A 56,556-nucleotide genomic window follows, 5' to 3' on the forward strand; every position below is an offset into this window, starting at 1 on the left:
GGTCGCCTTCGGCGATCATCCGTACAGCCGGCAGAGCAACGGCTCGCTGGACAGCGTGCCGACCATCACGGTCGCCGACCTCAAGGACTATGTCGGCCGCGTGCTCGCCAGGGACGGGCTGAAGGTCGCTGTCGTCGGCGACGTCGATCCGGAGACGCTCGGCAAGCTGCTCGACCACACCTTCGGCAGCCTGCCCGCCAAGGCCAATCTCGTGCCGGTACCCGACGTCGACGCGATCAAGCCGCCGCAGCGCGCCTTCGTGCCGCTGGACGTGCCGCAAACCGTAATCACCTTCGGCGGCCCCGGCGTGAAGCGCAGCGACCCCAACTTCATGGCGGCCTATGTCGTCAACCACATCCTCGGCGGCGGCGGACTGTCCTCGCGGCTCTATCGCGAGGTTCGCGAGAAGCGAGGCCTGGCCTATTCCGTGTTCGAATCCCTGCTCTGGATGGAACATTCGGCGGTCTTCATCGGCAACACCGGCACCCGCGCCGACCGCGCCGGCGACACCATCGACGCCATCGAGAAGGAGGTGCGCCGCATCGCCGAGGAGGGCCCGACGCAGAAGGAGCTCGACGAGGCCAAGTCCTACCTCAAGGGCTCGCAGATGCTGGCGCTCGACACCTCATCCAAGCTGGCGCAGGCGCTGCTGCAGTACCAGCAGGACAAGCTGCCGATCGACTATATCGAAAGGCGCAATGCCATCGTCGACGCCGTGACCCTGGACGACGCCAAGGCCGCCGCCAAGCGGCTCTGGGGCCAGGGCCTGCTGACGGTCGTCGTCGGCCGCACCCCGCAGGCCGCCGCGCAGCCCGCGGCTACGGCGCCCAAGTCCAATTAGCAGTCGAACAGACCTCTTCTCTGTAGGCTTCCTGAAATGGCCGGGTTTGCCCCGGCCATTTGTGTTCGCTGGGAGCGCCATTGCTGAAGGCCGGTGTCCGCGGTATGTCCGGACATTACGAATGGTGCCATCATGCTGCGGATATCCCGCGATCTCGTCATCGACGAGGACGACATCGAGATCGGCTTCGTCCGCGCCTCCGGGCCGGGCGGGCAGAACGTCAACAAGGTCGCGACCTCCGCGCAACTCCGCTTCGACACGCGCAAGCTGACCTTGCCCGAGGATGCCGCGCTGCGCCTCGCCCGCATCGCCGGCCAGCGCATGACCAAGGACGGCGTCATCGTGATCCACGCCCAGCGCTTCCGCACCCAGGAGCGCAACCGCCAGGATGCCATCGACCGCCTCGTTGAAATCCTCGAAGAGGCCATGGTGCGACCAACGCCGCGGCGCGCCACGCGGCCGACCTTCGCCTCCAAGCAGCGCCGGCTCGAAGGCAAGAAGCGCCGCAGCGACGTCAAGGCGGGGCGCGGCGGCCGCTTCGACGATTAAAGCACGATCGGGAACGGTGCGAAGCGATTTTCCGAAAAATTCATGCGCAAACAACATCCTAAAGCGCGATGACCTTGCGGCCGGAGTTTTTTGCCGCCGATTAAAGCGCGATGAGATTGGACGGCGCTTTCGCGGAATTGTGCTCCGCATATAAGGCAGCGCGGAACATGCGCCGCGTTGCCAGGGACGACGCGAGCTGAAATGTCCCCATTTCGGATGTGGGAAGCCTCGACCTTCCCAATGCATTTGTTGCCGCGCGGCATTAAACTGGGATATTCGCCAAGTGAGCCTCATGCCCGTCCGCCAGCTTCCAGAACAGGTCGTCAACCGCATCGCCGCCGGCGAGGTGGTCGAGCGGCCCGCGAGCGTGGTCAAGGAGTTGGTCGAGAACGCCCTCGATGCCGGGGCGAGCCGGATCGACGTCTTCACCGACGGCGGCGGCCGGCGCCGGATCGGCATCACCGACGACGGCAGCGGCATGACCGCGAAGGACCTGTCGCTCGCGGTCGAGCGCCATGCGACCTCCAAGCTCGACGACGAGGATTTGCTCCAGATCCGCACCCTCGGGTTCCGCGGCGAGGCGCTGCCTTCCATCGGCTCGGTCGCGCGGCTGTCGATCACGACGCGCCATGCCAGCGAGCCGCATGCCTGGGCGCTCGGCGTCGAAGGCGGCGAGAAGTCCGAGATCATGCCGGCGGCGCTGGCGCATGGCACGCGGGTCGAGGTCAACGATCTCTTCTATGCGACGCCGGCGCGGCTGAAGTTTTTGAAGACCGACCGCACCGAGGCGGAAGCCATCCGCGAGGTGGTGCGGCGCCTCGCGATGGCGCGGCCCGACGTCGCTTTCACACTCGCGGGCGAGGAGCGCGCGCCGGTGACCTGGGCTGCCGCGCTGCCCGGCGCCGCCGGGCGGCTGACGCGGCTCGGCGATATCCTCGGCGCGGAATTCCGCAGCCACGCCATCGAGGTCCATGCCGAGCGCGAGGGCATCGTCGTCGCCGGCTATGCCGCGGCTCCCGCGCTGACCAAGGCCAATGCGCTCGGGCAATATCTCTTCGTCAACGGCCGCCCGGTGCGCGACAAGCTGATCCTGGGGGCCGTGCGCGCGGCCTATTCCGACTATCTGCCGCGCGACCGCCATCCCGTGCTGGCGCTGTTCGTCACGCTCGATCCGCGCGAGGTCGACGCCAATGTGCATCCGGCCAAGACCGAGGTGCGCTTCCGCAATGCCGGCCTTGTGCGCGCCCTGATCGTGCACGGATTGAAGGACGCGCTGGCGCGCGAGGGCCGCCGCACCGCCGCCAACAACGGCGAGAGCGCGCTGTCCTCGTTCCGCCCCGCGTTCACGCCGCCGCGTCCGGCGAGCTGGGACTGGCTGGCCTCACCATCCGCCCCGGTCGCGCCGATGCCGTCCTTCGAAGGCGCCGCGGCGCCTGCCTTCACCGAGCGCGCGCAGGCCGCGTTCGATGTCGGCGCGCCCAGTGCCGATGTGCGGATCGAGACGCAGCCAGTGGCTGACCTCGTCGATCGCCCGCTCGGCGCGGCGCGCACCCAGATCCACGAGACCTACATCGTCTCGCAGACCCGCGACGGCCTCATCATCGTCGACCAGCACGCCGCCCATGAGCGCATCGTCTACGAGCGTCTGAAGGCCTCGCTCGCCGCAAACGGTGTGCAGCGGCAGATCCTCTTGATCCCCGAGATCGTCGAGATGGACGAGGCCACGGTGGAGCGGCTGCTGGAGCGCGTCGAGGAGCTGGCCTCGTTTGGGCTGGCAATCGAATCCTTCGGCCCCGGTGCGGTTGCGGTGCGCGAGACGCCGTCGCTGCTCGGCAAGACCAATGCGGGCGGCCTCTTGCGCGATCTCTCGGAGCACATGGCCGAATGGGACGAGGCTCTCCCTCTCGAACGCCGCCTGATGCACGTCGCCGCCACCATGGCCTGCCACGGCTCGGTCCGCGCCGGGCGCAGGCTGCGACCGGAAGAGATGAACGCCCTGCTTCGCGAGATGGAGGACACCCCGAACTCCGGCCAGTGCAATCACGGCCGGCCGACCTATGTCGAGCTGAAACTGAGCGACGTGGAGAAGCTGTTCGGGCGGAGGTGACGGTGCTGAAGGGTGGATTAGCCTCCGCGGCGCGACACAGCGGATTACGCTTCGCTAGTCGTCCGTTAAGAAGGCGAATTGAGCGGGGCGGGACGGCCGAACGTGCGCCATAGCTGGAGCAGGATGAGGCACAAGAGTTCTCTGAGCCAGGCGAGGATGCGGCGGAAGTTGTGGCCCACGGCTGAGAGGATGACGTTAGCCGCATCGCCGGCGCGGCCTTTGAGGTAGCAGCGGCCGAGGTGACCATCGGCCTTCAGGTGTCCGATGATGGGTTCGATGGCGGAGCGGCGGCGCAGCTCGCGCTTGATGACACCGAAGACGCCGCGCTTCTGGCCGGAGATGAAGATCCGTCGGGGATTTTGTGCGTCGTGGCCGCGGTATCCCTTGTCGACATAGGCCCGCTCGATCGCGCAGCCGGTGAGTGTCTCGGTGCGGTCGATGACGTCCCGCAAGGTGTGACCGTCGTACGGGTTATCGGGTAGCGCCCTGGCGTGCAGCACGAACAGGCCCCCGGGAGAACGGCGGTTGTTGGTGACGATGGAGGCTTTGACGCCGATCTATGGACCACGCCCGCGTTGCAAGAGGAATCGACAAAGGGATGAAGCGGTTTGCGCCAATCTATCCGGCTTCAATTTGGGGCTGTTGCCCCGAGCCATCATGGATATCCGCTCACTTCTGTCCTCAATAACTCGCCGGCCTCAAGAAGGGCCATGGAGTCGAACCAGGCTTCAGAAGTGTCGGTGGAACCGTTTCTCCATTCGTCCTTTCCGTCTCGCAAACCTCGGCGGGTTATTGTGCCTTCTGATCCCGACCTTGGATTTTCCTTTCCGGCCCTGTTTCTTATGCGGTGCGGCCCAGGAGGTTGGCGTCGTAGTCACGGCCCTTTGCGAGCATGCTCCAGGCCATGCGCGCAAGTTTTGCGGCCAGGGCAACAACCAAGACATTGGAGTGGAGCCGCTTCGACGCTGCCTCTAACCAGGCTGCGAAGCCATGCCGAGGCCAACTCTGACGCTGCAGAAGTACGGCTCTGGCACCTTGAATAAACAGCGTTCGCAGGTACCGATTACCGCGCCTCGATATGCGCCCGAGAATGGTTCGATCGCCGGTCGAGATTTGCTTTGGTACCAGACCAAGCCATGCTGCAAAGTCTCGGCCTTTATGGAAGGCATCACCGGTTCCGATGGCGGCGACCATCGCGCTTGAGATGATCGGCCCGACGCCGGGCGCACTCATTAGGCGGCGACAGTGTGGATCTTGATCAGCGAGTTCGTCGATTTCTTTCGTCATTGACGCGACCCGTCGGTCGAGATAGCGCCAGTCCTCGGCCAAGTCCTGAATGAGCTGGATCACGCGAGGCGATAAGTTGTCGTTTGGCGCTGAGAGAATCTGAGGAAGTGCCAGTCGGAGTGCTGCCGCTCCCTGCCGCACTGGTAGCCCTCGCTCAAGCAAAAAGCCCCGGATTTGATTGATGACCGCCGTTCTCTGCGTCACCAATCGACTGCGAACTCTGTGTAGTGCCTGTAAATCAAGTTGTTCGGCTGACTTCACTGGAACGAACCGCATTGTCGGCCGCTGAGCGGCCTCGGCGATCGCTTCAGCATCCCGAAAGTCATTCTTGTGACCCTTGAGGTATGGTTTGACGTACTGCGCCGGCAAGAGCCGTACTTGATGGCCTAATTTCTCGAGCCTGCGCCCCAGATGATGTGCGCCTGCACACGCCTCCATTCCGATCAGACAACGCGGAATATTGCCCAGCGACTGGTCAAGCTGATTTCTCGACCGCTTCTTGCGTAGCGTAATTGCGCCTGTGGCATCGAGACCGACGACGTGGAATGTGTTCTTCCCGAGATCGATGCCGATTGTGACAAGGTTCGTATTCGACATGGCTTGCGCTCCTGCTGCTGCCCCCCGCCGGGCTGCACGTTGCCGCTGAGAGCGGGCGTGGTCCATGCCATTAACTCGTAAGGCGCGGCTGCTTTGCCCTTGCCGATGCACTCCACCTCCGGGGCGTGGAAGGAATAAAGCTTGAAGCCGCGCTGGCGTTGCTGCTGCGAGCGGATCTGCGAGGCCCGGCTGAGCGGGAGGGCGAACGTGTTCTCAAGCACAGCCTGACCTTCGATCTTGCGGCGGATATCGCGGATGATCCGGCCCAGTCGGCTGCGCAGGATGCGCAACTGCCGCTGATGCCGCTTGAATTGCTTGGCATGGCCGTAGCGTCCCGCCATCATTGTCGCGGTTTTGGCAATGCGCAGATAGGACTGCCGCAGCTTGACCCCGTGCTTCCTCGCCAGACGGTTGAGCCCCTTGATCGCCGCGTGCAAGAGCTTGGCATCGGTCGGGAAGGTGATCGCCTTCGGCTGCACGGTGGTATCGACTGTGACCCGCTTGATGTCCTGGCTGCGTAACGCGCCGGCCTCGTGTGCCACCCGCAAGCTCTCGGCCAGCAACAGCTCCAGCTTGTCGCCGAGCCGCTTGCGCCAGTGGCTCAGGTCCGAGCGCTCGTGCGGGAATGCGTGCTGGAAGAACTCTTCGCCGGTGAAGTACTGTCGAGTGGGCCGAGGGAGTTTCACCCTCAGCCCCTCACAGAACCGGACGTGATACTCTCGCATCATCCGGCTCTTGTCACCCAACCGTTGCGTGACCAAGGCGCGTCCAGTGGACGAAGAAAGAGGGATTGCGCTTCGCAATGCTGTTCAGTCGCCGCAAGCTCCGTCCCCGGTGCCTTTTGAGCGACTTGTACTTCCGCCGGAGCCAAGCCCCGAGACGTTCATCAAAGTACGTGAACAGCTTCCACATTTCCGTTGGATAGAAACGCCCATAATACTGCCACCATCCTTGAAGGATCGGATTGAGTATTCGGGCTATATCCGCCAACGGAAGCGGCGCGTGCTGTGGCAGGCGCCAGCTCCTTATCCGCTCCCGCATGCGTTTGAGCGCCTGCAGGCCAACTGCGGGAAGGAAGCGCGTGAAGAGCTTTCCCCAACGGTTCTTCGCCCTACGGGGTCGGAAGGTGAAGCCAAGGAAGGTGAAGTGGATCTGCGGATGCGTCCCGCGTCGATTACTGTCTCTGCAATAAACCACTTGGGTCTTCTGCGGGTGCAGCGTCAGATGACAATCGGCCAATCTCATTTCCAGCGCTGCCTTCAGATGCTCGGCCTCCTGCCGTGTCCGGCAATGGCAGATTGCATCATCGGCATAGCGTTCGAACGGAATGCGCGGAAACGTCCGACGCATCCACGCATCGAAGCTATAATGCAGAAAAAGATTCGCCAGCAGCGGGCTTACCACTCCACCTTGCGGTGTTCCGGCTTCCCGTTTCTGGATGGTCCCATCAGGCATCTCTACCGGAGCCTTCAGCCATCGTTCGACGTACAGCAAAACCCAGGGCTCCTGGCAGTGCTTCCGAAGCGCTCTAACCAAAAGGGCATGATCGATCGTGTCGAAAAAGCCTTTGATGTCGAGGTCCAAAGCCCACTCATAGTCCCAGCATCGCTTGCGCGTTTGCTCGATCGCCTGATGCGCTGATTTTCCCGGCCGATAGCCATAGGAGTCAGGATCAAACACCCGATCCAACCCCGGTTCCAGATACTGCTTGACCACCATCTGTGCGACGCGGTCCGCGACCGTCGGGATGCCCAGAGGACGGATGCCGCCATTGGCCTTGGGAATCTCCACGCGCCTGACCGCAGGCGGGAGATAGCTTCCCGACGCCATGCGATTCCAGAGCTTGTAGAGGTTATTCCCAAGGTTATGCGCGAATTCGTCCAGGCTCTGGCCATCGACGCCCGCCGCCTTTCCATTCCCTGCCACCAGCTGGTAGGCCTCCCAGACCATACGCTTGGTGATCGGCAACGGTTTGTCCGGCGTCATGACGCTCCTCCCGACAAAGCCGGTTGGCGTCCGATGTCGGACAGGATAACGCAGCCCCTTCGCTCCATAGCCATTACAGCTACTTCAGCGCTACTACAGGCTCCTCCGCCCCTGTCTCGGGTTTTGGTGTTCTCCCTCGTGGTGTGCACCACTTGCGGATTTCCCTTAACACCCCGAGCCAGGTTCCCTCGTTCCGGATTGAAGCCTGTGATGAGATCATGCCGCCTATACACCGGCTGCCGCGTGGACCGTAAGCAGGTATCGCCCACACTCTTCCGAGCATCACTATCCCCATGCTCGTTTTGACAGCGCCTGGACCCATTTCGATGCGTCATCGGCGGTTCGCTTGCGCTCATCTTCTCATCACTCACCTGACGGCGTAGCCTGCCGCCTTTTCCCCAGCGCTCACCACCACGTCTCTTAAACGCAGCAGCCTGGAGTGGTTTGAAGCCTGCCCCTGCAGGCCGGCTCCGGGAGACCAACTCCCATCTTCAACACAGTTGTGCCGGCAGATACGCACCGGCTACGAGGCACACGGAAATATGGGTCGTGGACCCAGCGCTCGCACACCCCCTCATCGGACAGCCCGTAAATGTGCTTGAGCAGCAACAGCCCGATCATGAAGCGGCTCGCGATCCCGGGCCGACCATTCTCGCTATAGAGCGGCGCGATCTCGCCGTCGATCCAGTCCCAATCGACCTTGCCGGCGAGCTGAACCAGCTCGTGCTTCATATTGATGATTTGGTCCAGCCTGGCCCGGAACAGATCGCCCGATCCCGTCGTCCTGTGCTTCTTCGGTCGCATCGCCACCTCCGATGTGATGACGGAATCATGGTTGGCGATTCGACGGAATCTTGAGGGTTCTGTGAGGTCGCGTGGCAGGCGCGAGCCGCGCGCTCTGTGGTGCGTGCGACCTCATAGAAGCCGGATTGAACGAAGCTGCGGAGTTGTGGGCGCTATGGGAATAGTGCAGCGGGTGCGGCTGCGGGGAACGCTCGCCTGTGGTCGCCGCGCGTCCGCGAGTCATTCATCGGATGTGAGGGGCCCGATTGATCGGGCCAAGGGCGCGATCCAGCGAGCGATTTGCAGCGCTGGGATGCGCTACCGAACGATTGGCGGGGTGTTCGGTGACGAGCGCGGCCACGGCGACTTCGGACGTTGCCACCAAGAAGGTGATTACGGAAGGGGTGGATGGTACAGACGCTGGTCATGACGTATCACAATGAAACGGCTGGTCGCGCGCGCAGGCTCGCGGGACGATATCGACGCGCCGCATGGTGCCGCCACAATGCGGGCAGACGGGGATCTCGCATTTGGTGAGGGGATCGGCGCCGGCTTCTTGATCAGTCGGAGCGTTGCGGACAGCAAGGAGTTGACGGCAGAAAGCGATTTTATCGTTGCGTCCGCCATTGGCGAGGAAACCATAGTGGCGGATGCGGTGGAAGCTGTCCGGCAGGGTGTGCAGGAGAAAGCGACGAATGAACTCATCGGCCTTAAGCGTCATCACTTTGGTTTTACGATTCTGCCGATAGTCCTTCCAGGCAAAGCTCACCTTGCCGTCGGCAAGCGAGATCAGCCTACTGTTGGCGATGGCGACGCGATGCGTATAGCGGCCGAGATAAGCCAGCACCTGTTCGGGCCCACCGAATGGCGGCTTGGCATAGACGACCCAGTCGGTCCATCGAAGTTGAGCGAGGCGCTCGGCGAATGCGGCGGGATCGGCGAGACGGGCGAGATCGCCAAAGAAGCCCAACTGGCCAGCCGCGAAGGCAGCTTGCAGCTCTTGCAGAAACAGGCGGCGGAACAGCCTGGAGAGGACGCGCACCGGCAGGAAGAAGCCGGGCCGGCAAGCGACCCAGTGTGTGCCGTCGAGTGAAGGTCCACCACCAGGCACGACGCAGTGGATATGCGGATGGTGTTGCAGGGTTTGACCCCAAGTATGGAGGACGGCGGTCAGACCGAGCTGAGCGCCGAGATGCTTGGGGTCGGCCGCGATGGTGGTGAGCGTCTCGGCCGCGCAGCGGAACAGAATGGCATAGACCACCGCCTTGTTCTGGAAAGCAATCTCTCTGGCCGGCGCCGGCAAGGTGAAGACGACGTGGAAGTATGGCACGGGAAGGAGTTCGGATTGTCGCTCGGCAAGCCATTGCGCGCGCGCCGAGCCTTGGCACTTCGGGCAATGCCGATTGCGACAGGAGTTGTAGGCGATCCGGGTGGCACCGCAGTCGTCGCATTGCTCGATGTGGCCGCCAAGCACAGCCGTCCGGCATGCCGTGATCGCGCCCATGACGCGCCGCTCGACGCGACCCAGATGTCCGGCACGAGCTTGCCGAAACGCTTCGCCGTGGCGGCGGAAGATATCCGCCACTTCCAGAACTGGAGTCATCAGGTCCGCTCAGCCGGGCGGCACGACCTCCAGGCGGAGCCGGTCAAGCGGACTTGGCGTATTGCTGATGGTCTTTGTGGCGACTTGGGTATAGCGCGCCGTGCTCTGCAGACTGGCATGGCCGAGCAGCACCTGGATGATGCGCACGTCGGCCCCGTTCTCCAGGAGATGGGTCGCGAATGTGTGCCGCAGCGTATGCACTGTCACCGACTTGCTCAAGCCGGCCGCCGTACAGGCTGAACGGCAGGCGGCGTGCAGCACGTTAGGGACGAGCGGACGCTCGTCGTCGCGGCCGGGAAATAGCCATCGTTTGGGCCGAGTGAGCCGCCAATACGTCCGCAGAATCCTCAAAAGCTGCGGCGAGAGCATAACGTAACGGTCCTTGCCGCCCTTGCCGTGCTCGACCCGGATCAACATCCGCTGGCTATCAATGTCGACAACCTTCAAGAGGACCACTTCCGATACGCGCAAGCCTGCGGCATAGACGGTGGTCAGCGCGGTACGGCTCTTGAGGCTTGGGATTGCTTCCAGGAAGCGCACGACCTCGTCGGCGCTCAGCACCACCGGCAGTTTGCGCGGTTTACGCGCATAGGCGATGCGCTCCGGAACGGTGTCATGACCCAGCGTCACACCGTAGAAAAACCGCAGTGCGCAGACGATCTGGTTCAGCGCCGGCCAGGACATCCCCGTCGCAACCAGATGAACCTGGAAAGCACGGATATCCTCCAGGTCGAGGCGGTCAGGAGAACGACCGAAATATCGGCTCAACTTCGCTACGGCGTTGAGGTAGGATTGCTGCGTCGCCGGTGACAGATTGCGGACCGTCATGTCCTCGATCATGCGGCGGCGAAGTGGGCTGATCTCAGCCATCGGAAAACCTCCTGTCTAAAGGGTTGGGCTTCGAAAACCCGCAATCCTCTCAGACAGGAGGCAATCCTTGCTATGCCTCCCTACATGCCGCGCCAGCGGCTTCGTTCAATCCTGAAAATGAAATTGCAAGGTTCCGACGCCCGAAGCATCAAACCCCTGCAAACGCAAAACAGTCCACAACGACAAATGCGATTCTAGCTCAATCGCTTAGCCACTCTTCACGGACGACTCGCTAATGCGCCCTACGCAAGAACACGAACTCCGTATCGTCATACGCCCGCCGCTCCAGCTCCTCAAAGCCCTCCGGCGTCGCGAACTGCGCGGCCTTCGCCTCTTCCACCACCAGCAGCGCGCCGGACGTCAGCCAGCCGCCATCGCGCAAGGAGGCCAGCGCCTTCTCCGCAAAACCCTTGCCATAGGGCGGATCGAGGAACACCAGCGAGAACGGCTCGACGGGATGCGCAGGGCCGAGATCGGTGGCATCGCGGCGATAGACCTTCGTCACCCCGCCGAGGCCGAGCGACTCGACATTGTTCCGCAGCAGCGCGCGTGCCTCCGCACCGTTATCCACGAACAGCGTGAACTTCGCGCCGCGTGACGAGGCTTCGATGCCGAGCGCGCCGGTGCCGGCGAAGAGATCGAGCACGCGCGCATCCGCGATCGGATCGTCATAGGCATGCACGAGAATGTTGAACACGGACTCGCGCAAGCGGTCCGCCGTGGGGCGGATGTCGCGCGAGGACGGTGAGGCGAGATTGCGCCCCTTCAACCTGCCGCCGACGACGCGCACTACATTGCCCCCGCTGCAGCCACACGAACGGTGAGCTCCCTTCCCCGTTGTGGGGAAGGGTTGGCGAAGGGGGTGCCACGCGCGCAGACCTCCCGTGGGATACCCCCCTCCCTACCCCTCCCCCACAAGGGGGGAGGGAACAAGAGAGAGCGGAGCGAATGACTGCACTCCACCTCAGTCCTCCCGCGGCGTCAGATCGCGCTTGCCGTGGTAGCCGCGCTTGGGACGGCGCGGCGGCCCATAGCCGTTCGCCTCCATCTCGTTGCGCTCGCGCGCTTCCTCGCTGCCGGTGCGCTGCACCAGCACGCGGCGGCCCTTGCGGTCGTTGATGACGGCGCGCTTCATCGGCTTCTTCGGCGCATCGTCACCGCGTCCGGCGGATTTCGACGGCACGTCGAACTCGGCGCCCGATTTCTCGATCACCTTGTCGCCGAGCTGCTCGCGCAGCACGCGCGACTTGATCTCGTCGACCTCGCCTTCGGGAATCTCGCCGAGCTGGAACGGGCCATAGGAGACGCGGATCAGCCGGTTCACCTCGAGCCCGAGATGGGCGCAAACGTTGCGCACCTCGCGGTTCTTGCCTTCGCGGATCGCGAACACCAGCCAGACATTGGCGCCCTGGTCACGCTCCAGCGTCGCCTCGATCGGACCGTATTTGACGCCCTCGATTTCGATGCCGTTCTTGAGCTCGTCGAGCTGCGCCTGGGTGACATCGCCATGGGCGCGGACGCGGTAGCGGCGCAGCCAGCCGGTGTCCGGCAGCTCGAGGGTGCGCGCGAGGCCGCCGTCATTGGTGAGCAGCAGCAGGCCTTCGGTGTTGAAGTCGAGCCGGCCGACACTGATCAGGCGCGGCAGGCCTTCGGGCAGATTGTCGAACACGGTCGGACGACCCTCGGGGTCGTCATGCGTCGTCATCAGCCCGCGCGGCTTGTGATAGAGGAACAGCCGCGTGCGCTCGCGCGGCGGCAACGGCTTGCCGTCGACCAGGACGACGTCGTTCGGCGTGATGTCGAGCGCCGGCGAATTGATGACGCGGCCGTTGACGGTGACGCGGCCCTGCGTGACCATTCCCTCGGCGTCGCGGCGCGAGGCGAGGCCCGCGCGCGCCAGCGCCTTGGCGATGCGCTCGCCGACCTTCTTCGGCTTCGGCGCCTCCTCGCGGCGCGGACGGCCCTCGAAATCACGATCACGCTCGCGATAGGCGCCGCGGCCGCCGAAGGCGGGACGCTTCTCGAAGATTCGGCTGTCGTCCTCATTGTCGCGGCGCGGACGATCGCGGAAGCGGCCTTCGCTGCGCGGATGCTCCTGCCAGTCCATGCGGCCTTCCGGCCGCTGGCGCGGACGATCGAATTTCGGACGGTCACCACGTTCGCTGTCACGGTCGCGGGGCCGATCGAATTGCGGCCGCTCGCGGAACGGACGATTACCGGATGCGCGATCATCGCGCGAACGCGAGAAGCGCGGACGGTCCTCGCCGCGGCCGCCCTCGCGCCGGTCGTCACGCTGACGCCAGGGTTTTTCGTCGCCGCGATCGCGCCCGGCGAAATCCTTGTCGAAGCTCTTGCGCGGGCGATCGCCACGCGGACGATCGCCAAAGCTGCGCTTGCGATCTCCGGGGTCGCGTTTGCGATCCCCCGAGTCGCTCTTGCGATCCCGGAAGTCGCGGTCGCGGCCAAAATCCTTGCGCGGCCGATCGGAGTCGCCGCGCGAAAACTTGCGGTCCTCGAAGCGGCGCTCGGAGCGCTCGCCGCGCGGGGCGCGATCGTCGCGTTCGAATTTCGGACGGTCGCCGCGCGGCTTGAACGGCCGGTCACCACGCGGCTTGAAGCTGCGCTCACCGCGCTCCTCACCGTCGCGCTTGAAGCGCGGACGGTCGGAAAAATCGCGGCGCGGAGCATCGCTGTCCTCGCGGCGACGGAAGGAGCGGCCCTCACGACCCTCGCGGGGCGGCCGGCTGTCGCGGTCGCCCTTGCCCTCGAAGCCCCCCTTGGCGAATTTCTTGTCGGGTCCACGCGGCTTGCCGCTACGGCCTTTGGCCGGGCCTCGCCGGCCGCGGGAATCGTTGTCTTTGTCGCTGTCGCGAGGCATGAATAATCTCACTCAGGGGTGGCGCGAGGGCATTGTGCGCGCTCGTTCCGAGCCGCACGCTCAGGCAAACCGGTATTCACTCTTGCTGAAGGCGGAGCTACTAGCAGGTTTCTAAGGATGATACGAGGCTTGAAAGCCCCCTCTTTCATGGATTTGGCGCTTCTGACGGCCGAAAATGCCGGAAAAGCAGGCGAAGTTCCGATCGGCTGCGTGGTGGTCAGAAATTCCGAGGTCATCGCTACCGCAGCGAACCGGACGCTAACCGACCATGACCCCACCGCCCATGCCGAGATCGTCGCGCTGCGCGAGGCGGCGAAAAAGGTCGGCAGCGAGCGCCTCGTCGACTGCGACCTCTACGTGACGCTGGAGCCCTGCACCATGTGTGCGGGCGCGATCTCCTTTGCAAGGGTCCGCCGGCTCTATTACGGCGCTGCCGACCCCAAGGGCGGCGCGGTGGAGTCTGGCGTGCGGTTCTTTGCCTCGCCCGCCTGCCACCACGCGCCTGATGTCTACTCCGGCGTCGGCGAGAGCGAGGCGGCGCGGCTGCTCAGGGAGTTCTTCCGGGAGCGAAGGTAGGCCCCTCCTGCGTCATTGCGAGCGCAGCGGTCGCGGTAGGGACGCTCATTGCTGGGCGCCCCCCGCACAGATCCGTACGTGCGGCTTTCCCGCATACGGCTCCCACCTCGGGTGAGTAGCGGTGAAGCGTGTTCGGGGCCAAGGATGGAGGATTTGTGGCTTGGGGAGCAAGTCGGAGGCAAGCCGCGCGACCCGCTGCCACGTGGTCCCGTCAATCTGGCTGCGGCGCCGAAGCATCCGCCTCCATTGTTCGGTGACGAAGTAGCGGAAGGCGCTGAGCGCTCGGCTGTTGGTCGGTACCGCGTGGTAGTTGAAGTACCCGGTAACGACCTGCCGCAGCCATTTGCCCTGTTCGAGCACCGACTGGTGCATACGCCGTCGCATTCCCTGCTTCACGGCTTGCAGTTTCGCCCGCATGCGGTCTTTGCGAGACTTGCGCCTGATCTGGAACTTGCCTTGCTTGGATCGGCTGCAGATGAAGGTGAAGCCGAGGAAGTTGAAGGTCTCCGGCTTGCCGAGCCCGCGCCGCCTGCGGTTGTCCTCCGCATGACGTCCGAACTCGATCAGCCGGGTTTTCTCAGGGTGCAGTGACAGCGCGAACTCCTGCAGCCGTTTGCGCAATTCTTCGAGGAAGTGCCGGGCCTCATTCTCATGCTCGAAGCCGACGATGAAGTCGTCAGCGTAGCGCACGATGATCATGTCACCCGCGGCCTCGCGCCGTCTGAAGCGTTCGGCCCACAGATCGAGGGCATAGTGCAGGTAGATGTTGGCAAGCAGCGGCGAGATCACCGCCCCTTGTGCCGTCCCCTGTTCGCTGACCCTGACCGTTCCTTCTTCGAGAACACCCGCCTTGAGCCATTTGCGGATCAGACGGATGATACGCTGGTCGCCGGTCCGATGTTCGACGAAGCGGATGAGCCATTCCTGGTCCACCATGTCGAAGAACGAGCGGATATCGGCGTCAACAATGAAGTTCACCCGCCGGCTCTCGATTCCGACCAGCAGCGCATCCATCGCATCGTGCGCGCTGCGCCCGGGCCGGAACCCATACGAGAACCCGAGGAAGTCCTCCTCGTAGATCGCGTTGAGCACCGTAGCGGTTGCCCGCTGAACGATCTTGTCCTCGAGGGACGCAATCGCCAGCGGTCGCTGCCGCCCATCCTGCTTCGGGATATGGACCCGCCGCGACGGCTGCGGCCGGTACGCTCCCCGGTGAACACGAGCATGCAGGTCCTCAAGATTGGCCTTGAGGTCTTGCTCGTAGTTCCGCCACATCATTCCGTCCACACCCGGCGCGGCATGCTTCTTCAGCGCGAAGAACTCCGCCTCGAGCAGTTCAGGCGTGATGTGGTGAAGCAGCGCAGTGAACCTCTCCTTCTTCCTTTCCCTTGCAGTTCGCCGTATGCGTTCCAACGCCTGTGTCACGCTTGTCCGGCTCGGCGTCCGGGGCGTGCTTTGCTGGTCCGCATTCCCCTTGGTCGCGGCCCTTCGCTCCACCAACTCCTCCGCGGATCGCTCCGCTTCGTTCGCAGGCTTCGACGCTACTACGGCCGCCTCCGACTTCCCGCATCCGTTCGTCATCGGCTTTGGCTCCTCGCCTTCCCGATGCGGACCTTGGGGGCATGTTGCCATCGGTCAGATGCGGGACCTCCCAGGTTCCGACGCGGTCCTTTGCTGCGTGATGGGGTCTTCGACCACGGCAGAGCGTCAGCGCCTCGCATAACGGCGCCGCACATGTTGCCTTCGACGTTGCTTACCGGCTCGGCCTCTGCGAGTTTCTGTCTTTCGCGGCTCAATAGCCCACCCCACAGCATCGTTGTGTACGCTTCGCAGCCGCCGTTGCCGACGGCCACGCAACACTCACTACCGGGCGCTCGCTACCGCTTACCCGGACCGGACTTCCACCGGTTGGACCACGCCAGCTTGCCTGGCGCACAAGCAAATCCAGAGTCTTTCCGCGTTGACTGCCTGGATTGCTTCGTCGCAAGGGCTCCTCGCAATGACGACGTGGATCAAGCTGAGAAGAAATCCAGCAGCGCCTTTGCGGTCACGTCAGGGTTCTCCTCGGTGAGGAAGTGGCCGGAATCCACCGGCATGCCATCCACGTTCGTCGCCCATTGCTTCCACGTGTCCAGCGGGGTCGCCGCGGCCTGGGCGATGCCGGCGCCGCCCCACAGGGCCAGCATCGGCACGGTGATCTTCTTGCCGGCCTCGAAATCGGCCTTGTCGAGGTCGTAGTCGAAATAGGCGCCGGCGCGGTAGTCCTCGCACATCGCGTGCAGGCGGGCGGGATCGCGGAATGGGGCGATGTAGTGTTCGAGCGCGCGCTTGTCGATCGCATCCAGCGTCTTCGACTTGGTCTGGCTCGCCATCTTGAAGCGCAGGTAGAACTCGCCATTGCCGGAGATCAGCGTCTCCGGCAGCGGATAGGGCTGCGCCAGGAAGGTCCAGTGATAGATCTTCAGCGCATAGGCGCGGTTCATCCGCTCCCAGTAATCATAGGTCGGCAGGATATCGAGCACGGCAAGCTTCGACAGCCGGCCGGGATGGTCCAGCGCCAGGCGGTAGGAGACACGGCCGCCGCGGTCATGGCCGGCGAGCGCGAAGTGCACGTGGCCGAGCCGCTCCATCGCCTCGACCATGGCCTTGGCCATCGCGCGCTTGCTGTAGGGCATGTGCAGCGCATCGCTCTCGGGCATGTCGGACCAGCCGTAACCCGGCAGGTCGGCGATGATCAGCGTGAACCTGTCGGCAAGCTGCGGCGCCACGCGGTGCCACATCACATGCGTCTCGGAGAAGCCGTGCAGCAGCAGCAGCGGCGGGCCCTCGCCGCCGATGCGGGCGAAGATGCGGCCGAAGGAGGTGTTGATCCATTCGGAGGCGAAGCCGGGATAGAGGTCGGCGAGATCGGACATCTTTCTGCATCCTTGTCTGGTCAGTCCCGGAGCCGCTCCCAACAAAAAAGTCGAAAACAACCCCATGCACAGTACCACGCGTCCTCGGCGAAGGACGCTAAGTCAAACAGCCGACTACGCATTTCTGGAATGTCGATGTGGCGGCGCGATGGCGCAAGGTTTTTGCGCGCGTGTCGCAAAAAAGCCTGTCAGCTCCGGGCCTTCTCCGCTTCCACCGCCTGCCACCCGATATCGCGGCGGCAGAAGCCGTCCGGCCAGTTGATGCGGTCGACAGCCTGATAGGCCCGCGCCTGCGCCTCGGTCACGGTCTTGCCGAGCGCGCAGACATTCAGCACGCGGCCGCCATTGGCGAAGATCGCGCCCTCCTTGGCCACCGTGCCGGCGTGGAAGATCTCGACGGTATCCACCTTGGCGGCGTCATCGAGCCCCTCGATGCGCGTGCCCTTCTGGTAGTCGCCGGGATAGCCCTTCGCCGCCATCACCACGGTGATCGCGGATTCCGGATGCCAGCGCAGGTCGAAATTCTTCAGCTGCCCGTCGCAGGCGGCGAGAAGCGCCGGCACGATGTCCGACATCATGCGCAGCATCAGCACCTGGCACTCGGGATCGCCGAAGCGGACGTTGAACTCGAACAGTTTCGGCCCCTGCGTCGTCAGCATGATGCCGGCGTAGAGCACGCCGCGGAACGGCGTGCCGCGCTGCTTCATGCCGGCCACCGTCGGCAAAATGATCTTGGCCATGATCGCGTCGTGGATCGCGGGCGTCACCAGCGGCGTCGGCGAATAGGCGCCCATGCCGCCGGTGTTCGGACCAACGTCATGGTCGAACACGCGCTTGTGGTCCTGCGCCGACGCCAGTGGGATCGCGGTCTCGCCGTCGCACAGCGCGAAGAAGCTGATCTCGCGGCCGGGCAGGAATTCCTCGATCACGACCTCGGCGCCAGCCTCGCCGAAGGCGCCCTCGAACATCATGGCGATGGCGTCTTCCGCCTCGCGCACCGTCTTGGCGACCACCACGCCCTTGCCGGCGGCAAGGCCGTCGGCCTTGACCACGATCGGCGCGCCCCGGCTCTGGACATAAGCCCGCGCGGCATTAGCGTTAGTGAAGCGCTTGTAGGCGCCGGTCGGAATGCCGAATTCGGTGCATAGCGCCTTGGTGAACCCCTTGGAGCTTTCGAGCTGGGCAGCGGCTCCGCTCGGCCCGAATGCCTTGATGCCGGCAGCGGCGAGGTCATCGACGATGCCGGCCGCCAGCGGCGTTTCCGGGCCGACCACCACGAGCTCCACCGCGCTCTTCTTGCAGAAGTCGATCACGGCGGCATGGTCGGCGACATCGAGCGCCACGCATTCCGCTTCACGGGCGATGCCGGCATTGCCGGGCGCGCACCAGAATTTCGTGACCAGGGGGGAGGCCGCGATCTTCCACGCGAGAGCATGTTCGCGGCCGCCGGAACCGAGCAGTAGAATGTGCATCGAGGGCTCGAAATGAGGGGTTTTGCTGGGGGCGGAGGTCGCACGAATCGGCGCTGGTCTCAAGGGGAAACGCCTCGCTCCCCGTCATGCCGGGGCGCAGGCAGTGCTGCCTTCCCTTCTCCCCTTGTGGGAGAAGGTGGCGCGAAGCGCCGGATGAGGCGTCTCTATCCGCGGAGACAGACCCCTCACCCAAGCGAGCCCTCGGCTTTCAGTGGTCATGCCCTCTCCCGCAAGGGGAGAGGGCACAATAATCGGCATCGCAGAAAGCTAAACCTGCTTCCCTGCGATGATCTCCTGCAGCGTCGCGACGTGCCGCGCGAAGGCGCCGCGGCCGGCGGCGGTGGCGGTCACTGTCGTCTGCGGCTTCTTGCCGACGAAGGCCTTGTCCACCGAGACGTACCCCGCCTTGGCCAGGGTCTCGATATGGGCGCCGAGATTGCCGTCGGTGGCGCCGGTGAGCCTCTTCAGACGGGAAAACTCCAGTCCGGCCGTCGCAGGCAACGCATTCAGCGCGGCCATGATCTTGAGGCGCAGCGGCTGGTGGATGATGTCGTCGAGCTCGGCCATCCAGCTAGATCCGCCGCATCCAGAGGCCGCCGAGGATGAGGCCGCCGCCGTTCAAGAAGGCCATCCAGAGCGGAAACGCTTCGCCGATGTAGAAGAACCCGATCAGTGTCAATGCGGAAATGCCGAGGCCGATCGCCACAAAGGCGTAGCCGAACCACAAACCCGCCAGGGTATAAAACAGCATGAAATAGAGCGGCCAAAATGTACCCAACTGGCGCGGGCCGAAATGGCCGATCACATTGGTACAGAGATAACCGAAGGCGAAGAACAGCACGAACACCAGGAGCAGCCTAACGTCGAAGCCGGAGCCATGGCGGTGATGCGGCAGGTTGAGCAGAGCGCAACCAAGCCGCCGAAGCCCAGAGCACCTCGGAGCAACTGCATGACCAGGACCACCCCTCACCGAATTCATCATCAATAGAGAAATCTATACTACAGAGAACTCTCCTGATCAATCCCCGTATTGGCGCCGCGCGGCGAAAATCCTTAACGTCGGGTCTGACCCCAAAATGCCGAATCGTTTGCCGATGCCGCCTGCGGAACAACTGCTCAATACGCCCGAATTCACCGTCTCCGAGCTCTCGCAGTCCCTGAAGCGGACCGTTGAGGACACCTATGGCCATGTCCGGGTCCGCGGTGAGATCTCGGGCTTCCGTGGCGCCCACTCCTCCGGCCATTGCTATTTCGCGCTCAAGGACGAGAGCGCCAAGATCGAAGCGGTGATCTGGAAGGGCGTGCACGGCCGCATGCGCTTCAAGCCCCAGGAGGGGCTCGAGGTCATCGCCACCGGCAAGCTCACGACCTATCCGGGCTCCTCGAAATACCAGATCGTGATCGAGGCGCTGGAGCCGGCCGGCATCGGCGCGCTGATGGCGCTGATGGAGGAGCGCAAGAAGAAGCTCGCCGCCGAAGGCCTGTTCGACGCGGCGCGCAAGCAGCTCCTGCCGTGGCTGCCGGAGGTGATCGGTGTGGTGACCTCGCCGACCGGCGCGGTCATCCGCGACATCCTGCACCGGCTCGAGGACCGCTTCCCCCGCCGCGTGCTGGTGTGGCCGGTCAGGGTGCAGGGCGAAGGCTCCGCCGAGCAGGTCGCGGCTGCGATCCGTGGCTTCAACGCGCTGCCCGAGGGCGGCAGGATTCCGCGGCCCGACGTCTTGATCGTCGCTCGCGGCGGCGGCTCGCTGGAGGATCTCTGGTCGTTCAACGAGGAGATCGTGGTGCGGGCGGCAGCCGAGAGCATGATCCCGCTGATCTCGGCCGTGGGGCACGAGACCGACATCACCCTGATCGACTTCGTCGCCGACAAGCGCGCACCGACCCCGACGGCGGCCGCCGAGATGGCCGTCCCCGTGCGCAGCGAATTGTTCGTCGAGGTCGCCGATCTCGGACGCCGCACCCGCGCCTATTGGCAGCGCGCGCAGGAGAGCCGCCGCGGCGAGCTGCGCGCCGCCGCCCGCGCGCTGCCGGCGGCCGGCGATCTGCTCGCGATCCCGCGGCAGCGGCTGGATTCAGCCGGAGCCTCCCTGCCCCGTTGCCTCAAGGCCAACACGCATGCGCATTTCCGCAGGTTCACCGCCGCCAGTTCAAAGCTGACGCTGCGCGTGCTGCATGGCCAGATCTCGCAGGCCGATCACCGCCTCACCGTGTGCGGCGAGCGGCTCGGCCTCTCCGCCCGATCGCTGCTGCGGCAGCGTCGCGACCGCTTTGCCGGGCTGGAGGTGCGTCTGCGCGCCTCAAAGCTTTCCAATGCGCAGGCGCAGCGCAACGCGATTGCCCGCCAGCGCGAGCGCACGCATCGCCTCGCCGAGCGCGCCGGCCGCGCGCTCCTCACGCTGCTGCAGCGGCTCGATGCGCGCGTCGAGAACAGCGGCAAGCTGCTCTCCGCGCTGTCCTATCGCGGCGTGCTCGCACGCGGCTTTGCCCTGGTGCGCGATGAAGCCGGCCACCCCGTGCACGCTGCGGACGCGATCGGCCCCGGCGCACGTGTCGAGATCGAGTTCGCGGATGGCCGTGTCGGCGCGACCGCGGATGCGGATCGCCCGGCGCCCGCGGCAAAGCGCACGCTGTCGCAACCGAAGCCGGCCGCTCAGGAGACAAAGCCCGCGCCGAAGCGCGTGGCCAAGCCGGTGGATCAGGGCAGCTTGTTCTGAGTGCGCGAGGGCGGCGCTCTATCCCCGTCATTGCGAGGAGCCCTTGCGACGAAGCAATCCCGAATCCCTCTGCGGAAGGATTCTGGATTGCTTCCGCCGTCGCCGAGGCTTCGGCGGACGAGTCGCCGCGCTCGCAATGACGACGTGGAGGCGTTGTAGCCCGCATGAGCGAAGCGATATGCGGCGACGCTTGTCCCGGATATCGCTTCGCTCATCCGGGCTACGGCAGCCCTACCGGCAGGACAATCCCGCGTCCATCGTGGTCCAGAAGCCGCAATGTTCCGGCGCAAGCTGTGGGGCGCCAGCGTGGGCCTCATACAGGAAAATCGCGACGGTGAAGGCGATCAGGGCGGAGGCGAAGAGCGTGATGCGGTTGCGCATGTGAGATGCGTTTAATCGACATCGTGGTCGAATGATGGCACGGCCATGTGCTGAAACCGCGGCCATGCGCGATCCGTAGATTCACGGTCGGCCATTTTCCGTGCAGGGCGGTGGTCGATGCGGGGCTGTCCACGTGATGTTGTTCCCGGGCGGCCCCGCTTCCGCCCTCGCTCTATCGAGCTACGGCGGGACAAGTCGCCTCATCTTGGCTGCGGCATTGCCGCTACCGCGCCAGCCACTCCGCGACTTCCTTGTGCGACTCCGCGCGCGCCTCGGCATCCGTGCCGAGGTGACCGTGCTCGGGCGCGGCGGCGTCGCTGCTGCCGCTGGCTGCATGCAGCGGCGTGTTGGCGCGGTCGAAATCGTGATAGGCGCCCGGATAGACCACGATGCGCGCGAGCGCGCTGCGGCCGCGCGCGCCGTCGACCATCTGGCGGCAGGCCGGCGGCGACGACACGTCGTCATCGGCACCGATCAGCACCAGCGTCGGCACCCGCGCGCTCCAGCCCAAACCCGCCGAGATCCGGCAATCCGGATAGAACGCGATCGCGGCGCGGAAATCCGGTCCCTGATCGCGCGAGGTGCTCTGCGGGCGCACCGCCCAGAGCAGCGCGCTGGCACCGTTGGCCCAGCCGATCAGGCTGATGCGGTCGCGCGCGACCCAGGCCTGCTTCATCAGCCAGGCGCGCGAGGCCGCGATGTCGGCGACGCGCTCGCGCCGCACCTTGACGTGGCTCTCCTTGACGCGGCATTGCGGCCCGAGCTCGCGCGAACCGTAGCTGTCCGGCAGCAGCACGGCGTTGCCGGCCTTGAGCAGGCGCTCGGCCCAGTCGCGATAGCGCGGCAGCACGGGATCGGAATGGCCGCCGAGGCCGCCGCAGCCATGCAGTGCGATCACGGTCGGAAACGGCCCGTCACCCTCGGGCTTGTACAGCTGCGCATGCAGCGTCCCCGAGGCGAGCGGAATCTCGACCTGATGCGGGGCCGGCGCAGCGTATGCGGCCGGTATCAGAAGCGTCAGGAACAGGGCGATCAGTCGAAGGCGCATCGGACTCTGCCATATCAGTTGAGGCCGCGAGCGGCGGGACGACCCTTCGCCCGGAGCAGTACCATGCGGAAACGGCGGCAAAACATCACAAACCGGTGGGTTTACCGGGCGGACAAGCCACCCTATCTTATGCTACATCCCGTCCAACACATCGTGCCCTTATGGGCCTTCCACGGAGACTTTCGACCGTGCTGAACAAGTTCGGCTCTTCCGGCCATGGCGAAGCGCAGGTGCAATATCTCGACGGCGATTTCCGCGTGATCTCGCCGGGGACCTTCGTGCGCTGCGCCATCACCGACACGCGGATCCCGCTCGACGAATTGAAGTACTGGAGCGTTGACCTGCAGGAAGCCTACGCCACGCCCGCCGCCGTGCTGCAGCGGCATTTTCCCGGCGCGCCGAAGCAGTCGTGATCTCGCAGACCTCGTAGGGTGGGCAAAGGCGCCAGGCGTGATCCTGATCGTCCGGAACGGATAGAAGTTTTGCGATGAATGAGGGGTGAATGGCGAACTGCCGTTGGACCTGCACGCAGCGAAATAATCCTCGTCGTTGATCCACGTTGCATCGAATCGTGCTTTCACCCCGAGGTAAGTCATTTCGCTTTGTGGTTGGATTTTTCGTCTCGGTGCGGCGTCCTTAAGTTGTTTGACGAAGTCTTGCTGAAACACAGCGCTGCTAAACTGCGTGTTAGGTAACTAGCCCTGTTCCTTTTATCGCACAGACGATCAAGTCGACCAAACGACCGTTGAGCTTTGGAATTGGCGCAGTCTGTGAACGGGCTCATAGCGAAGAGCCACCTGACGGGCTACTGATCACCTCGAAAATGCGCGGTGGAATATCTGCCAATCCAAAGTCAATCGATGGGGGTGATCATGCCCATCATACTGGACTTGCTCTATCGCGAATATTGCCGCGCGCGCCTCGCCGAAATGCGCAAACAGCTTCTGATCGCAGCTGAACGCTTTGAAGCACTCGAAGCGGACTATCTTGTTTCGGATCAGAGTGACGACGCGAGGGCGGCGGCACACCGCAAGACCGCTCGCGGCGCGCCGAATTGAAGCGGCCGAGTCCGGCAATCTCTCCCGCGTCGGCAACAGTTTGGGAGACAGCGATGAACACACCCGAAAGCTATACCGTCATGGTGACCTGCGTCTCGTGCCTGACCATCATCGGAATGATGGTCGTTGGGGTGTGGTGAGCATGACTGTCTGCTGAAGCAGCGATCGCGGCCCCCGCAATGCGGCGATCAGCGCCGGCTGAACCTGCGCTCGCGCGCCTTGTAGAGTTGATCGGTGATCAGCTGCCGCAACTTGGCCGGGTCGTCGAATTCGAGCTGGACGGCAAACGGCACGATGCCGGCGGGCACGCCTTCACTGCCATGCAGGCGCGCAAGATCCTTTTCCGTCGTCGCCAGCGTGAGCTGCTCGCGCTGTGCTTCCGCCGCGAGCTCGGCGAGCTCCTCGCGCGAGAACATGTGATGATCGTCGAAGCGGCGCGTGCGCGCGACCTCGATGCCGCTGGCCTGCAACGTGCGGAAAAAGCGCGCGGGATCGCCGATGCCGGCAAAAGCAAAGACCCGCTTGCCGAGGAGCTGCGCGAGTGAGGCCGCCTCCGGCTTCAACCGCGCGCGCAGCTCGGGCTTGTTGCGCTTGGCGAGCTCGGCGGCGACGTCATTGGCGGCACGCCCGTCGCCGATCAGCACCAGCGCGTCGGTGCGCGCGAGCTGCGCCTGCAGCGGCGCACGCAGCGGGCCGGCGGGAAACACCGCGCCGTTGCCGAGGCCGCGCTCGCTGTCGATCACGATCAGCGAGGCATCCTTCAAAAGACTCGGGTTCTGGAAACCGTCGTCCATCAGGATCACGGTGGCGCCTCGCGACTTCGCCAGCGCGACGCCATCAAGGCGGTCGCGCGCCACGGCAACAGGAATGTCGCGCGCCATCATCAACGGCTCGTCGCCGACGTCGGTCGCGGTGTGGCGCTCGCGGTCGACCATGACAGGGCCCGTCAGGCGGCCGCCATAGCCGCGGCTCAGGACCACAGGCGTCTCACCGAGCTCGCGCAACAGCCTGGTCAGCGCCAGCACGGTCGGCGTCTTGCCGGCGCCGCCGACATGGTAATTGCCGACGCAAATCACGGGGATACCGGCGTCAAAGCCCGTGCGCAGCATGCGCCGTTCGGTGATCGCACCGTAGAGCGCGCCGAGCGGCCATAAGACGTATGACTGGAGAGAACGTGGCCGGTACCAGAAGGCCGGCTCACGCATTGGCGGCTCCCATCTCGATCCGCAGCTGCAACAGATACGGTTCGAGCGCGGCCATCGTGCGATCGAGCGCGCCGCCGAGTTGCTCGACCACGCCCGCACCCGCCCGCTGCATCTTGTCGCAAACGCTCGGGTCGGCGAGCAACAGGCCGAGCTGCTTGACCAGCGCCTCCTGCGTGTCGGCCTGGCGCGCGCCGCCGCCCCGGTCGAGCGCCTCGTAGACCTCGGCGAAGTTGAAGACGTGCGGGCCGTGGACGATGGCCGCACCAAGCTTGATCGCCTCGATCGGGTTCTGCCCGCCGTGCCGGATCAGCGATCCGCCCATGAACACGACGGGCGAGAGGCGATAGAACAGGCCGAGTTCGCCCATGGTGTCGGCGACGTAGACGTCGGTCGCGGCCGTCGGCAGCTCCTCGCGCGAGCGCAAGGCAGGCTTGAGGCCGGACGCCGTGACGAGGCCTGCAATCGAGGAGCCGCGATTGGGATGGCGCGGCACGATCACAGTCAGAAGCTGCGGGGAGAAGCCGACCAGGCTGCGATGTGCCGCGACCAGCATCTCGTCCTCGCCCGGATGGGTCGAGGCCGCGACGATAATCGGCCGCCCGCGCGTCACCGCCATCAGCCGTTCGAGTTTTGCGGGATCGGCCGGCGGCGCCGGCACGTCGAGCTTGAGATTGCCCGTGGTGACGACGTCCCGGCCGCCGAGCGCGGAGAAGCGCTCCGCGTCGGTCCTGGATTGCGCGAGACAAATATCGAACCGCGACAGCAGCGCGGAGATGGTGCCGTGCATCCGCCGCCAGCGCGGGAAGGAGCGCGGCGACATCCGCCCGTTGATCAGCACCATCGGCACCCGCCGTGCGGCGCCCGCCAGGATCAGGTTCGGCCACAAATCGGATTCGATGAACAGCGCCAGCGACGGCTGCCAATGGTCGAGGAAGCGCGCGACATAGCGCGGCGAATCATACGGCACATATTGATGGATGACGTCGGGCGGAAAGCGCTTTGCGACGACCGCCGCCGAGGTGACCGTGCCCGAGGTGAGCAGGATGCGCAGATTGAGATCGCGCAGGCGCTCGATCAGCGCCGCCGCCGCCAGCACCTCGCCGACGCTGGCGCCGTGGATCCAGACCAGCGGGCCGTGCGGCCGCACGTCGCGGGACAGGCCGCGCCGCTCGCCGACCCGCGCGGGGTCCTCCTTGCCCTGCTTCAGCCGCCGCTTGATCAGCGCAGGGGCGAGCGGCACCAGGCCGCTAGCCAGGCGCCGATACATCCGGAGCGTGATCGGCAGCGCAATGGGCAGCGATTTAGGCATCTTCCGGTCCCGGGCGGCCGAGCTGCGCATAGGCGCGCCGGGTCGCCTCGTTCAGCGTCTCCTCGAGCTCCTGCCGCAGCGCTTCCATCATGGCGGCGTCAGCATCCGGCGGAACGTGGATTTCCTTGATGCCGACCAATGCGCCCCGCCCGAATGGCAAATTGATGGTGGTGCGGTCCCAGTTCTTGAGCCGGACGAAGCGGCTGGTCGCCATCGCGAAAGGCATGATCGGCCGCCCCGATTCCCGTGCCAGCATGATGATGCCGAGCCCGGCCACGCGCGAGCGCTTGGGGACATCGGCGGTCAGCGCGACATTACAACCGTCCTGGAGCGTCCGCACCATTTCCTTGAAGGCGCCGACCCCGCCCTTGCGGTGGAACGCCCCGCCGTGATCGCCGGAACCTCTGATCGTGCCGATGCCGAGCCGCTCGGCGGCGATGGCATTGAACTCGCCGTCGCGATGCCGTGAGATCAGGACCTTGGCCTTGTACCAGTCCTTGTTCTTGATGAACGGCGTGAGGAAGTGCTGGCCGTGCCAGAAGGCGAAGATCGCCGGGATCTGCGGCTCGACGATGTCATAGACGTCCGACGGATCGAACGTGAACTTGTTGGTCCGCCAGACAAAGCGCAGATATTCGGCCGCCAGGACCCCGACGGCACGCTGAACGAAGCTGCTTCGCAGCGTATTGCGAAGCAGTTTTTTCAACGCGCCGGTTCTTGATTCGGGTCGAGCAGCCGGTGGAGATGGACGATGAAATAGCGCATCTGCGCATTGTCGACCGTGCTCTGCGCCTTGGCGCGCCAGGCGGCGTGCGCCGTCGCGTAGTTCGGATAGAGGCCGACGATGTCGACGTCGTCCAGGTTCTTGAAGGTGCTGTGCTCGAGATCGACGAGCTCTCCGCCGATGACGAGGTGAAGCAGTTGTTGCGGGGCACTATCTGACATGGGTTCTCTTTCTAACGGGCTGCCCGGCAAAGCAGTGATCAACAGGCACGCGAAAGCGCTTCAGGGCAAGGGACGGTTGCGAAAATGCGTGACAATGCTCGCATGACGATCGCGTCCCGCTGCCACCAGCACCCCGTGGGCCACTTCCCGGCGGTTATAGAGGATGGGATCTCCGGAGAGGTCGCTCATCCTACCATCCGCTTCCTGCACGATCAAATCGGCCGCCGCAAGGTCCCAATCATGGCTGTTGCCGCCCGCAAAAGCCGCATCCAGCGCGCCATGGGCGACCCGGCAGAGCCGGAGCGCGAGCGAGCCGATTCGCGGGTGCAGCTTGATCTCACCGAGTGACGGCTTCAGGCGCTCGACCAGAGGTTTTGGCCCGGCGACGCGCGAGAAGTCGAGTTCGGATCCGCCAGTCGCCCGCACAGCCTTGCCGTTCAGCGTCGTACCTTGCCCTCGGACCGCAAAGAAGAACTCGTCGATGGTCGGCGCGAACACCGCGGCGAGAACGGGCGTGGCGTCCTCGACCAGCGCGACGCTGACGCACCACTCGTCATGGCCGCCCAGATAATTGCGCGTGCCGTCGATCGGGTCGACCACCCATGTCAGCCGCCGCGACAGCCGCTTGGCGTCGTCGGCGCTCTCCTCGGAGAGCCAGCCATAGTCCGGCGTGGCGGCGCGCAGCCGCGCCTCGAGCAGATCGTTGACGGCGATGTCGGCTTCCGAGACCGGCGAGGACGCGCCCTTGATCCACTTCTTCAGCTCGGTCCGGAACATCGACTGGGCGAGCGCGCCCGCCTCCCGCACCGCGTCTTTCAGCAGCGCCGCGTCGTGGGTCAGGATGGTCGAGTCGAGGGAGTTCGCGTCAGCGTCCGCCAAGCGTCAAGCCCTCGATGCGCACCGTCGGCGCATTGATGCCGTAGCGGAATTCGAGATTGTTCGCCGGCTGCATCGACTTGAAGATCTCGAACAGATGGCCGGCGATCGTGACCTCGCTGACGGGATAGGTGATCTCGCCGTTCTCGATCCAGAAGCCGGAGGCGCCGCGGCTGTAATCGCCAGTGACGCCGTTGACGCCGGAGCCGATCAGGTCGGTGACGTAGAAGCCCTGCTTGATGTCGGCGATCAATTCGGCCGGCGTCGGCGTGCCGGCTTCGAGGTGCAGATTGTACGGCCCCGGCGACGGCGAGGACGAGACGCCGCGATGGGCGTGGCCTGTGGTGGCCAGCCCAAGCTCGCGCGCGGTGGCGCAGTCGAGCAGCCAGGTGGTCAGCACGCCTTCATCGACCAGCGCAATTGTTTTCACCGCGACGCCTTCGGCGTCGAAGGTCTGCGAGCGCAGGCCGCGCTTGCGCAAGGGGTCATCGATGATGCGGATGTTCTTGGCGAACAGCTGCTGGCCGAGCTTGTCCTTGAGGAAGCTGGTCTTGCGCGCGATCGAGGCGCCGTTGATGGCGCCGACGAGATGGCCGACCAGCGAGCCCGCGACGCGCGGGTCGAACACCACGGGCACCTTGCAGGTCTCGACCTTGCGCGGATTGTAGCGCGCCACGGTGCGCTCGCCGGCGGATCGGCCGACGGCTTCCGGCGACAGCAGGTCGGCGCCATGCGGCGCGGAGGTGAAATCGTAGTCGCGCTCCATGCTGGTGCCCTCGCCGGAAATGGCGGTGGCCGAGATGCCCTGGCTGGAACGCAGGTAGGAGCCATGGAAGCCGGTCGAGGTGACGAGCACCATGCCGCCCATGCCGGCGGAGGCCGAGGCGCCGCCGGATTTCGTGACTCCCTTCACCGCGAGTGCGGCAGCTTCAGCGGCGAGCGCACGGCGCTCGAGCTCCGAGGTCGCGGGCACGTCGGGATCGAGCAGATCGAGATCGGGGAAGTCGCGCGCGAGCAGCGCGGGATCGGCGAGGCCGACATATTTGTCGACGGGCGCAACCCTCGCCATCGCCACCGCGCGTTCGGCGAGCTTGGTCACGGCATCGCCGCTGACGTCGTTGGTGGAGACCACCGCCTGGCGCTGGCCGACCAGCACGCGCAGGCCGACATCATCGCCCTCGGACCGCTCGGATTCCTCGACGCGGCCGTCGCGAACCTCGACCCCTTGCGAGACGCCGCGCACCGCGACCGCATCGGCCGCATCGGCGCCTGCGCGTCTGGCCGCCTCCACCAGCCGCTGTGCGAGATCGGACAGCGCGGACTGATCGAACAGATCACGATTGGCTTTGGGCGAAAGCGTCGAGCTTGGTGAAGGGTTCACAAACGAAATCCTGTTGGGGCGAGGGTCGGGCCCGGAACGGCCGAACCCACCAGATGTGCCCAAATGGTGCGGACTTCAAGCATTTTCAGCCCGCAAAAAGCTCAGATTCGCTTCGTTGGCGCAACGTCTCGTCAATCATGCGCGCCAAGGTCTTGTCAATCATGAGCCGTGGTCACGCCGGGTTAACCAGCCTTTTTAAGCGGTTTCGGAAAGGGGCGCGCTAAGGTCCTCGCATCGACCGGGAACATAATCCCGGCGGGGAGAACGAAAGCCGTGAGGCGTCAAACATCAACATGCGGGGTCGCTCCCGCCGGGTCGAGCCGCTCCCTGCGGCTCGACCCCCTTTCCCTTCCGGTCCGCTTCGACGCGCATGATCCGCGCGCCGACGGATACACCAGGCAGATCGAGCTTCATCGCGAGCGTGTCGTGTTGCGCCGTGCCGTCCGCGGCATGCAGATGGCGATCAACGTCCGCGTCAGCGATTTCACCGGCATCGCGCTGCGCGGCCATGACGAGGCGCAGGCGCTCGTCCTCGTCCATCGCGACCCTTCCCTCTCCGTTCCGCTGCTGGTCGGCGCCGAAGCCAATGAGCTTACCGAGGCCTGGGCGATCTGGAGCGAGATCTTTGCGCTTCCGCAGCTCGACGAAGGTGCGCGCAAGCCCGCAGCCCGCCGTCGTCGCGCCAACGCGATCCGCGCCCGACGTCCGAAATTCTTGATGCGCCGCCGCACCGGCATGGCGCGCGAGCTGGCCGTTCACCGCGACGAACGCGAGATCATCGCGCGGAACTGAAGGTGCCGTGGGGTTGGTTGGCCGTAGGCGTAACCCACCAATATCTGTCCGCATCGAAAGCAAAGTGGTGGGTTACGCCGAGCAACTGCGCTCCGCGCAGCACGGGGCTAACCTACCCTGCTAATTACGCCGCCCGCATCACCGCGTCCGCGAGCAATCCGGCAAACAGCAGCGCACCAGCATGCTTGTTCGACTTGAACAGGCGCAGGCACAGCACGGGATCCTCTGTCCTGAGCCGCACGATCTGCCAGACCAGATGCGCGGCGAACGCCGCGAGCCCGAGCCAGGCCGGCCAGCGCACATCGCTTGAGGCCAGCGCGACGCCGATCAGCACCACCGCGAGCCCATAGAACAGGATCAGGGCCTGGTGCGTGTGCGCGCCGAACAGGCGCGCGGTGGACTTGACGCCGATCAGCGCGTCGTCCTCGGTGTCCTGATGCGCATAGATGGTGTCATAGCCGATCACCCAGGCAATCGACCCGGCATAGAGCACCAGCGCGGTCAGGTCGATGCGTCCGAAGGTGACGGCAAAGCCCATCAGCGCACCCCAGGAGAAGGCAAGTCCGAGGAAGACCTGCGGCCACCAGGTGATCCGCTTCATGAAAGGATAGATGGCGACGACCGCGAGCGAAGCGATGCCGGTCGCGACCGCAAAACGGTTGAACTGAAGCAGCACGACGAGACCGACCAGCGCCTGCGCGATCATGAAGGCCAGCGCCTGCTTCACGGTGATCTGCCCCGCGGGCAGCGGCCGCAAGCGCGTGCGCTCGACCTTGGCATCGAGGTCGCGGTCGGTGATATCGTTCCAGGTGCAGCCCGCGCCACGCATCACAAAGGCGCCGATGAAGAACAGCACGATGGTGAGCGGCAGACGGCTGATATCGTGCGCGATGCCGGCGGCGAGCGCCGCCGACCACCAGCACGGCATCAGCAGAAGCCAGGAGCCGATCGGACGATCGAAGCGGGACACCCGCAGGTAGGGCCGCGCCCAATGCGGCGCGAGCGTATCGACCCAGTTGCCGGTGGAGTCGGCAACGCGGGCGGATGTGTCGCTCATCGGGTCAGGACGTTGCCGTTGAGCGTATCGAAGGTGCTGCCGCCCTTCTTGCCGGCATTGGCCTCGGGCGCCGAGCCCGAGCCCAGCACCTCGCTCAACGACGGACCTGCCGGACCGCGCGGCTGGTTCTGCATCTGCTGCGCGACATTGCAGACCTTGGTCTGCATGGCCTCGGTGTTCTTGTGGCCGTCCTTCATCTGCGCGCCGACATTCGGCGGGATTCCGCATTTGGCGGCGTTGGTCTCGATGTACTTGATCATCTTCATTTCAGCCTGGCTGAAATTGCGGATCAGCTTGCAGGCCTCGTCCGGTGGCGCATGTCGGTCGCTCGCGGCCTTGATCGCCTTGCCGCGCTTCTCGGCTTCCTCGCGCAAGGGAAGGAAGGCCTTCATGCAGTCCTCACCCGGGGCCTGCGTCGGCGGGGCCGCACTGAAAGCGCCAGCGCCGCCGATCGGCGCAGCGCCGTTCACGGGAAACGAGGATTGCGGCGCCGCGCCGACAGAGGCGGTCGGCGCCGAGCCGTTCACGGGCGGAAATGCCGAGCTGCTCGCGGCCTGGTTCGGCAGCGGCGCCGGGAAGGCGCTTTGCGCATAGGCGCCCGCGGCCCCCATGGTGACCATGGCGGCAGTGATCGGAACCATCAGATGACGGATCATCAAGGCAGTCTCTCCGGCAGGAGCTTACGGGGTTCAGCGTCTTCCCATTGAAGCGCAACCAGCGTGTTCGCGTTTTTACGATTCCCGCCAGCGCTTAACAACCCGTCGAATAGGGCAAGAGCGCGGCGCGGGGACGCACCGATTCAGCGATATTTACCCCCAAAACGACTGGTTTCGGTTAAGAACGGCCCCAAATTGGACCTTTGAACGATGCCATCCCACGATTTTCGCGCCCCCCGCCTGTTCGTTGATGCTCTCCTCGCCCAGGACGCCAGGGTCCCGCTCGACCGCGACCAGAGCAATTATCTCGGCAATGTGCTGCGGCTGTCGGCGGGGGCCGAGGTGCTGGCCTTCAACGGCCGCGACGGCGAGTGGCAGGCCGCGGTCGAAGGCCGCAAGCGGCCGGACGGCCTCGTCATCCTGCAGCAGACCCGGCCCCAGGACCGTCTGGCCGACCTCACTTATGTCTTCGCCCCGCTCAAGCATGCCCGGCTCGACTACATGGTCCAGAAGGCCATCGAGATGGGCGCCGCCAGCCTTCAACCGGTCCTGACCAGGTATACCCAGGCCTCCCGGGTCAACACCGAACGGATGCGCGCCAATGTGGTCGAGGCGGCGGAGCAATGCGGCATCCTCAGCATCGCTACCGTCGGCGAGCCGGTGCCGCTGGAGCGGTACCTCAGCCAGCGCGCCGCAGGCCGCCGGCTGATCTTCTGCGACGAGGCGGCGGAGGTCCAAAACCCCGTTCAGAGCCTGCAAGGCGCCCGCAAGGCGGGGCAAGGTATCGACGTGCTGATCGGCCCCGAAGGCGGCTTTGCCGAGGAAGAGCGGGCGCTGCTGCTGCGGCAGCCCAGCATCCTGCGGCTGGCCCTCGGCCCCCGCATCATGCGGGCCGACACGGCCGCCGTCGCCGCCCTGGCGCTGGTGCAGGCGGTGCTGGGCGACTGGGGTGGCAAAAACGGCTGATCCCGACGCATTGCCCGCCGTTAAGCGATTGATCCTTTGGAGGTCGAAACCGATGTCGGGCCATGCTAAGGGCTCCGCCAATTCGCCTCCGCCTCCCCTGCTCTGCCCGCTTCCACCGGGACGATGGACCCCTGAGATGACCGCGACTGCCACCTCAAATGCTGCCGGCTCCGCCGCCTGGGCGGATACGCTGCTCTTGTCGTTCGCGCAGGCCGGCTATGTCAGGGCCGAGCCCGCGATTCTGCAGCCGGCCGAGCCGTTTCTGGACCTGTCCGGCGAGGACATCCGCAAGAGCCTGTACCTGACCAGCGACCTCTCCGGCGAGGAACTCTGCCTGCGCCCGGACCTCACCATCCCCGTCGCCCGCGACTATCTCGCCTCCGGCCGGGCCGGCCAGCCAGCAGGATTCAGCTATCTCGGACCGGTGTTTCGCTACCGCAGCGGCCAGGCCAGCGAATTCCTGCAGGCCGGCATCGAATCGTTCGGCCGTCAGGACCGCGCCGCGGCCGACGCCGAAATGCTGGCGCTGGCGCTGGAGGCGACGGCCGCCTTCGGCGTCCGCGACGTCGAGATCCGCACCGGTGACGTCGCACTGTTCAACGCGCTGCTCGACGCACTCAACCTCTATCCGGTCTGGCGCCGCCGCCTGGTCAAGGATTTCAACCGCAAGATCAGCCTGGAACAGGATCTGGAGCGGCTGGCGGCCGCGGCCACCGCGAAGCGCAGCGAATATGAGGGCGTGCTGGCAGCGCTCGCAGGCTCGGACCGGAAGGCGGCACTCGCTTTCGTCACCGATCTGATGTCGATCGCCGGCACCACCAATGTCGGCGGCCGCACCACGGCCGAGATCGCCGACCGCTTCCTAGAGCAGTCGACGCTGAAGGGCGGCGCACTGCCGCGCGAGGCCATCGCCGTGCTCAAGCGCTTCCTGTCGATCGCGGGCAATCCGGACGATGCCGTCGCCGAGCTGCGTGCGCTCACGACTGACGCGAAGCTCGATCTCAATGCTGCGATCGACCAGTTCGAGAGCCGGGTCGGCTTTATGGCCGCGCGCGGCATCGAGGTGAAGCAGGCGCGCTTTTCGACCGCGTTCGGACGCGGGCTCGACTATTACACCGGCTTCGAATTCGAGCTGCACCACAGCGGCAACGGCGCCGAGCCGCTGGTCGCGGGCGGCCGCTATGACGGGCTGATGACCCAGCTCGGATCTAGCGAGCCGATCGCCGCGGTCGGGTTCTCGGTCTGGGTGGACGCGCTGAACCGGATCGGCCGCAAGGTAGGAGCTTAAGTCATGAGCGCGCCATTCGTTCTGGCCGTTCCCTCCAAGGGCCGCCTGCAGGAAAACGCGGAAGGCTTCTTCGCTCGTGCCGGCCTCAAGCTGTCGAAGGCCGGCGGCGCCCGCGACTATCGCGGCACCATCGCAGGGCTCGACAATGTCGAGGTCGCCTATCTCTCGGCGAGCGAGATCGCATCGCAGCTGTCCCGCGGCTTCGCGCATCTCGGCGTCACCGGCGAGGATCTCGTGCGCGAGACCATCGCGGACGCCGACAAGCGCGTGTCGCTGATCGAGGGGCTCGGCTTCGGCTATGCCGACGTCGTCGTCGCGGTGCCGCAGGCCTGGATCGACGTCCGCACCATGGCCGATCTCGACGACGTCACCACCGGCTTCCGCGAGCAGCATCACATGCGGATGCGGGTCGCGACCAAGTTCGTCAACCTCACGCGTGCCTTCTTCCAGAGCCACGGCATCACCGATTACCGCATCGTCGAAAGCGCGGGCGCAACCGAAGGCGCGCCGGCGGCCGGCAGCGCCGAGTTGATCGTCGACATCACCACCACGGGCGCGACGCTGGCCGCCAACGGCCTGCGGGTGCTCGACGACGGCGTGATCCTGCGCAGCCAGGCCAATCTGGTCGCCTCGAAGGACGCCGACTGGTCGCCGCAGGCGCGCGAGACTGCGCGCGTCATCCTCGATCACATCGCAGCAAGGGCGCGCGCCAACAAATACCGCGAGGTCCGCACCCGCTTCCGGCAGTGCGACGCCGCCCTGCTCGGCGAAGCCCACAGCCGGTTCGGCGTCGAGGCCCCGTTCGGCGGGCCGACCTCGTCCGGCATGCTGACGCTGCACTGCCCGCCGGGGCAGCTCTATGCACTGGCGAGCTTCCTGCGCGAGCATGGCGCCGACACGGTCTCGGTGGCCTCGCTCGACTACGTGTTCGACCGGGAGAACCCGCTGTTCGCCAAGCTCGAGGCGTTCCTGCGGCGGTGAGCCCAAAGTTTGCTGAGCAGCTCCGTTCAGCGTAGCGACAGCAAACCGCAGCTACCATATGCTGTTGAGATGACCTTGATCTCCTCTGGAACCCCAATCGATGACGCTGGGCTCTGACGTTTCCGGCATGACGACCACCGCAGGCACCGCCGCGGCGAAGGGACTGTCGATTGTCGTCCCCGTCTACAACGAGGCGGCCGGCCTCGCCGCCCTGCACCAGCGCATCTGCGAGCTCGCCAAGACCTTGCGCGAGCGCTATCGGCTCGCTTGCGAGGTCGTCTATGTCGACGACGGCAGCGCGGACGCGACACTTTCGATCGCACGTTCGTTGCCGGCTGACGCGATCAGCATCCAGGTGGTGTCGCTGTCGCGCAATTTCGGCAAGGAGGCGGCGCTGATGGCCGGCCTCGACCATGCCCGGCTCGGCGCCGTGATGTTCATGGACGGCGACGGCCAGCATCCGCCGGCCCTGGTCGAGCAGCTGGTGCGGCACTGGATCGATGACGGCTATGACGTCGTCTATACCGCCAAGGCGCATCGCGACAACGAGACGTTCCTGCGCCGCCTCGCCGTGCACGGCTTCTACGCGCTGATCAATTGGGGCGCGCGCCAGAAGATCCCCGAGGATGCCGGCGATTTCCGCCTGCTGTCGCCGCGCGCAGTCGCAGCGCTCAGGCAATTGCCGGAGCGCAACCGCTTCTTCAAGGGCCTCGCCAGCTGGATCGGCTTCCGCCAGATCCGCGTCGACTACGAGCCGGCACCGCGCGCACATGGCGTTACCACCTTCAACGCCGCGCGACTGCTTGGCCTTTCAATCGAGGGCCTGACCTCGTTCTCGGTGGCGCCGTTGCGCTTCGCCAGCCTGCTCGGCGTGGTGCTCGCCGGCGGCGCCTTCCTGTTCGGCCTGTCGATCCTGTGGGAGGTATGGACAACCGGCAAGCAGGTGCCCGGCTATCCCTCGCTCGTGGTCGGCCTGATGACCATCGGCGGCGTGCAGCTCATCATGATCGGCATCGTCGGCGAATATATCGGCAAGATCCTCTCCGAGCTGAAGGCGCGGCCGATCTACTTCGTCGCCGAGCACAGCGAGAGGCATTTCGAGGCCGACAAGGCCCAGGATGCTTCAAGCCAGGACGCTTCAAGCCAGGACGGTTCGAGCCAGGACGGTTCGAGCCAGGACGCCTCGAGCAGGACGGCGGCCGAATGAGCAGCGCCGCGAGCCCGCGGCGAATCTGGCTCTGCGCCGACGATTACGGCATCAGCCCGGGCGTCAACCGCGCCATCCGTGACCTCATCGAACGCGGCCGCCTCAACGCCACTTCGGTGATGATGGTGGGAGCTGCGATCGAACGCAGCGAGGCCGAGGCGCTTCAGGCTACGGTGAAAGCGAGCCCGCGCTGCGCGATCGGATTGCATGTCACGCTGTCGGCGCCGTTTCGGCCGCTCACCATGCATTTCCGTCCCCTCGATGGCGATATGTTCCTGCCGTTTCCAAAGCTGCTGCGCGCCGGTCTTGCGCGGCGGCTCGACCGCGAATTCTTTCGCGCCGAGGTGAAGGCGCAGCTCGCCGCCTTCGTCGACGCCTTCGGCCGCACGCCTGATTTCGTCGACGGCCATCAGCATGTGCAGCTCTATCCGCAGGTGCGCGACGGCTTTGTCGATGCGGTTGTTGAGGCTGCGCCACAGGCCTGGGTGCGCCAGGGCGGCCGCAAGCTGCCACTGGCGCAGCGGCTGGCCTCGCCCAAAGCCATGGTGCTCGACATCCTCAGCGCGCAATTCCGCCGCCGCGCCGCCAGCGCCGGCCTCGCCTTCAATCCCGGCTTCGCCGGCGCCTATGATTTCACGCGCGCGGCCGATTTCGGCGAGCTGATGCGGCAGTTTCTGGAAGGCCTGCCGGACGGCGGCCTCGTGATGTGCCATCCCGGCTTCGTCGACGACATCCTCACCAGCCTCGATCCGATGACCGACGTCCGCGAGCGCGAGCACGCCTATCTGAAGAGCGATGCATTCGCCCGCCTGCTGGCGGACAGCAACGTGACACTGGCATGAAGTCGGCGAAAAGCCGGCCAGGGCAGCCAAGAGGCAGCTTGTCGCATACCGAAATTTAATCCGGCCGGCACTGTTGGGGCCACAATGGAACCCTACATCTTCTGCGCGCTTGGTTTTGCGCGAAGGAGACAGATCATGACCCCGCAGGAACGCCAGCTCGTCGACGACCTTTTCGACCGGCTTTCAAAGCTGGAAAATGCCCCGCGCGATCCCGACGCGATCGCCGCGATCTCCGACGGCCTGCGCAAGGCGCCCGGCGCGGTCTATGCGCTGGTGCAGACCGTGCTGCTGCAGGATGAAGCCCTCAAGCGCGCCAATGCCCGCATCCAGGAACTGGAAGCGGCCCATGCGCCGGAGCCGGCCCAGTCCGGCGGTTTCCTCGATACCATGCGCGACACGCTGTTCGGCTCGAGCCCGTCGCGCGGCTCGGTTCCGAACGTGCCGCCGCGTGAGGAGCGGCCGGTCTGGAACAGCGGCCAGGCGATGCAGCAGTCCCAGCCGGGCTACGGCCAGCCGCCTTATGGCCAGGCTTACGGACAAGGTCCGGGACAGGGTTATGGCGCCCCGCCGGTCGGCGGTGGCGGCGGCTCGTTCCTCGGCACGGCGGCGGCAGCCGCGGCCGGCGTGGTCGGCGGATCGCTGCTGCTCTCGAGCATCCGCGGCATGATGGGCGGCCCGCACCAGCAGGCCTTCGGCGACACCAACGCGCTCGGCGACCGCAGTCCGTGGGGCGGCAGCGATCAGTCGGGCGGCTCGCTCGCGCGCGATGCCGGCCTGAACGACATCGGCTCCAACCGCAGCGACGACTCGCGCCAGGGCTTCTTCGACCAGGCGTCGAACGACCGCGACAACAACGACCAGAACTACGACGACGATCACGACGACAGCATGGACATGGCCGACGACAGCGATTTCGGCAATGACGACGGCGGCAGCGATTACGCGTAACTGCTCGATAGCATGACAAACAACAACGGCCGTCCGGGAGGCGGCCGTTTTTCATTTCCAACTCTTGCGCAGGCCTCTTCCCTTCTCCCCTTGTGGGAGAAGGTGGCGCGAAGCGCCGGATGAGGGGTATCTCTCCAATTGCAGGACTGCTCGTGAGGATGGAGACCCCTCACCCGTCTCGCCGCGGCGCGGCGATCCACCCTCTCCGCAAGGGGAGAGGGTGAGCAGCGAACGCTTGGCTACATTACCACGACCTTGGTGCCGACATTGACGCGGCCGTAGAGGTCGATGACGTCTTCGTTGCGCATGCGGATGCAGCCGGAGGAGACGTTGGTGCCGATGGTCCAGGGCTCGTTGGAGCCGTGGATGCGGTAGAGCGTGGAGCCGAGATACATCGCGCGGGCGCCGAGCGGATTTTCGGGGCCGCCTTCCATGTGCCGCGGCAGATCAGGCCGGCGCGCGAGCATCTCCGCGGGCGGGGTCCAGTCCGGCCATTCGCGCTTGGCGGTGATCGACTTCACGCCGGACCAGGTGAAGCCGGGACGCCCGACGCCGATGCCGTAGCGCATCGCCTTGCCGTTGCCCTCGACGAGATAGAGGAACTTGTTCGGCGTATCGACCACGATCGTGCCGGCGCTTTCATTGCCGCTATAGTCAACAACCTGTTTCTCGAATTTCGGATCGAACGGACGCTGCCGCGGGTCGATCGCCTCCTGCTGCAGTCCTGCACCTTGCTGATATCCACCCTGCATCTGCGGCTCGCTCATCGGCGGCAGCCGGCGCTGGTCGTAATAGCCCGGCTGCTGCTGATACACCGGCCGCTCGGGCGCATAGGCCGGACCGCGACCCGGACCATCGCCGAACAGGAATTCGATGAAGCCGCCGCCCATGTTCGAGTTGGAGGCGACGCGCACCGACGCCGGCGGCACGCGCGGCTGATAGAGCACCGCGGGCGGATCGTTCGGCACTGTGTTGTCGAAAGCGCTGGCGCCGCTGGTGCCGGCAATGAAGGTGCAAGCGCTGCCGAGCAGCGCGACAGACATTTTCTTGAACATCGACGTACTCTGTACTGTTTCGTCTAGATCACATGCGTCGTGCAGGTCTGGTGGCTGATCCACGCCCGCGACGTGGTCAATAAAAAGCAAAAGCCGTTTTGTTTGGTAAACGTATCAGCCGTTTCGATTCACCACGTCGCGAGCGGGCCTGCAATTTGGCGATCAGCGTTTATTTTCGATGAACGCCGCGCGACCCTCGTTAATCGCTTCTTTGCGCGCCGTCCCGCGCGGCCGCAACGACAGTTCCCGCTGTGAACTTCGTGTTAAATCGCTTCTGCGTACAAAGACGCGTGAGTGAGGTGGGGGGAGTATCCTGATGGCTGTTCACCGCAAGCGTTTTCGTGTCGAGGATATCGCCGGTGGCGAGATGCCCATTCTAGACGTAACTGAAGAGGCAACTCCGATGCACAGCGAGATCATGGCCGAGCTGCGCGCGATCCGCGCCCAGATGGCGAAGGGCATCACGGCCACCCCGCTGACCGGCAGCGCCGCGATGGCGGCGATCGACGCGTCGACCGCGCATGAGCTGTCCGAAGCGCGCACCATGCTCGAGACCTACCGGGCGCAGATCGAGCAATGCGAGAAGCTGAAGGTCGAGCTAGATCTCATCCACGACGCCATCGACCGCACCAAGCGCGAGATCGCGACCCTGCACGGCAAGAGCTTCGACGGCGGCGAGATGGCGAAGGTCAATGGCGAGCTGGGCGCGGTGGTCGGCGGCACCGAGCAGGCGACCCAGCAAATCCTCGAAGCGGCCGAGTCGATCGACCAGGCCGCCAGCGCGATGTCAAAGGTGGACTCGGCCGATCAGCAGAAGCGGCTCGCCGACGACATCCAGGAACGCGTCATCTCTATTTTCGAAGCCTGCAACTTCCAGGACCTGACCGGCCAGCGCATCAGCAAGGTCATGACCACGATGAAGTTCATCGAGCAGCACATCAATGCGATGATGGAGATCTGGGGCGGGGTCGACGCGATCAAGGCTCATGTGCCGGCGCCGGTCGACACGCGCAGCGAGGACGAGAAGCTCCTCAACGGCCCCAAGCTCGCCGGCGACGTCGGCCACGCCTCGCAGGACGACATCGACGCACTGTTCGACTGAGCGGACGCGGCATAGGAAAAAGCAAAACGCCGGCCCTGGGGACCGGCGTTTTTGTTTCTTGTCACTGCGAGGAGCGAAGCGAAACAATGCTGGCTGCCTCCGCGGAGACAGGCTGGATTGCTTCGCTGCGCTCGCAATGACGAGTGGTTAGGCCGGAACCCCGATCAGGCCCTCGGCGCGCAGCGGACGTAGACCATGTTGCCGTAGCGGGTGGCGGCGTCCTTGTCGATGAAGCGGGTGATCAGGACGCGGCCGTCGAAGGAGACGATCTCGCGGTCCTGCTCGCCGGGCGTCGGGCCGGCGGGTCCGATATAGTTCTTGCCGCTGGGCGAGCCCTTCAGGCGCAGCTCCTGCGGCGTCGCCTGGTCGGCCAGATGCATGATCACGCCGCCGGAGGAACCGGCGGTGATCACGTAAGGGTTCTTGCACTGGGCCCTCGCCGCGGCCTCGGTGCGGGCGCGGTCGGCCGGGTTCTGGAACGAGGCAAGGCCCCAGCGGCCTACGATCTCGTCGGGGCGGATGGTCGCCGGCATTTCCGGACCGGTGCCGGGCTCCGCCTCGGGTGGCGGCGACGACGAGAAGGACGGCAGGCTCGTGCCGCCGCCGCAGGCGCCGAGCAGCAGCGCCAGGCAAGAGGCAGCCGCCAGGTTGGCGACCGTGCGCGCGTGAGCTGAACTGATCATGGCATTCCCCCGAACAAGACCATGGCCGCACCCCTCCCGCAGCCAAGCGTAAAACCGCTGCCGGAGCAATGACGTCCTTTGACACGCCGGCGCCCCGAACAAGTTTCCAATGCCACCATCCTATATCCGCCTCACCAATCGCTTAACCAGCTTTGCTTGACAGGATCGCAGCCAAGCCATATTCCCGGACGCACTATTAGCACTCGGAAAGCCCGATTGCTAAGCGCGCCGTTCGATCCTCGGGACGAGGGGGGACGGAAGCGCCGCCCCACCCACTTCCACTACTTCCGAAGCGAGCCTCCAAAGGGAAACGTCATGGCTAAATCCAAATTTCGTCCGCTGCATGACCGTGTCGTGGTCAAACGTATCGACGCCGAGGAAAAGTCCAAGGGCGGCATTATCATTCCCGACACCGCCAAGGAAAAGCCGTCCCAGGGCGAGGTTGTCGCCGTCGGCCCGGGCGGCCGCGACGAGACCGGCAAGCTGATCCCGATCGACCTCAAGGTCGGCGACCGCGTGCTGTTCGGCAAGTGGTCGGGCACCGAGGTCAAGATCGACAACGAAGAGCTCCTGATCATGAAGGAGTCGGACATCATGGGCGTTCTGGCCTAAGGCCATCCGCCTGAACGGCCGCTGAATGTCATGCCCGGATCGAGCGATCCGGGCATCCATCATTCCGCCGCACAGCACCAAACAAGACACATCACGAAACACGAGGGATTGCAGACCATGGCTGCCAAAGACGTCAAGTTTTCCGGAGAGGCGCGCGAACGCATGCTGCGCGGCGTCGACATTCTCGCCAACGCCGTCAAGGTGACGCTCGGCCCGAAGGGCCGCAACGTCGTCATCGAGAAGTCGTTCGGCGCGCCCCGCATCACCAAGGACGGCGTCACCGTCGCCAAGGAGATCGAGCTCGAGGACAAGTTCGAGAACATGGGCGCCCAGATGGTGCGTGAGGTCGCCTCCAAGACCAACGACCTCGCCGGCGACGGCACCACCACGGCGACCGTGCTGGCCCAGGCCATCGTGCGCGAAGGCGCCAAGGCGGTTGCGGCCGGCATGAACCCGATGGACCTCAAGCGCGGCATCGACACCGCGGTTGCCGCGGTCATCAAGGACATCGAGAAACGCGCCAAGCCGGTCGCCGCATCCTCCGAGGTCGCCCAGGTCGGCACCATCTCGGCCAACGGCGATGCCGCCATCGGCAAGATGATCGCCCAGGCGATGCAGAAGGTGGGCAACGAGGGCGTCATCACCGTCGAGGAGAACAAGTCGCTCGACACCGAGGTCGACATCGTCGAGGGCATGAAGTTCGACCGCGGCTATCTCAGCCCCTACTTCGTCACCAACGCCGAGAAGATGACCGCAGAGCTCGAGGACGCCTACATCCTCCTGCACGAGAAGAAGCTGTCGGGCCTGCAGGCCATGCTGCCGGTGCTCGAAGCCGTGGTGCAGTCGGGCAAGCCGCTCGTCATCATCGCCGAGGACGTCGAGGGCGAGGCGCTGGCCACCCTGGTCGTCAACCGCCTGCGCGGCGGCCTCAAGGTGGCCGCCGTGAAGGCGCCGGGCTTCGGTGACCGCCGCAAGGCCATGCTCGAGGACATCGCGATCCTCACCGGCGGCCAGCTGATCTCCGAGGAGCTCGGCATCAAGCTCGAGAACGTCACGGTCAAGATGCTCGGCCGCGCCAAGAAGGTGGTGATCGACAAGGAGAACACCACGATCGTGAACGGCGCCGGCAAGAAGCCCGAGATCGAGGCCCGGGTCGGCCAGATCAAGGCGCAGATCGAGGAGACCACCTCGGACTACGACCGCGAGAAGCTGCAGGAGCGCCTCGCCAAGCTCGCCGGCGGCGTCGCGGTGATCCGCGTCGGCGGCGCCACCGAGATCGAGGTCAAGGAGAAGAAGGACCGCGTCGAGGACGCGCTCAACGCCACCCGCGCCGCGGTGCAGGAAGGCATCGTCCCCGGCGGCGGCGTCGCGCTGCTGCGCGCCAAGAAGGCCGTGGGCCGTCTGTCCAACGCCAATGACGACGTCCAGGCCGGCATCAACATCGTGCTGAAGGCGCTGGAAGCCCCGATCCGCCAGATCTCCGAGAACGCCGGCGTGGAAGGCTCGATCGTGGTCGGCAAGATCCTGGAGAACAAGTCCGAGACCTTCGGCTTCGACGCCCAGAACGAGGACTATGTCGATATGGTCGAGAAGGGCATCATCGACCCCGCCAAGGTGGTGCGCACCGCGCTGCAGGACGCCTCCTCCGTGGCCGGCCTGCTGGTGACCACCGAAGCCATGGTGGCCGAGCTGCCGAAGAAGGAAGCTCCGCCCGCGATGCCCGCCGGCGGCGGCATGGGCGGCTTCTGAGCCCTTCCTGATCTACCAGCACCAACGAAGGTCGCCTCCGGGCGGCCTTCTTTTTTGCCGACCCTGCCCCGCCGCTTTCCGATTCAACCGGCGGCCAAAACCCACTACGGTGGCGCGCCGATTCTCGATCAAGGATTTCCACGATGCGCGCGCTTCTGGTTTGCCTGACGGTTGTTTTGGCGGCTCTGCTGGCAATCGCGCCCGAAGTCGCCTCCGCCCAGATGAAACTGTCGCCCAAGGCCACGGCGCCGGGTGGAACCGAGACGCGCTATTTCACCTCAATCGACGGGCTGATGGACGGCAATGCCGACGTGATCCTGAAGGAGACGCGGCAGGGCAAGACGGTGACGGCGGCCGTGCTCGACGTCTGTTACCCGGTCGCGAAGAATTCCGAGCGCAAGGACCGCTTCGTCGTCAATCTCCAGGTCGCCGGCCAGACGCTGACCGGCACGACGCAGAGCCTTGGCGAGAAGTCGCCCGTCAGCGTCAAGCTGCTGCGCAAGCAGAGCGGCGACACGTTCGAATTCCGCGGCCAGATCAGCATCGGCCAGACGGTGACCGAGGTTACCTCGCCCGACAATTCCGATCTCAGCGAGAAGGAATTTCAGGACAACCAGACCTCCGACGACGGCATCGTGCCGCAGCCGAAGGATTTCACCGACGTCTCGCCGGAGGCGATCGCGGTGAAGGTCAAGCTGGATGCGGCGACCGAGTTCCTGAAGAGCCTGAAGGGCCAGGCGGTCGAGGTGACGCTGGCGAGCCTCAATGTCGGCTGCGACGCACTGCGCGCCGGCGAGCAGACCATCAACATGTCGGTCGACCCGGAGCGCGGGGCCGAGATGCTGGCAAAGTTCAAGGCGATGCCGGGCGTCACCGCGGCAGGCTGGACCGCGGGGATGACCGAGATGGACCGCACGATCCGTTTCCCCGCCGCCGACTGGCGCGACGGCGACAGGATCAATCGCGACAAGCTCGCGACCGCCGTTGCGGGCGTGCTGAGCAGGACGCTCGCGGCAAAGCCGGTGTCGCAAAGCTTCAACCCGGCGACCGGCAAGCTCAAGCTGGTGTTCAAGCGGCCGAACCAGGATCACCCGGCGCTCGAGCTCACCGACACGATCGAGGTCGCAGGGCTCGTCTCGCCCGACAAGCCTGGCACCACCGACAAGCTGATGCTCTGGATCGGCAGCCCCGCGACCACGACCAGCGACGAGAGCAGCGGCCCCAAGCTCAATCTCTCGGACGACGCCTCGGCCGAGGAGGAGGGCGATCTGCCCGACGACAACGGATCGCTCGAGGCGCTCACCAAGGAGCTGAAGGGCCAGCGCTGGGACGCCGACAAGTCGGTGTGGAAGTGACGAAGTGAGTCGCGCACCTCACTCTCAGTCATCGCCCGGCTTGCCGCCTTCGCTGAAGCTTCGGCGCCGAGCGCCTTTGTGCGCCTCGGCGTAGCCTTGGCGGAGCCGGACCGGGCGATCCCGTACTCCGAGACGCTGATGATACGCGGACAAGCCGCGGAGTGCTGGGTGCCCCGGTCAAGCCCGGTCAAGCCGGGGCACGACGACGAGCGTGCTTCAATTCCCGTTGACGCGAAAGCGCAGCGGCTTGGGGCCGATCAGGGTCAGTACGTCGCCCTGGCGCTTCCAGGTCTCGACGCTGCCGAGCGCTGCGACCAGCTCATCGTCCGCCTGGGCCTTGGCCTGCGGACAGGACCGGTCCTGGATCTGGCCCGGGACGAAGATCACGGTGTTGCCGGCGACCGAGAACTGGCCCTTGCCGCCCTTGCACCAGAGCTCGAGCACGACCTCGCCATTGTCGCCGATCTCGATGTTCGGAATCCGCTTCGAGCCTGCTTGCGGCAACGCCTCCAGCGTCATCTCGGTGCCGAACGGAAAACCGTCCTCGGCGCGCGCGAGCGTGGCCATCGCGAGCATTGCAACCGCCGCACACACGATCTGCTTGATCGAAACCATGAAACCTCTCGACCGACCTGATTTGCGGCACCTTCTATAAGACGATGGCGTCATTGAGAAGGTTCGCCGGGTACGGACGCAAAATCCCCGCGAGGGCGAACCTCGCGGGGATTGGCGTCGCAGCGCCGCCGGTTACTGCAGGACCAGCGTCGTGAACGGCCAGACATAGGCCTGCAACGTCACGAGCACACCGACGAGACATGCCAGCACGATCGAGTGCCAGAACACGAAGCGCAGGATGGTGCCCTCGTGGCCGTACCAGTTGGTCGCGGTGGAGGCGACCACGATCGACTGCGCGTCGATCATCTTGCCCATCACGCCACCGGAGGAGTTCGCCGCCGCCATCAGCACCGGCGACAGACCTAACTGCTGAGACGTGATCTTCTGGAGGTTGCCGAAGAGAATGTTCGACGACGTATCCGATCCGGTCAGCGCCACACCCAGCCAGCCAAGCAGCGTGCCGAAGAAGGGATAGAGCACGCCGGTTGCGGCGAAGGCGAGACCGAGCGTGGCGTCGACGCCGGAGAGCCGCGTCAAGGTGCCGATCGCGAGCATCGCCGAAATCGTGACCAGCGAGATCGCGCACAGGCGGATGGTGCGGCCGTATTCGGTCAGCAGCCGTCCGGGACCGACGCCCATCAGGAAGCCCGAGATGATCGCCGCAATCAGCATGCCCGTGCCGGTGAAGGACAGGTAGGTGAAGCTGAACACCGCGGCTTCCTTGGTCGGCGCCGGTGCAACCGGAGGCATCTTGTTGATCATCTGGTGCAGCTCGGGCACCGGATAGTTCCAGACGAAGATCGAGTTCGCCCAGGTCTTGAACGCACCATTGCCCCAGATCAGCATCACGATGCAGACGATGATCCACGGCAGCAGCGCACTCCACATCTCGCTCTGCGTCAGCGGCGTCTTGTCGAGCGGCTTTGCCGCCCCCATCGTGGCCGCCGATTCATCGTGGCCGCGCAGCGCCGGCGACAGCCAGAGCTGCCTCGGCTGCCAGACCTTCAGGAACAGGATCAGCGCGCCCATCGAGATCAGCGACGCACCGATGTCGACGATCCACGGATTAATGAAGTTCGAGATCACGAATTGCGGGATCGCAAACGACACGCCCGTGACGAGGATCGCCGGCCAGACGTCCTTCATGCCCTTCCAGCCCGCGAACGCCCACACCACCCAGAACGGGACGATCAGCGAGAAGAACGGCAACTGCCGGCCGACCATCGCGCCGAGGATGTAGGGATCGAGCCCGGTGACCGAGGCAAGCCCCTGGATCGGCGTGCCGAGCGCGCCATAGGCGACCGGCGCGGTGTTGGCGATCAGCGACAGACCCGATGCCGCGAGCGGCGAGAAGCCGAGGCCTATCAGCACGGCACCGGTGATCGCGACCGGCGTACCGAAGCCCGAAGCACCCTCGAAGAACGCGCCGAACGAGAACGCGATCAGCAGCAATTGCAGCCGCCGGTCCTCGGTGACCCCGCCGACCGCACGCTTCAGGAGTTCGAAGCGCCCGGTCGCCACCGTCACCTGGTAGAGGAAGATGACGTTGAGGACGATCCAGCCGATCGGGAAGAAGCCGGTCACGATGCCCAGCACCGAGGCCCGGATCGACATGTTCGCTGGCATGGTGAAAACGAAGATCGTGATCAGGTTGGTCACGATCACGGCGACGACGGCCGCGATATGCGCCTGGACGCGCCCGCTCGCGATCAGGACCAGCAGCGTGACGACCGGGACCGCCGCCGCGATCGTCGACAGCACCGGACTGTGCAGCGGATCATAAATTTGATTCCACATGATCTTCCTCCCCCACGCATGTTTGCGGCAGACGGCCCGCGTGGAGAGCCAATCCTGCTTTTCGCTGGTAGCGATAACCCCCGAGCTGGACGCGAATTCCTCGCGAATGCGGCGGTTCCCCTCCGCTCACAAGCTCGCGAAACCCCGAAGCACCCCCGCCCCGCGCCGTTACGCCCATGCTAGGGTTGCAAGCTGCGACAAGCCAACGCAAATTGCACAGCTTGCGACTTTAGTCTAAGCGCGCCCATTTTCGTCATTGCCTCAAGTCTTTGGCTCAGGGCATTTGTGCACATCCCCTCGAGGAGACAGAGCTCTGTGAACAACATCCGCGCCACGCTCGCGATCGTCTGGCGAATCGCCATCCCCTATTTCCGATCGGAGGACAAATGGGCCGGCCGCGGCCTGCTCGGCGCCGTCGTTGCCATGGAGCTGGCGCTGGTGGCGATCGACGTGCTGGTGAACCAGTGGCAGAACAGGTTCTACAGCGCTCTGCAGGCGAGCGACTGGGACGCGTTCGTCACGCAGATCTGGATCTTCGTCGCCCTCGCGTTCACCTACATCGCGCTGGCGGTCTACAAGCTGTACCTGAACCAGTGGCTGCAGATCCGCTGGCGGCAATGGCTGACCCGGCACTATCTCGGCGAATGGCTCGAGAACGCCACGCATTACCGCATGCAGCTCAAGGGCGATGCGGCCGACAACCCGGACCAGCGCATCACCGAGGACGTCAAGAACTTCGTCGAGCAGACCTTGACGATCGGGCTTGGCCTGCTCTCCTCGATCGTGACGCTGTTCTCCTTCGTGATCATTCTCTGGGGCCTCTCCAACGCTGCGCCGCTGCACCTGTTCGGCACCGACCTCATGATCCCCGGCTATTTGTGCTGGGGCGCACTGATCTACGCGATCTTCGGCACCGCGCTGACGCACTGGATCGGCAGCCCGCTGGTCAACCTCAATTTCGAGCAGCAGCGCTACGAGGCCGACTTCCGCTTCAACCTCGTCCGTGTGCGCGAGAACTCCGAGCAGATCGCGCTGCTCAAGGGCGAAGGCGCCGAACGCGGCCGGCTGCTGGATCGCTTCGGCTTCGTGATCGGCAACTGGTACGCCATCATGAGCCGGACCAAGCGGCTCACGGCGTTCACGGCGAGCTATCAGCAGGCCGCCGTGATCTTTCCCTATGTGCTGGTGGCCCCCGCCTTCTTCGCCAAAAAGATTCAACTCGGCGACATGATGCAGACCGCATCCGCCTTCTCCAGCGTGCAGGGTGCACTGTCGTTCTTCGTCACGGCTTACCGGTCGCTGGCGGAATGGCGCTCGATCGTCGCGCGCCTCGACGGCTTCGAGATGTCGGTCGCTTCCTCCGCAAACCTGCCGGCGCATGAACCTGCGATTGCCCTCAGGGCTGCGGGCGGCAGCCGCATCATCGCCCTCGAGCAGCTCTGCGTGAACCTGCCCAACGGCACGCCGCTGGTCGCCGCCGATGCCTTTGCTATCCAGCCTTCGGAACGCGTGCTGGTGACCGGTCCGTCCGGCTCCGGCAAGTCGACGCTGTTCCGGGCCATCGCGGGCATCTGGCCGTTCGGCACCGGGACCATCCTCGTTCCCGAAAAGGCCAGGCTGATGATGCTGCCGCAGCGCCCCTATTTCCCCGTCGGCAGGCTGCGCGATGGCGTGGTCTATCCGGCAACGCGTGATGCATTCGACCCCGCGCGCGTGAGGGACACGCTGATTGCGGTCGGGCTGCCCAATCTCGCCGGACGGCTCGACGAGGACGGTCACTGGAACCGGATGCTGTCGCTCGGCGAGCAGCAGCGCCTCGGGCTCGCCCGCGCCCTGCTGCATGCACCCGACTATCTCTTCCTGGACGAGGCCACGGCGTCGCTGGATGAGCCCTCCGAGGCGCGGCTGTACCGGCTACTGGCGGAGAAGCTGCCGCAGGCGACCATCGTCTCGATCGGCCACCGCTCGACACTCGATGTCTTCCACACCCGCAAGGTGGCGATGGTGCAGGACGGCGAGATCCACGTTCTCGGCGATGCCGCCGCGCCCGCCGAGAAGGAGCCGACGGCGGCGCGCTGAGGCGCAGGGGCGTCCCTCGCCGGCTGTCCAGACCGCCCAGCTTCGCTGCGCTCGCCAATGAGGGAGTGTGAGGCAGCCGCGGCGCCCTGCCGGTTCGCATTTGAAGCCCCAAACTCAGCTTGGACTAGACTAGTCGTCTCACGGCCCCGCCCCGTCTCTGCATCCTCAAAGCAAAAGGGCGGCAGGTTGCCCTGCCGCCCTCGTGAGTAGTCCCGAGACGAAACTTACTTCAGGTTGGTCATCGCCGTCAGGTCGAACGACAGTTTGGCGATGCCGGCCGCGCCGCACCAGTTGGAGCCGACGCCCGTCGGATTGATCGCGGTCACGAAGGTGCCGCTCGAGGCCGTGATGTTGCCGCGTGCCGACCAGTCGCTGGTGAAGGCGTTACAATTGCCCTTCGACAGGTCCGTGTCGGAGTAGCGCAGATCCAGCGTCATGACCTTGTAGGTGAAGCCGATACCGATGTTCCAGGTGTTGTAGTCGGCATATTTGATGCCGTTCGGGAAGGCCGGCACGCCGTAGAAGCTGTCGGTTGTGCCGAGCCACTGACGGCCGAACTCACCCGACACATACATGCCGACGCCGCTGGAGCCGAACACGGTGCTGGGCGCGGTATACTTGCCCACGATCGAGGCGTAGTTGCCCCAGGCGCCCGAGTTCAGATAGCTCGGGGTGTAGTATTCGTTCACGCCGAACGACCAGTTGTCGTTCACGGTGTAGGTAAACTTGCCGTAGACTTCGAAGAAGCTCAGGTCCTTCTTGATCACGTTGGTGTTGAGCAGGGCCTTCTCGGCGCACTCGGCGCCCTGGAAGACGCCGGCGTTGTCGATGCCGGGGGCGCCGAAGTAGCAAGTGCCGCCCGGATACAGGTAGCCCCACACGCCGATGTCGAAGGCGAACGCACCGAAGGTCGGGCGGATACCGCCGTAGACGTCGATTTCGGCCGCAGCCCGGTTCGGGAAGGAAATGCTCTCACCGGCCACGCCGACATAGAGCTGGAGGTCCTTGGTGACGTTGTAGCGAGGCTCGAAATAGGCCGCGACCGAGGGCTTGTGGTTCGACTGGGTGATACCGCGGAAGATGTAGTCGCTCATGATTGCGCCGCCGAAAGCGATATCCCAGGGATCGAAAGCAACCACCGGCGGGGCCTTCTTGGCCTTCACTGCCATGTCGGCCGCGAAAGCCGAACCCGTCGTCACCATTGCCAGCGCCGTTGCCAACAAAGCCACTTTTTTCATTTCGATCCCCATCTACCCGTTCGTACTTGCCAGTCGGCGCCCGGAAGCCCCCGGGGCATGCGACCTGTCTGCAAAATTGCGTTACTGCGACAATCTGGATCGACGGACGCGAAGGGTGAAGCAAAAAGCGCGAGCATCTGCCGACTTTTTAGGCGTTTTGAGGTTTCCACGAAAGGTTGTCAGCCTGTGTGGCTTCTGGATCACATTATCTGCATCACAAAGTGCATAGGGGCCCCGTGCAAGTACGGACGCCGCCGGCCACGTGGCGCCGGCGCCACGAATCATTTCGGCTGAAGAGGGACGGCTCGCGGCTCCTCATGCAGCGATGCAAAAAGGCCGCAGCGTCACCGCCACGGCCTTTCTGCTTGCAGATATTCCAAGAGATCGAGATAGGGCCCTCGGCCTAGCCCTGCCCCTCGACCGGCGTCGGTTCCGCAGAAGACGAAGGCATCGCCCAGCTCGTCTCGGCGACGGGCTCGGGCGCCGGACCTGATGGCTTCGGCGCGGGAGCTGCCTTCGCCTTCTTCGGTGCCGCTTTCTTCGCGGCTTTCTTCGGTGCAGCCTTCTTGGCCGCCGCCTTCTTGGCAGCCTTCTTCGGGGCGGCCTTCTTCGCAGATTTCTTGGCAGATTTCTTCGCGGACTTCTTGGCTGCCTTCTTCTTCGTCGCCTTCTTCGCCGCTACAGCCTTCTTGGCCTTTTTGGCCTTCTTGCTTTTCTTCTTCTTCGCTTTCGCCATCGTGGTCCTCCTGTTGCCGCCGAACAATGGTCGATCGGGCGCCTTCAGACGTCACCTCGGGAGGAAAGTTCAGGCTCTGAAAGCTCAAACTTGCGCGTTCAGTGCCGGCCGCGACCCGCCCGTAGCCCAATCGAGAAGCTCAATCGTGTGTACGACCGGAACTGACGTGCCACTGGCAATCTGCACCATGCAACCGATATTGCCCGCGGCAATCATGTCCGGCTTGACGCTTGCGATGTTGGCGACCTTGCGATCGCGCAACCGGCCCGCAAGCTCGGGCTGGAGAATGTTGTAGGTCCCCGCCGAGCCGCAACACAAATGGCTCTCGGGCACATCTTTCACCACGAATCCATTCTTGGAAAGCAATTCTTTCGGAAGCCCCGTGATTTTCTGTCCGTGCTGCAACGAACATGCGGAGTGATAGGCGACGACGATGTTGTCCTGCCGTGCAGTCGATTCCAATCCGAGGCCGGCGACGTATTCGGTGATGTCCTTGGCGAGCGCGGACACCTTCGCCGCGTCGGCTGCGAAGGCTTGATCCTCGCGCAGCAGATAGCCGTAGTCCTTGATCACGGTGCCGCAGCCGGAGGTCGTCACCAGGATGGCGTCGAGCCCCTCGCCGGCGGCCTCCGCACTCCACGCCGCGACGTTGGCACGCGCCCGCGCCAATGCATCCTGGTCGTTGCCGAGGTGATGGGTCAGCGCGCCGCAGCACTGCTCGTCCCTGACCAGGACGACCTCGATGCCGTGGCGGGTGAGCAGGCTGATGGCGGCCTGGTTGATGCGCGGCGCCAGCACCTGCTGGGCGCAGCCCTGCAGCAGCGCGACCCGGCCGCGCTTCTTGCCGAGGGCCGCGAACACGCTGCCCGGGAGCGGTCCCGGTGACGGCAGCCGGTGTGGGGCCAGCGCCAGCATCGCCTTGAGGCGCTGGATCAGGCCGGGAGTCGCCGAGGGCCGCGGCGTCGGCAGAAACACGGCCAGCGGGCGGGCCAGCCGCGCCAGCCACATGCTGATGCGAAAACGCTGCGGGTCCGGCAGGACGAAGGCCAGCACCTGGCGCAGCAGGCGCTCGGCCAGCGGACGCCGGTAGCGCTGCTCGATCCTGACCCGGGCCTGGTCGACGAGGTGCATGTAGTTCACCCCGGAGGGGCAGGTCGTCATGCAGGCCAGGCACGACAGGCAGCGGTCGACATGCTTGACCACTTCGGCCGTCGGGGCTCGGTCCTTCTCCAGCATCTCCTTGATCAGATAGATGCGGCCACGGGGGCTATCGAGTTCGTCGCCGAGCAGCACATAGGTCGGACAGGTTGCGGTGCAGAAGCCGCAATGGACGCAGGCGCGCAGGATCTTGTCGGCTTCCGCGATATCGGGGTCGGCGAGCTGGGCCAGCGAGAATTCGGTCTTCATGCCGCAGCGCCCCGCGTCAGACGTCCCCGGTTCAAGATCGTCTTCGGATCGAAACTGGCGCGTACCCGTTCGCTCAGGGCCGCGATGCCGGGCGCCTGCGGATGGAATACATCGACCTCGCGCCTGACATCCTCGGCCGCCCGGATCAGCGTGGCGTGACCCTCGACCGCATTCGCGCACGCACGCACGACCGGGGCATGCGCGTCGCGCTTCGGCGGCAACGCGGCCCAGATCAAGCCGCCGCCCCAATCATAGATCACGTCACCGCCGGTCTCGCGCGCCAATTGCGTCCCGAGCGCCGCGCCGGAGGCCGGCGGGCAGACGATCCGCCAAACCGGCCAGGCCCCCAGCGCGCCGCCGGCCGCGAACGGCAGCACGTCGCGCAGCGTCGCCCACAGCGCGGACGACGCCGCGTCCTCGATCAGGGTTGCGGTTCCGAACGGCGTCAGCAATTCACGCAGCGAGCCGGCGCGGTGGGCGGCGGAGGCGGTGATGCCCTCGAGCCGAAGTGCGGTCAGCGCCTCGCCCTGACCTGCAATGTCGCCAAGCCCGTCTGTCCTGGCCCGAAACGCCGATTTCGGCAAATGCGCGGCACCGGAGACGTCAAACGGCGAGCCCAGCGCCGCGGTCATCGCCTTGTTGGCGGCGGCATCATCTAACCCGCGCAGCAGCAGAGTCCGCTCGGCCTCCGGCTTCGGCATCACTTTCAGCGTGACCTCGGTCATCACCGACAGCGTGCCCCAGGACCCCGCGAGCAGCTTGCAGAGGTCGTAGCCGGTGACGTTCTTCACCACCTTGCCGCCGGTCTTGAAGCTGTCGCCGAAACCGGAAACGGCATGCGCCCCGAGCAGGTGATCGCGCGCCCCGCCCGCCCGGATGCGCCGCGGCCCGGCAAGCCCGGCTGCGATCATGCCGCCGATGGTGCCCAGCGCCGGCGTGCCGAGCAGCGGTGCGGTGTTCATCGGCTCGAAGGCGAATTGCTGGTTCTTGGCGTCGATCAGCGACAGCACGTCAGCGAGCGGCGCGCCGGCCTGGAGCGTCACGATCAGCTCGTTGGGCTCGTAGGAGGTGACGGCATTGAGCGCGGAGATGTCGAGCAGGGCATTGGTCGCCATGGCATGGCCAATGCTGCGCTTGCTGCCATGGCCGATGATCTCGAGCGGCTGCTCATTGGCAATCGCCGCGCGCACCACCTCTTCGACGTCTTTGGCGTCTCTGACCTTGAGCGTATCCACGGGAAAAGGCGGTAGCGAAATTCGCGTCGGAAATCAATTCGCGCGACGCTCGAGCCTCTCATCCCAAAGGCGGCTTCACGCACGCACCACCCGCTGACGAAAGGCCATATGCGCCTGCCCTCCCCGGCCCTGGAAGAGGGCACTCAATGCCGCTCAGAACCTTGGGATGTCCGGGAACGCCAGCTTCCCCGCATGGACATGCATGCGGCCGAGCTCGGCGCAGCGGTGCAGGGTCGGAAACACTTTTCCGGGATTGAGCAGGCCCTGTGCGTCGAAGGCGCATTTCAGCCGCTGCTGCTGGTTGAGATCGATCTCGGTGAACATGTCGCCCATGAGGTCGCGTTTCTCGATGCCGACGCCGTGCTCGCCGGTCAGCACGCCGCCGAACTCGACGCAGGCGCGCAGGATGTCGGCGCCAAAAGCCTCGGCGCGCTCGATCTCGCCCGGCTTGTTGGCATCGTAGAGGATCAGCGGGTGCAGGTTGCCGTCGCCGGCGTGGAACACGTTGGCACAGCCGAGCTGGTATTTTTCCGAGAGTTCGCGGATGCGCGCCAGCGCCTTCGGCAGCGCGCCGCGTGGGATCGTGCCGTCCATGCAGAGATAGTCGGGCGAGATGCGGCCGACGGCGGGGAACGCTGCCTTCCGGCCCGCCCAGAACAGGTTGCGCTCGGCCTCCGAATTGGAGATCTGCAGCGTCACCGAGCCGCAGTCTCTTGCGATGGTCTCGACGCGCGAGATCAGCTCGTCGACCTCGATCTTGGGACCGTCGAGCTCGATGATGAGCAGCGCTTCGACATCGAGGGGATACCCGGCATGGACGAAAGCTTCGGCCGCGTGGATCGCGGGCTTGTCCATCATCTCCATCCCGCCGGGAATGATGCCGGCACCGATGATGCGCGCCACGCATTCGCCGGCCGCCTCGACTTGCGCGAATCCGACCATCAGCGCGCGCGCCGTCTCCGGCTTCTGCAGGATGCGCACCGTGATCTCGGTGATGACGCCGAGCAGCCCCTCCGAGCCGGTGATGACGCCCATCAGATCATAGCCGGCGTTCTCGCACCCCTTGCCCCCGATGCGCAGGATCTCGCCGCTCATCAGGACAATCTCGCAACCGAGCACGTTGTTGGTGGTCATGCCGTATTTCAGGCAGTGCACGCCGCCGGAATTCTCGGCGACATTGCCGCCGATCGAGCAGGCGATCTGCGAGGACGGATCGGGCGCGTAGTAGAAGCCGGCATGCGCGACCGCCTGGCTGATCGCGAGGTTGGTGACGCCGGGCTCGGTGACAACGACGCGGTTGTCGAAATCGATCTCGCGGATGCGCTTGAACTTGCCGAGCCCGAGCAGCACGCCGTCTTCCAGCGGCAGCGCGCCGCCGGATAGCGATGTGCCGGAGCCGCGCGGCACCACCTTGATACCCTGCGCGGCACAATATTTCAGGATGAGCGAGACCTGCTCGGTCGTATCGGGCAGCACCACCACCATCGGCGGCTGCCGATAGGCGGTCAGCCCGTCGGATTCATAGGCCCTCATCTCGGCGGCACTGTCGATCACGCCTTCACCTGGCACGATTGCACGCAAGGCGGCGACGATCTCGCTGCGACGCGCCAGCACGTTCTGGTCGCTCGCGGGCATCATGATGGCCATATTAGAAGCCTTCGTCCGACGGAGGAAATTGTCCCGGCAAATCAATCATGTCTTGCCCTCTTTGGGTAGGGTCCTCCGCAGGTCGCATTGCTTTGTTGCAGCGCAAGTTCTCTCTGGGGCAAGTCGGCTATCGGGAAACCTGTCAAGGTTTCGCGGCTTGTCCACCTGCACCGGACCTGCGAAAACCACGACCCTCCATCTGACCCGGGAAGAGACGAAGAGCACCCTTATGACAAAACTGACTTTCGGCGCGCTGACGCTCCTCACCGTCATTGCCACCGCACCCGCCGCGATGGCGCAGGATGTCGCGGCCGGCAAGACATCGTTCAACAAGTGCCTGGCCTGCCACGCGATCGGCGAAGGCGCCAAGAACAAGGTCGGCCCCGAGCTGAACGGCCTGAATGGCCGCAAGTCGGGAACTGCGCCGGACTACAGCTATTCGGATGCGAACAAGAATTCCGGCATCACCTGGGACGAAGCGACCTTCAAGGAATACATCAAGGACCCCAAGGCCAAGATTCCCGGTACCAAGATGGCATTCGCCGGCGTCAAGAACGAGACCGAGATCAACAATCTCTGGGCCTTCATCTCGCAGTTCGACAAGGACGGGAAGATCAAGCAGTAAGCGGCGCGAACGGCGCCCGCCGGAGCTTCGGTTCTGATCGGATCAGAACCGAAGCGCCGGCTGCTTGTTTTTGACGCGCTTTCTTCTCGCGAGAAGGTACCCACGCCGCTCGAAAACGCCTTAGCCGGCGGCTGCCGGCGCCGGGGCGATGTTTCCGATCATCGTCTCGATCTCCGTCTTCACCAGATCCGGCACCGCGTTCTGCACCATGTGGCCGAGATCGGGCAGCACGAGCAGCTTCGCATTCGGCACCAATGCTGCAAACGGGCGCGCGTGGATGCTGGTTTTCACCGTCTTGTCGGGCTCGCCCGCTATGATCGTGACCGGCGCCTTGATCTCGCCATAGCGCGCGACCTGCGCGAGCACTGCCTCCTTCAGCGTCACCAGGTCATTGGCATTGGCGATGAACTCGCGCGGGCGCAGCAACAGCGGCGTCGCGGAATCCTGCACGAAACCATCCGGCATAACTTGCGGCAGGAACACGTTGCGCGCGCCGGCCT

The 56,556-nt window shown here is 65.1% G+C and carries 50 protein-coding genes and 4 pseudogenes (2 of these 54 running past the window's edge); 20 read left to right on the plus strand and 34 right to left on the minus strand.

All coding sequences use genetic code 11. The features are described from left to right. The 3 genes from ACNJYB_RS34920 to mutL all read left to right on the plus strand — a co-directional run. Positions 1-841, plus strand: partial view of a M16 family metallopeptidase gene (locus ACNJYB_RS34920; RefSeq protein WP_439371151.1) — the 3' portion only. 530 nt of this gene lie to the left of the window's left edge; 841 of the gene's 1,371 nt are visible here — the last part of the coding sequence; its start codon lies off the left edge, out of view; its stop codon occupies positions 839-841. 132 nt (positions 842-973) lie between these two features. After that, complete coding sequence (gene arfB / locus ACNJYB_RS34925; protein WP_439371153.1) at positions 974-1,390, plus strand: alternative ribosome rescue aminoacyl-tRNA hydrolase ArfB; 417 nt, start codon at positions 974-976, stop codon at positions 1,388-1,390. 292 nt (positions 1,391-1,682) lie between these two features. Next, the gene (gene mutL, locus ACNJYB_RS34930) at positions 1,683-3,497 is read left to right on the plus strand and encodes a DNA mismatch repair endonuclease MutL (protein ID WP_439375718.1); all 1,815 of its coding nucleotides are present in this window, start codon (positions 1,683-1,685) and stop codon (positions 3,495-3,497) included. Positions 3,498-3,562: 65 nt separating this feature from the next. Here mutL and ACNJYB_RS34935 read toward each other — a convergent pair. The 9 genes and pseudogenes from ACNJYB_RS34935 to ACNJYB_RS34975 form a co-directional block, all read right to left on the minus strand. Then, positions 3,563-4,051, minus strand: a pseudogene (locus ACNJYB_RS34935) (IS5/IS1182 family transposase); the annotation flags it as partial. 286 nt (positions 4,052-4,337) lie between these two features. Continuing rightward, a complete protein-coding gene (locus tag ACNJYB_RS34940) occupies positions 4,338-5,381 on the minus strand; it encodes an IS110 family transposase (RefSeq protein WP_128944741.1) in 1,044 nt (347 codons plus the stop codon). Between the two features lie 23 nt (positions 5,382-5,404). After that, positions 5,405-6,052 (minus strand): annotated as a pseudogene (locus ACNJYB_RS34945) (IS5/IS1182 family transposase); the annotation flags it as partial. Between the two features lie 67 nt (positions 6,053-6,119). Further along, complete coding sequence (ltrA, locus tag ACNJYB_RS34950; protein WP_439368284.1) at positions 6,120-7,367, minus strand: group II intron reverse transcriptase/maturase; 1,248 nt, start codon at positions 7,365-7,367, stop codon at positions 6,120-6,122. A 534-nt stretch (positions 7,368-7,901) separates the two neighbouring features. Continuing rightward, positions 7,902-8,171 (minus strand): annotated as a pseudogene (locus ACNJYB_RS34955) (transposase); the annotation flags it as partial. Positions 8,172-8,574: 403 nt separating this feature from the next. Further along, positions 8,575-9,756, minus strand: coding sequence for an IS91 family transposase (locus ACNJYB_RS34960; RefSeq protein WP_439375460.1), 1,182 nt, complete (start codon positions 9,754-9,756; stop codon positions 8,575-8,577). 6 nt (positions 9,757-9,762) lie between these two features. Next, the gene (locus ACNJYB_RS34965; protein ID WP_439368084.1) at positions 9,763-10,623 is read right to left on the minus strand and encodes a tyrosine-type recombinase/integrase; all 861 of its coding nucleotides are present in this window, start codon (positions 10,621-10,623) and stop codon (positions 9,763-9,765) included. Positions 10,624-10,855: 232 nt separating this feature from the next. Further along, complete coding sequence (gene rsmD, locus ACNJYB_RS34970; RefSeq protein ID WP_439371154.1) at positions 10,856-11,413, minus strand: 16S rRNA (guanine(966)-N(2))-methyltransferase RsmD; 558 nt, start codon at positions 11,411-11,413, stop codon at positions 10,856-10,858. Positions 11,414-11,587: 174 nt separating this feature from the next. Then, positions 11,588-13,501 (minus strand): pseudouridine synthase, encoded by a 1,914-nt coding sequence (locus ACNJYB_RS34975; protein ID WP_439371155.1) that lies wholly within the window; start codon positions 13,499-13,501, stop codon positions 11,588-11,590. Positions 13,502-13,618: 117 nt separating this feature from the next. On the opposite strand from ACNJYB_RS34975, the gene ACNJYB_RS34980 reads away from it, so the two are divergent. Then, on the plus strand, positions 13,619-14,077 hold the full coding sequence (locus ACNJYB_RS34980) for a nucleoside deaminase (RefSeq protein ID WP_439371156.1): 459 nt from the start codon (positions 13,619-13,621) through the stop codon (positions 14,075-14,077). Positions 14,078-14,122: 45 nt separating this feature from the next. On the opposite strand, the gene ltrA (ACNJYB_RS34985) is transcribed toward ACNJYB_RS34980, so the two are convergent. The 5 genes and pseudogenes from ltrA (ACNJYB_RS34985) to ACNJYB_RS35005 form a co-directional block, all read right to left on the minus strand. Continuing rightward, positions 14,123-15,502: a group II intron reverse transcriptase/maturase gene (ltrA, locus tag ACNJYB_RS34985; protein WP_439368749.1), complete on the minus strand. Its 1,380-nt coding sequence runs from the start codon at positions 15,500-15,502 to the stop codon at positions 14,123-14,125. Positions 15,503-16,089: 587 nt separating this feature from the next. After that, positions 16,090-16,992, minus strand: coding sequence for an alpha/beta fold hydrolase (locus ACNJYB_RS34990; RefSeq protein ID WP_439371157.1), 903 nt, complete (start codon positions 16,990-16,992; stop codon positions 16,090-16,092). A gap of 188 nt (positions 16,993-17,180) precedes the next feature. Continuing rightward, on the minus strand, positions 17,181-18,464 hold the full coding sequence (purD, locus tag ACNJYB_RS34995; RefSeq protein ID WP_439371158.1) for a phosphoribosylamine--glycine ligase: 1,284 nt from the start codon (positions 18,462-18,464) through the stop codon (positions 17,181-17,183). Positions 18,465-18,731: 267 nt separating this feature from the next. Next, entirely contained in the window at positions 18,732-19,031 is a 300-nt protein-coding gene (locus ACNJYB_RS35000) for a winged helix-turn-helix domain-containing protein (protein ID WP_439371160.1), read from the minus strand. Between the two features lie 4 nt (positions 19,032-19,035). Further along, positions 19,036-19,368 (minus strand): annotated as a pseudogene (locus tag ACNJYB_RS35005) (hypothetical protein); the annotation flags it as partial. Between the two features lie 190 nt (positions 19,369-19,558). On the opposite strand from ACNJYB_RS35005, the gene xseA reads away from it, so the two are divergent. Then, the gene (gene xseA, locus ACNJYB_RS35010) at positions 19,559-21,181 is read left to right on the plus strand and encodes an exodeoxyribonuclease VII large subunit (protein WP_439375719.1); all 1,623 of its coding nucleotides are present in this window, start codon (positions 19,559-19,561) and stop codon (positions 21,179-21,181) included. Between the two features lie 231 nt (positions 21,182-21,412). On the opposite strand, the gene ACNJYB_RS35015 is transcribed toward xseA, so the two are convergent. Continuing rightward, complete coding sequence (locus ACNJYB_RS35015; RefSeq protein WP_439371161.1) at positions 21,413-21,562, minus strand: hypothetical protein; 150 nt, start codon at positions 21,560-21,562, stop codon at positions 21,413-21,415. A gap of 223 nt (positions 21,563-21,785) precedes the next feature. Next, on the minus strand, positions 21,786-22,610 hold the full coding sequence (locus ACNJYB_RS35020; RefSeq protein WP_439371163.1) for a dienelactone hydrolase family protein: 825 nt from the start codon (positions 22,608-22,610) through the stop codon (positions 21,786-21,788). A 188-nt stretch (positions 22,611-22,798) separates the two neighbouring features. Between ACNJYB_RS35020 and ACNJYB_RS35025 the strand changes: the two genes are divergently transcribed. Both ACNJYB_RS35025 and ACNJYB_RS35030 read left to right on the plus strand, forming a co-directional pair. Then, on the plus strand, positions 22,799-23,023 hold the full coding sequence (locus ACNJYB_RS35025; RefSeq protein WP_232994551.1) for a DUF2093 domain-containing protein: 225 nt from the start codon (positions 22,799-22,801) through the stop codon (positions 23,021-23,023). Positions 23,024-23,482: 459 nt separating this feature from the next. After that, a complete protein-coding gene (locus ACNJYB_RS35030; RefSeq protein ID WP_439371164.1) occupies positions 23,483-23,668 on the plus strand; it encodes a hypothetical protein in 186 nt (61 codons plus the stop codon). 188 nt (positions 23,669-23,856) lie between these two features. On the opposite strand, the gene lpxK is transcribed toward ACNJYB_RS35030, so the two are convergent. From lpxK to ACNJYB_RS35060, 6 genes are read right to left on the minus strand one after another with little or no spacing between them, the layout of a single operon-like run. Continuing rightward, on the minus strand, positions 23,857-24,873 hold the full coding sequence (gene lpxK / locus ACNJYB_RS35035) for a tetraacyldisaccharide 4'-kinase (RefSeq protein ID WP_439371165.1): 1,017 nt from the start codon (positions 24,871-24,873) through the stop codon (positions 23,857-23,859). Continuing rightward, positions 24,866-26,212, minus strand: a complete 1,347-nt coding sequence (locus tag ACNJYB_RS35040) for a 3-deoxy-D-manno-octulosonic acid transferase (protein ID WP_439371166.1) — start codon at positions 26,210-26,212, stop codon at positions 24,866-24,868. Before ACNJYB_RS35040 ends, lpxK begins: the two co-directional genes overlap by 8 nt. After that, a complete protein-coding gene (locus ACNJYB_RS35045) occupies positions 26,175-26,888 on the minus strand; it encodes a lysophospholipid acyltransferase family protein (RefSeq protein ID WP_439371167.1) in 714 nt (237 codons plus the stop codon). Before ACNJYB_RS35045 ends, ACNJYB_RS35040 begins: the two co-directional genes overlap by 38 nt. Continuing rightward, entirely contained in the window at positions 26,885-27,127 is a 243-nt protein-coding gene (locus tag ACNJYB_RS35050; protein ID WP_439371169.1) for a DUF4170 domain-containing protein, read from the minus strand. Before ACNJYB_RS35050 ends, ACNJYB_RS35045 begins: the two co-directional genes overlap by 4 nt. 60 nt (positions 27,128-27,187) lie before the next feature. After that, positions 27,188-28,006, minus strand: a complete 819-nt coding sequence (locus tag ACNJYB_RS35055; protein WP_439371171.1) for a 3'(2'),5'-bisphosphate nucleotidase CysQ — start codon at positions 28,004-28,006, stop codon at positions 27,188-27,190. After that, positions 27,993-29,384 (minus strand): TldD/PmbA family protein, encoded by a 1,392-nt coding sequence (locus tag ACNJYB_RS35060; RefSeq protein ID WP_439371173.1) that lies wholly within the window; start codon positions 29,382-29,384, stop codon positions 27,993-27,995. The genes ACNJYB_RS35055 and ACNJYB_RS35060 overlap by 14 nt, the downstream gene beginning before the upstream one ends. Before the next feature lie 273 nt (positions 29,385-29,657). On the opposite strand from ACNJYB_RS35060, the gene ACNJYB_RS35065 reads away from it, so the two are divergent. Then, positions 29,658-30,176, plus strand: a complete 519-nt coding sequence (locus ACNJYB_RS35065) for a DUF6101 family protein (RefSeq protein ID WP_439371175.1) — start codon at positions 29,658-29,660, stop codon at positions 30,174-30,176. Positions 30,177-30,300: 124 nt separating this feature from the next. Here ACNJYB_RS35065 and ubiA read toward each other — a convergent pair whose 3' ends face one another. Then, positions 30,301-31,233, minus strand: coding sequence for a 4-hydroxybenzoate octaprenyltransferase (gene ubiA, locus ACNJYB_RS35070; protein WP_439371176.1), 933 nt, complete (start codon positions 31,231-31,233; stop codon positions 30,301-30,303). After that, positions 31,230-31,889 (minus strand): hypothetical protein, encoded by a 660-nt coding sequence (locus ACNJYB_RS35075; RefSeq protein ID WP_439375720.1) that lies wholly within the window; start codon positions 31,887-31,889, stop codon positions 31,230-31,232. Before ACNJYB_RS35075 ends, ubiA begins: the two co-directional genes overlap by 4 nt. A gap of 210 nt (positions 31,890-32,099) precedes the next feature. Here ACNJYB_RS35075 and ACNJYB_RS35080 point away from each other — a divergent pair, with 210 nt between their 5' ends. The 6 genes from ACNJYB_RS35080 (at position 32,100) to ACNJYB_RS35105 (ending at position 38,121) form a co-directional block, all read left to right on the plus strand. Beyond that, on the plus strand, positions 32,100-32,855 hold the full coding sequence (locus ACNJYB_RS35080; protein WP_439371177.1) for a 16S rRNA (uracil(1498)-N(3))-methyltransferase: 756 nt from the start codon (positions 32,100-32,102) through the stop codon (positions 32,853-32,855). 136 nt (positions 32,856-32,991) lie between these two features. Continuing rightward, entirely contained in the window at positions 32,992-34,143 is a 1,152-nt protein-coding gene (locus tag ACNJYB_RS35085) for an ATP phosphoribosyltransferase regulatory subunit (RefSeq protein WP_439371179.1), read from the plus strand. Positions 34,144-34,146: 3 nt separating this feature from the next. Further along, positions 34,147-35,124, plus strand: a complete 978-nt coding sequence (gene hisG / locus ACNJYB_RS35090) for an ATP phosphoribosyltransferase (protein ID WP_439371181.1) — start codon at positions 34,147-34,149, stop codon at positions 35,122-35,124. 100 nt (positions 35,125-35,224) lie between these two features. After that, complete coding sequence (locus ACNJYB_RS35095) at positions 35,225-36,331, plus strand: glycosyltransferase family 2 protein (protein WP_439371182.1); 1,107 nt, start codon at positions 35,225-35,227, stop codon at positions 36,329-36,331. Then, positions 36,328-37,173 carry a ChbG/HpnK family deacetylase gene (locus tag ACNJYB_RS35100; protein WP_439371183.1) on the plus strand — a complete coding sequence of 282 codons (846 nt, stop codon included), beginning with the start codon at positions 36,328-36,330 and terminating at the stop codon, positions 37,171-37,173. The genes ACNJYB_RS35095 and ACNJYB_RS35100 overlap by 4 nt, the downstream gene beginning before the upstream one ends. Before the next feature lie 135 nt (positions 37,174-37,308). Beyond that, complete coding sequence (locus ACNJYB_RS35105; RefSeq protein WP_439371184.1) at positions 37,309-38,121, plus strand: DUF2076 domain-containing protein; 813 nt, start codon at positions 37,309-37,311, stop codon at positions 38,119-38,121. A gap of 239 nt (positions 38,122-38,360) precedes the next feature. Here the strand turns inward: ACNJYB_RS35105 and ACNJYB_RS35110 are convergent, their stop codons facing one another. Continuing rightward, positions 38,361-39,176, minus strand: coding sequence for a L,D-transpeptidase family protein (locus ACNJYB_RS35110; RefSeq protein ID WP_439371185.1), 816 nt, complete (start codon positions 39,174-39,176; stop codon positions 38,361-38,363). A gap of 316 nt (positions 39,177-39,492) precedes the next feature. Between ACNJYB_RS35110 and ACNJYB_RS35115 the strand changes: the two genes are divergently transcribed. Next, the gene (locus ACNJYB_RS35115) at positions 39,493-40,278 is read left to right on the plus strand and encodes a protein phosphatase CheZ (protein ID WP_439371186.1); all 786 of its coding nucleotides are present in this window, start codon (positions 39,493-39,495) and stop codon (positions 40,276-40,278) included. Between the two features lie 164 nt (positions 40,279-40,442). On the opposite strand, the gene ACNJYB_RS35120 is transcribed toward ACNJYB_RS35115, so the two are convergent. Then, positions 40,443-40,961: a hypothetical protein gene (locus tag ACNJYB_RS35120; protein ID WP_439371187.1), complete on the minus strand. Its 519-nt coding sequence runs from the start codon at positions 40,959-40,961 to the stop codon at positions 40,443-40,445. Positions 40,962-41,276: 315 nt separating this feature from the next. Here ACNJYB_RS35120 and ACNJYB_RS35125 point away from each other — a divergent pair, with 315 nt between their 5' ends. The 3 genes from ACNJYB_RS35125 (at position 41,277) to ACNJYB_RS35135 (ending at position 44,677) form a co-directional block, all read left to right on the plus strand. Beyond that, positions 41,277-41,573, plus strand: a complete 297-nt coding sequence (locus tag ACNJYB_RS35125; protein ID WP_439371189.1) for a co-chaperone GroES — start codon at positions 41,277-41,279, stop codon at positions 41,571-41,573. 117 nt (positions 41,574-41,690) lie between these two features. Then, a complete protein-coding gene (groL, locus tag ACNJYB_RS35130) occupies positions 41,691-43,322 on the plus strand; it encodes a chaperonin GroEL (protein ID WP_439371190.1) in 1,632 nt (543 codons plus the stop codon). Positions 43,323-43,465: 143 nt separating this feature from the next. Beyond that, positions 43,466-44,677, plus strand: a complete 1,212-nt coding sequence (locus ACNJYB_RS35135) for a hypothetical protein (protein WP_439371192.1) — start codon at positions 43,466-43,468, stop codon at positions 44,675-44,677. Between the two features lie 216 nt (positions 44,678-44,893). Here the strand turns inward: ACNJYB_RS35135 and ACNJYB_RS35140 are convergent, their stop codons facing one another. Together ACNJYB_RS35140 and ACNJYB_RS35145 are read right to left on the minus strand one after the other, a co-directional pair. Next, entirely contained in the window at positions 44,894-45,292 is a 399-nt protein-coding gene (locus ACNJYB_RS35140) for an META domain-containing protein (protein WP_439371194.1), read from the minus strand. 132 nt (positions 45,293-45,424) lie between these two features. Continuing rightward, complete coding sequence (locus ACNJYB_RS35145) at positions 45,425-47,089, minus strand: L-lactate permease (protein ID WP_439371196.1); 1,665 nt, start codon at positions 47,087-47,089, stop codon at positions 45,425-45,427. Positions 47,090-47,404: 315 nt separating this feature from the next. Between ACNJYB_RS35145 and ACNJYB_RS35150 the strand changes: the two genes are divergently transcribed. Then, a complete protein-coding gene (locus ACNJYB_RS35150; RefSeq protein WP_439371198.1) occupies positions 47,405-49,168 on the plus strand; it encodes an ABC transporter ATP-binding protein/permease in 1,764 nt (587 codons plus the stop codon). Positions 49,169-49,392: 224 nt separating this feature from the next. Here the strand turns inward: ACNJYB_RS35150 and ACNJYB_RS35155 are convergent, their stop codons facing one another. The 5 genes from ACNJYB_RS35155 to ACNJYB_RS35175 form a co-directional block, all read right to left on the minus strand. Beyond that, entirely contained in the window at positions 49,393-50,406 is a 1,014-nt protein-coding gene (locus ACNJYB_RS35155; RefSeq protein WP_439371200.1) for a TorF family putative porin, read from the minus strand. 403 nt (positions 50,407-50,809) lie between these two features. Further along, the gene (locus ACNJYB_RS35160) at positions 50,810-51,142 is read right to left on the minus strand and encodes a histone (protein WP_439371202.1); all 333 of its coding nucleotides are present in this window, start codon (positions 51,140-51,142) and stop codon (positions 50,810-50,812) included. 84 nt (positions 51,143-51,226) lie between these two features. Further along, the gene (gene glcF, locus ACNJYB_RS35165; protein ID WP_439371203.1) at positions 51,227-52,549 is read right to left on the minus strand and encodes a glycolate oxidase subunit GlcF; all 1,323 of its coding nucleotides are present in this window, start codon (positions 52,547-52,549) and stop codon (positions 51,227-51,229) included. Then, positions 52,546-53,784: an FAD-binding protein gene (locus ACNJYB_RS35170; protein ID WP_439371205.1), complete on the minus strand. Its 1,239-nt coding sequence runs from the start codon at positions 53,782-53,784 to the stop codon at positions 52,546-52,548. Before ACNJYB_RS35170 ends, glcF begins: the two co-directional genes overlap by 4 nt. Positions 53,785-53,937: 153 nt before the next feature. Next, the gene (locus ACNJYB_RS35175) at positions 53,938-55,431 is read right to left on the minus strand and encodes an FAD-linked oxidase C-terminal domain-containing protein (protein WP_439371206.1); all 1,494 of its coding nucleotides are present in this window, start codon (positions 55,429-55,431) and stop codon (positions 53,938-53,940) included. Positions 55,432-55,660: 229 nt separating this feature from the next. On the opposite strand from ACNJYB_RS35175, the gene cycA reads away from it, so the two are divergent. Continuing rightward, positions 55,661-56,056, plus strand: a complete 396-nt coding sequence (gene cycA, locus ACNJYB_RS35180) for a cytochrome c-550 CycA (RefSeq protein ID WP_439371207.1) — start codon at positions 55,661-55,663, stop codon at positions 56,054-56,056. Positions 56,057-56,176: 120 nt separating this feature from the next. Here cycA and ACNJYB_RS35185 read toward each other — a convergent pair whose 3' ends face one another. Next, positions 56,177-56,556, minus strand: partial view of an alpha/beta fold hydrolase gene (locus ACNJYB_RS35185; protein WP_439371209.1) — the 3' end only. It continues 577 nt past the right edge of the window; 380 of the gene's 957 nt are visible here — the last part of the coding sequence; its start codon lies beyond the right edge, outside the window; the stop codon is at positions 56,177-56,179.

It is taken from the genome of Bradyrhizobium sp. SMVTL-02 (genome assembly GCF_051853005.1).
Lineage (GTDB): Bacteria > Pseudomonadota > Alphaproteobacteria > Rhizobiales > Xanthobacteraceae > Bradyrhizobium.

Coding starts and splice junctions, on each gene's coding strand:
- arfB (WP_439371153.1), top strand. CDS start 974: ATGCTGCGGATATCCCGCGATCTCGTCATCGACGAGGACGACATCGAG.
- mutL (WP_439375718.1), top strand. CDS start 1,683: ATGCCCGTCCGCCAGCTTCCAGAACAGGTCGTCAACCGCATCGCCGCC.
- ACNJYB_RS34940 (WP_128944741.1), bottom strand. CDS start 5,381: ATGTCGAATACGAACCTTGTCACAATCGGCATCGATCTCGGGAAGAAC.
- ltrA (WP_439368284.1), bottom strand. CDS start 7,367: ATGACGCCGGACAAACCGTTGCCGATCACCAAGCGTATGGTCTGGGAG.
- ACNJYB_RS34965 (WP_439368084.1), bottom strand. CDS start 10,623: ATGGCTGAGATCAGCCCACTTCGCCGCCGCATGATCGAGGACATGACG.
- ACNJYB_RS34975 (WP_439371155.1), bottom strand. CDS start 13,501: ATGCCTCGCGACAGCGACAAAGACAACGATTCCCGCGGCCGGCGAGGC.
- ACNJYB_RS34980 (WP_439371156.1), top strand. CDS start 13,619: ATGATACGAGGCTTGAAAGCCCCCTCTTTCATGGATTTGGCGCTTCTG.
- ACNJYB_RS34990 (WP_439371157.1), bottom strand. CDS start 16,992: ATGTCCGATCTCGCCGACCTCTATCCCGGCTTCGCCTCCGAATGGATC.
- purD (WP_439371158.1), bottom strand. CDS start 18,464: ATGCACATTCTACTGCTCGGTTCCGGCGGCCGCGAACATGCTCTCGCG.
- ACNJYB_RS35000 (WP_439371160.1), bottom strand. CDS start 19,031: ATGGCCGAGCTCGACGACATCATCCACCAGCCGCTGCGCCTCAAGATC.
- xseA (WP_439375719.1), top strand. CDS start 19,559: ATGCCGCCTGCGGAACAACTGCTCAATACGCCCGAATTCACCGTCTCC.
- ACNJYB_RS35015 (WP_439371161.1), bottom strand. CDS start 21,562: ATGCGCAACCGCATCACGCTCTTCGCCTCCGCCCTGATCGCCTTCACC.
- ACNJYB_RS35020 (WP_439371163.1), bottom strand. CDS start 22,610: ATGCGCCTTCGACTGATCGCCCTGTTCCTGACGCTTCTGATACCGGCC.
- ACNJYB_RS35030 (WP_439371164.1), top strand. CDS start 23,483: ATGCCCATCATACTGGACTTGCTCTATCGCGAATATTGCCGCGCGCGC.
- lpxK (WP_439371165.1), bottom strand. CDS start 24,873: ATGCGTGAGCCGGCCTTCTGGTACCGGCCACGTTCTCTCCAGTCATAC.
- ACNJYB_RS35040 (WP_439371166.1), bottom strand. CDS start 26,212: ATGCGCAGCTCGGCCGCCCGGGACCGGAAGATGCCTAAATCGCTGCCC.
- ACNJYB_RS35050 (WP_439371169.1), bottom strand. CDS start 27,127: ATGTCAGATAGTGCCCCGCAACAACTGCTTCACCTCGTCATCGGCGGA.
- ubiA (WP_439371176.1), bottom strand. CDS start 31,233: ATGAGCGACACATCCGCCCGCGTTGCCGACTCCACCGGCAACTGGGTC.
- ACNJYB_RS35075 (WP_439375720.1), bottom strand. CDS start 31,889: ATGATCCGTCATCTGATGGTTCCGATCACTGCCGCCATGGTCACCATG.
- ACNJYB_RS35080 (WP_439371177.1), top strand. CDS start 32,100: ATGCCATCCCACGATTTTCGCGCCCCCCGCCTGTTCGTTGATGCTCTC.
- ACNJYB_RS35085 (WP_439371179.1), top strand. CDS start 32,992: ATGACCGCGACTGCCACCTCAAATGCTGCCGGCTCCGCCGCCTGGGCG.
- hisG (WP_439371181.1), top strand. CDS start 34,147: ATGAGCGCGCCATTCGTTCTGGCCGTTCCCTCCAAGGGCCGCCTGCAG.
- ACNJYB_RS35095 (WP_439371182.1), top strand. CDS start 35,225: ATGACGCTGGGCTCTGACGTTTCCGGCATGACGACCACCGCAGGCACC.
- ACNJYB_RS35100 (WP_439371183.1), top strand. CDS start 36,328: ATGAGCAGCGCCGCGAGCCCGCGGCGAATCTGGCTCTGCGCCGACGAT.
- ACNJYB_RS35105 (WP_439371184.1), top strand. CDS start 37,309: ATGACCCCGCAGGAACGCCAGCTCGTCGACGACCTTTTCGACCGGCTT.
- ACNJYB_RS35110 (WP_439371185.1), bottom strand. CDS start 39,176: ATGTTCAAGAAAATGTCTGTCGCGCTGCTCGGCAGCGCTTGCACCTTC.
- ACNJYB_RS35115 (WP_439371186.1), top strand. CDS start 39,493: ATGGCTGTTCACCGCAAGCGTTTTCGTGTCGAGGATATCGCCGGTGGC.
- ACNJYB_RS35120 (WP_439371187.1), bottom strand. CDS start 40,961: ATGATCAGTTCAGCTCACGCGCGCACGGTCGCCAACCTGGCGGCTGCC.
- ACNJYB_RS35125 (WP_439371189.1), top strand. CDS start 41,277: ATGGCTAAATCCAAATTTCGTCCGCTGCATGACCGTGTCGTGGTCAAA.
- groL (WP_439371190.1), top strand. CDS start 41,691: ATGGCTGCCAAAGACGTCAAGTTTTCCGGAGAGGCGCGCGAACGCATG.
- ACNJYB_RS35135 (WP_439371192.1), top strand. CDS start 43,466: ATGCGCGCGCTTCTGGTTTGCCTGACGGTTGTTTTGGCGGCTCTGCTG.
- ACNJYB_RS35140 (WP_439371194.1), bottom strand. CDS start 45,292: ATGGTTTCGATCAAGCAGATCGTGTGTGCGGCGGTTGCAATGCTCGCG.
- ACNJYB_RS35145 (WP_439371196.1), bottom strand. CDS start 47,089: ATGTGGAATCAAATTTATGATCCGCTGCACAGTCCGGTGCTGTCGACG.
- ACNJYB_RS35155 (WP_439371200.1), bottom strand. CDS start 50,406: ATGAAAAAAGTGGCTTTGTTGGCAACGGCGCTGGCAATGGTGACGACG.
- ACNJYB_RS35160 (WP_439371202.1), bottom strand. CDS start 51,142: ATGGCGAAAGCGAAGAAGAAGAAAAGCAAGAAGGCCAAAAAGGCCAAG.
- glcF (WP_439371203.1), bottom strand. CDS start 52,549: ATGAAGACCGAATTCTCGCTGGCCCAGCTCGCCGACCCCGATATCGCG.
- ACNJYB_RS35175 (WP_439371206.1), bottom strand. CDS start 55,431: ATGGCCATCATGATGCCCGCGAGCGACCAGAACGTGCTGGCGCGTCGC.
- cycA (WP_439371207.1), top strand. CDS start 55,661: ATGACAAAACTGACTTTCGGCGCGCTGACGCTCCTCACCGTCATTGCC.